Below are 54,163 nucleotides of genomic sequence, written 5' to 3' on the forward strand. Positions count from 1 at the left end.
GGCGGGCGCCGCGAGCAGCACCACCGCCACGGCGGCGGCCGCGGCGGCCGTGTGCCCGGACGGGAAGGAGTTGACGGCGGCCTCCTGGATGCCGAGATCCGGCTTCTCCAGCAGCTCCCGCTTGAGCATCTGGACCGTGAGGTTGGACAGCACCACCACGGCCGCCCCGACCACCGCCGGGGCGAGGCGCCGGGAGCGCACGGCCAGGACCGCCAGGCACACGGCCGAGACCGCGCCCACCGCCCACGGGACCGAGTCGAGCAGCTGAGCCGCGCGGTCGGAGAGGTCCGGGAAGGCGCCGCTCGCCTGGCGCAGGGCCAGCTCGTCGAGCCACTGCCCGGTCGCGGTGGTCAGGGCCACGACCCCGACCAGTGCGGCCGACGCCCACAGGGCGGCGGCGCCGAGCAGGTGGCCCAGGACCTGCAGGACGGTGGGGGCGGGGCGGCGGGTGGTCGTGGTCATCGAGCTCCTGGGCGGTGGGGCGGTTGGTCGGGGTGCCGGCACCCGCGGAGCCCTCATCATTCCACGCGCGGATCGGAGCGTGCTGAGACGCGGCCCTAGGCTGGGGGCATGCTCCCCGCCCCGGTCCTGCCCCCGCTCGACGACCTGATCGCGCACGCGCACGTCGTCGCCCTCCCGATGCGGGTGCGCTTCCGCGGCGTCGACGTGCGCGAGTCGGTGCTCCTGCGCGGGCCCGCGGGGTGGGGGGAGTTCGGCCCGTTCCCCGAGTACGGGGACGCCGAGGCCGGCGCCTGGCTGCGCGCCGCGGTCGACGCCGCGTGGCACGGCTTCCCGGCACCCCGGCGCACGCGCATCCCCGTCAACGCGACCGTGCCCGCCGTCCCGGCGGCGCGTGTCCCGGAGGTGCTGGCAGGGTTCGGGGGCGGGGTGCGCGCCGTGAAGATCAAGGTCGCCGAGCGCGGGCAGGGCCCGGGGGACGACGACGCCCGGGTCGCGGCCGTGCGGGCCCTGCTGCCGGAGGCCGAGCTGCGGGTGGACGCCAACGGCGGGTGGGACGTGCCCACGGCCCTCGCGGCCCTGGAGCGGCTCGGGCGGCACGGGCTCGCGTACGCGGAGCAGCCCGTGCCCACGATCGCGGGCCTCGCCGCCGTCCGGGAGGGCCTCGCCGACCGGGGCGTGCCGGTGCTCGTGGCCGCGGACGAGTCCGTGCGCAAGGAGGACGACCCTCTCGCGGTGGCCCGGGCGGGCGCGGCCGACCTGCTCGTGGTCAAGGCCGCCCCGCTCGGCGGAGTGCGCCGGGCCCTGGACCTGGTCTCCCGGGCGGGGCTGCCCGCGGTGGTCAGCTCCGCCCTGGACACCTCGGTGGGCATCAGGGCGGGTCTCGCGCTCGCCGCCGCCCTGCCGGAGCTCCCGTATGCCTGCGGCCTCGGGACGGTGTCCCTCATGCGGGCGGACGTCCTGCGGGAACCGCTGCGGCCGGTGGGCGGGATGCTCAAGCTGCGGGACGCGGTCCCGGACCCCGCGCTGCTGGAGCGCCACGCCGTGCCCGCGGACCGGCGCCGGTGGTGGCTGGAGCGGCTGAGGCGCGTGCACGCCCTGGTCGGGGACGCGCCTCAGCCGTGAGCCGCGTCCCCCAGGACGTCGGCGCGGAGCTGGTCCAGGTCCACGGGCTCGCCCTCGTGCAGCCCGTGGCGGCGGACCCATGCCCGGGCGGCGCGCCGCACGTCGTCGCAGCCGAGCTCCATGTCGGGGTGGGCGGCGCCGATCCGCGTCTGGGCCGTGTGCTCGGGGTCGTCGCCGGTGAAGGAGAAGACCGCCACGGGGCTGCAGGCGAGCCCCACCACGCCGCGGACGGAGGCGATGATCCGTCCGTGCAGGCAGTCCCCGGGGCGGAGGTCCCACGCGCGGTGGACGCTCAGGCAGTCCACGGCCGCCCGCCGGTGCCCGTGCGCGCCGTGCTCCGGCGCACCGGGTTCCCCGTGCTCCTGCGGGGAGAGCAGCCCCGCCTCTGATCCTGTGTGCATCTCACGCCTCCTGCGCCCGAGTCCGGACCGGCACTGCCGCCGCGCCCGGCTCGGCCCGTGGACGGACGATGCAGAAGGAGGGGGGTCTTCCGTAAGTTCCCGGTCACGGTCCGGGGCGCTGGACGGATGGGACGGCCTGACGGGACGAGCATCCCAGAACCGGGGTGGCCACGGAATCCACCGGCGCTTTGTTTCTCCGAGTGAATTCACCCGGAGGCGGACCCGCTGACCAGGGACGATCCGTCCCCGCCCGGTCACGGTCCGTTCACCCGCGGTTCGCGCACCCGCCCCCGGCGCCTCACCGGGCGGTGGTGCAGTGGCGGAGCACCCGTTCCCCGGCCGCGGTCCTCCCGCGGGCCCGATCTCCTGGGAGAGCCATGACCGACATCGCCAAGCGCACCCTCCTGCCCATGCTGGGCCACGCCCGCGGCAAGCGCAGCCCGCTCACCTGCCAGCTCAAGTGCGGCAACGCCTGCGCCGGACCGGAGTGCAACACCTCCGGCAACGGCTACTTCCGGGACATCGCGAGCGCCGCCCTGTCCCGCCGCTCCGCCCTCGGCCTGGGGGCCGCGGCGGCCGTGACCGTCGGCGTCGTCGGGACGACCCCCGAGGCCGCCCAGGCCCACGGCCGCTCCGGGCTCTCCTTCACGCCCATCGCCCCCGTCCCGAACACCGTGGACGACCTCACCGTGCCCGAGGGCTACGACTGGTCCCCGATCATCCGCTGGGGCGACCCGCTGTTCGCCGACTCCCCGGAGTTCGACCCGCTGAACCAGACCCCCGAGTCCCAGGCGAGCCAGTTCGGCTACAACTCGGACTACCTGGACATCCTCCAGGACCGCGGCGGGCGCACCGGTGTGCTCGTGAACAACCACGAGTACACCAACGAGACGAACATGTTCCCGGCCGAGCAGCTGGGGGACCTGCAGCGCGTGGCCCGGGTGGCGATGGCCGCGCACGGCATGTCCGTCGTCGAGATCGCCCGCACCGGGCCCGGCCGGCCCTGGTCCTACGTGCGGGGCGGCAGCCGCAACCGGCGCATCACCCTGAGCACGCCCTTCGCCGTGGACGGCCCGGCCGCCGGCTCCGAGCTGCTGAGGACGAAGGACGACCCCACCGGCACCGTGGTGCTGGGCACGCAGAACAACTGCGCCGGCGGCACCACGCCCTGGGGCACCGTCCTGTCCGGCGAGGAGAACTTCAACCAGTACTTCAAGGGCAACGGCTCCGCCGAGCAGAAGCGCTACGGCATCTCCACGGACGCCCCGAGCCGGCGCTGGCACGAGGTGGACCCCCGCTTCGACTCGACCCTGCCCGGCTACGAGAACGAGCCGAACCGTTTCGGCTGGGTCGTCGAGATCGACCCGCAGGACCCGTCCTCCACCCCGGTCAAGCACACGGGCCTGGGCCGGTTCAAGCACGAGGGCGCCAACGTGCGCGTGGCCGAGGACGGCACCGTGGTGGCCTACTCCGGCGACGACGAGCGTTTCGACTACCTCTACAAGTTCGTCTCCTCGAAGAAGTACGTCGAGGGCGACCGGGCGCACAACATGACCCTGCTCTCCGACGGCGACCTCTACGTCGCGAAGTTCGCCGGGGACACCGAGGCAGAGATCGACGGCTCCGGCCGGCTGCCCTCCGACGGCGCGTTCGACGGCTCCGGTCAGTGGCTGCCCCTGGTCGTGGGAGGCAGGTCCGCCGTGGAGGGCATGGCGGTCGACGAGGTGCTGGTGTACACCCGGCTCGCCGCCGACAAGGCCGGCGCCACCAAGATGGACCGCCCCGAGGACGTCGAGCCCTCCCCGCTGACCGGCAAGCTCTACGTGGCCCTCACCAACAACACCCAGCGCGGCACCGACGGCAAGGCCGGTCCCGACGAGGCGAACCCCCGCACCCAGAACCGCGACGGGCACGTCATCGAGCTCACCGAGCGGGACAACCGGGCGGACGCCCTCGAGTTCGGCTGGAACATCCTCCTGCTCGCCGGGGACCCCGCGAAGAACGCGTCCACGTACTTCTCCGGCTACCCGGTGGAGAAGGTCTCCCCGATCTCCTGCCCGGACAACCTGGCCTTCGACTCCGAGGGCAACCTGTGGATCACCACCGACGGCGCCCCGGGCACGATCGGCTACAACGACGGCATGTACAAGGTGGGCCTGTCCGGGCGCCGGCGCGGCCACGTGGAGCAGTTCCTCGCCGTCCCGCAGGACGCCGAGTGCTGCGGCCCGGTGGTCCACGACCGCGAGCGGATGGTCTACGTGGCCGTACAGCACCCGGGCGAGGACGGCTCCTTCGAGGAGCCCCGCTCCTACTTCCCGGACTACGTCGTGGAGACCCGCCAGGGCGAGGGCGAGTGGTCCCTGCCGCGGCCGTCCGTGGCCCAGGTCTTCGCCGTGGGCCGTGACGGGGAGCCCGGGTTCCCCGGCGCGATCCACGACGGGCCGGGCAGGGGCCGCAACCAGCACAAGCGGCGCAAGAACGGCGAGCGCGGGCCCCGCTACCGCGGCTACCGGGGCAAGGCCACCGCGGAGACGAAGGCGGCCGCGAGGGCCGCGTCCCGCGCCTACTGAGCCCCGCCCCCGGCGGCGCCCTGAGCACCCGGTCCCCGGTCCGCCCCGCAGCGCGCCGGGGACCGGGGTGATCCCGGACTACCCTGGTCTCCTGTGACCACACCGTCCCTCGACACCGCCCGCGCCGTCCTGGAGGAGCTCGTCGCCGCCGGGATGCGGCACCTCGTCGTGGCCCCCGGCTCCCGGTCCGCGCCGCTGGCCTACGCCGCGGCGGCCGCCCACGCCGCCGGCGCGCTCGAGGTCCACGTGCGCGTGGACGAGCGGGGTGCGGCGTTCACCGCCCTCGGCATCGCCCGGGCCACCGGCCGGCCGGCCGGGGTGCTCACCACCTCCGGCACGGCCGTGGGGAACCTGCTGCCCGCCGTGCTGGAGGCCGACCACGCCGAGGTTCCCCTCGTCGTGCTCTCCGCCGACCGTCCGCCGGAGCTGCGGGGCACCGGCGCCAACCAGACCACCCGTCAGCCGGGGATCTTCGGCGACCACGTCCGCGCCGCCGTGGACCTCCTCCCGGACGAGGACGTGCCCGGCCGCCTCGCGGGAGTTCTCGCCGCCCTGGCCGGCCGTGGACCGCAGGGGCCCCGGCCGGGCGGACCGGTCCAGCTCAACGTGGCCCTGCGCGATCCGCTGCACCCCGCGCCGGCGGACGGGCCGGTGCTCGCGGACCGGGCCCGGCTGCTGGCCGCCCGGACGGCACCGGGCCCTGACCCGGGCCCGGCCGCCGTGTCGGCCGGGCCGGTCGGCGCCCCGCGGGCGGCCGCGGGAACGGCACGCTCCGTCGTCGTCGCCGGGGACGGCGCGGGGCCGGACGCCGCCCGCTTCGCCGAGGCGTGCGGGCTGCCGCTGCTCGCGGAGCCCTCGTCGAACGCACGCCGGGGACCGCACGCCGTGGGGGCCTACCGGTTGCTGCTGGACTCCCCGCTGGGGCGGCGGATCGAGCGGGTCCTGCTCGTGGGCCGGCCCACGCTCTCCCGCCCGGTCGGGGCCCTGCTCGCCCGCGAGGACGTCGCCACGGCGGCCGTGCGGCCCGCGCCCGTGGCCTGGTACGAGCCCGGGCGCCGGCGCGAACAGGTGCTCACGAGCTGGGCCGAGGCGGCCGCCTTCACCGGCCGCGGCGCCCCCGGCTGGTCGGACGCCTGGCGCGCGGCGGGCGCCGCCGCGGACGGCGCCGTCGCCCGGCTGCTCGCCGAGGAGCCGGCGGCGCGGCCCACGGGACCGGCCGTGGCCGCGGCCGTGTGGGACGCCTGCCGGCGGGACGGGTCCGTGCTGGTGGCCGGCTCCTCCAACCCGGTGCGGGACCTGGACCTCGCCGCCCGGCCCGGCCCCGGCTCCCCGCTCGTGCTCGCCAACCGGGGACTGGCCGGGATCGACGGGACCGTGGCCACGGCCGCCGGCGCCGCGCTCGGCGGAGGCCGGCCGGTCCGCGCCCTCCTGGGCGACCTGACGTTCCTGCACGACGCCTCGTCCCTGCTGCTGGGGCCGGGCGAGCGCGAGCCCGACCTGCAGCTGGTGGTGCTCAACGACGGCGGCGGGGGGATCTTCACGACCCTCGAGCACGGCGCGCTGGGGGAGCAGGAGGAGTACCGGGCGGTCGTGGAGCGGTTCTTCGGCACCCCGCACCAGGCCCGCCTGGACGCACTGTGCGCCGGCTACGGCGTGGCCCACCGGCGTGCGGCCGGCGTGGCCGAGCTCGAACAGGCGCTCACCGCGCCCTTGCGGGGGCGCTCGGTCCTGGAGGTCGCGGTGGACCGGCGCGGGCTGCGGGACCTCCACGCCCGGATCCGGGCCGCCACCGCGCAGGCCGCCGCACGGGACGCGGACGAGCGCTGACGGGATCCTCTTCCCGTGGCACCGGCGGGCCGGGGACGCGGACGGGCCCCGTCCCCCCTGCTCGGGGGGCGGGGCCCGGACGCGGTGCCGCGAGCGGATCAGCCGCGGACGCCGGGAGCCGCGCGCTCGGCGGGGACCTCCGGGGGCCGCCCGGCGAGCTCCTCCACCTGGTGCCCGGCCTCCTCCAGCCTGCGCTGGTGGGGCACCACCAGGGTGACCAGGGCGCCGAGCAGGGCCACGCCGGCGAAGACGTAGAACGCCTGGGGGCCGCCGAGACCGGCCGCGGCGAGCCAGCCGCCGATGATCGGTCCGAAGATGCCGCCGAACCGGCCCATGCTGGCGCAGAACGCCACACCGGCGGCCCGGGCGTTGGTGGTGTAGTAGTTCGACTGGAACCCGTAGACCAGGACCTGGGTGCCGATGGTGCCCACGCCGGCCACGGCGATGAAGGCGAACAGCAGCGGCAGCGGGAAGCTGAAGGTCATCAGGACCAGGGCGATCGCGGCCAGCGCGAAGGTGGTGGCGATCATCCGCTGCGGGCCGGTGCGGTCGGCCAGACGGGAGGCCAGGAGGCCGCCGACCAGGGCGGACCCGTTGAGGACGAGGACGAAGTACAGCGGGCTGACGCTGTGGCCGTAGCCGTTCATGATGACGGCGAGCCAGGTGTTCAGCCCGTAGGTGAGCAGCAGCCCGCAGAAGGACATGACGCCCAGCAGGATCGAGGCCAGGGCGAACTGCTGGGAGAACACGGCCGCGTAGCCGGTCCTGCGCGGAGCGGCACCGACCTGCTGGATGACCTGCTCCTCGATCAGCGGGACGCCGGTGCGGAGGGCGACGGCCTCGGCCTGCTCGGTCCGGCCGCGCGTGAGCAGCCAGCGCGGGGACTCGGGGAGCTTCCAGATCATGAGCGGGACCAGCAGCACGAGGGGGAGGGCGCCGATCATGAACAGACCGCGCCAGCTCAGGTCTCCCAGCAGGGCGATGCCCATGACGGCGGCGAACACGCCTCCGGCGGGGATGCCGGAGTAGACGATGCCGTTGAAGAACTGGCGGCGGCCGGCGGGGGCGAACTCGGCCATGGTGGCGCCGGCGGTGGCGATCACGAGGCCGAGGCCGATCCCGGTGAGGAAGCGCATCGCGCCGAAGGCGAGCACGCTGGTGGTGAGCGCGGTGACGAACATGCCGACGGAGAACCAGGCGACACCGGTGATCAGCAGCCGGCGGCGGCCGAAGAAGTCGCCGATGGCCCCGCAGAGGAGGGAGCCGAGGAGCACGCCGATCAGGGCGTAGGAGCCGACCAGGCCGGCCACGGCAGGCTCCAGGTGCCCGATCTGGGTGGGGTCGGCGAGCAGGCCCGGCAGGACCACGCCGTAGACCACGAGATCGTAGCCGTCGAAGAGCAGGGCGAGGCAGATGACGAACGCCACGAAGCGGGCGGTCCTCCGCTCGAGCCGCGGGTTCTCCGCGATGAGGGTGTGTGGTTGGGTCATGTTCCCCGGGACCTCTCTGGGCAGTGCGTGGACAAGGCAGGAAGCGGGGAGACGGGCAGTGCGTCCCCCGGCTGCGTCCAGCCTGGCAGAGCTGTGATCCGGGTCATATGAGGCAATCACCCAGGGATCCGCCAGGGGGTGATTCACCTGCCCCCGATACTGATGGGCCCGGGGTGGGCTGTCCTGGGCATGAGCACGGGCCCGCCGTCCGGGGACGACGGGCCCGTGCCGCGGCAGGTCACTGCTCCGGTGCCTGCACCTGGGTGGGGTTGAGCACGCGGGAGAGGAACGCCTGGGTGCGGGGCTCGCGCGGGCTGCGGATCAGCTCCGCGGCGGGGCCCTCCTCGACGACCACCCCGCCGTCCATGAACACCACCTTGTCGGCGACGTCGCGGGCGAACTCCATCTCGTGGGTGACCACGAGCATCGTCATGCCCTCGGCGGCGAGGTTGCGCATGATGGCCAGCACGTCGCCGACCGTCTCGGGGTCCAGGGCGGAGGTCGGCTCGTCGAAGAGCATGAGGGACGGGTCCATCGACAGGGCACGGGCGATCGCCACGCGCTGCTGCTGCCCGCCGGAGAGCTGGTCGGGGTAGTTGCCCGCCTTCTCGGCCAGGCCCACGCGCTCCAGGTTGCCGCGGGCGACCCGCTCGGCCTCGGCCTTGTCCCGCTTGAGCACCTTGAGCTGGGCCACGGTGCAGTTCTCGAGGACGTTCAGGTGGGGGAACAGGTTGAACTGCTGGAAGACCATGCCCACGTGCCGGCGCATCCGGTCGACGTCGGCCTCGGGGTCGGTGACCTCGAAGTCGCCGATCGTGATCCGGCCCCGCTGAGGGGTCTCGAGCAGGTTGACGCAGCGCAGCAGCGTGGACTTGCCGGAGCCCGAGGGGCCGATGAGGCAGACCACCTGACCGGCGCCGACGCTGAGGGAGATGCCCTTGAGGACCTCGAGGGACCCGTAGGACTTGTGCAGATCCTCGATGACGACGGAGGCCGCGTCCGCGAGGCCGTCGGTGGGCCCGGACCGGGGAGTGGGGGAGGATGCAGTGCTCACAGTCAGGCTCCTAGGACTTCTTCATGCGGTCGGTCTTGGACTCGAAGCGGCGGGTCAGGATGCCCAGGGGCACCGTGATGATGAGGTAGCAGACACCGGCCACCACCAGGGGAGTGAGGCCCGCCCCGGCCCCCGAGATGGCCTCGCGGCCGTACTTGGTGAGCTCGTACTGGCCCACGCCCATGCCCAGCAGGTAGACCAGCGACGAGTCCTTGGTCAGCAGGATCACCTCGTTGGTCAGCGGGGGCAGCACGATCCGCAGCGCCTGCGGGATGACGATCGTGACCATCGCCCGGGCGTGGGACATGCCCAGGGAGCGCGCGGCCTCGTACTGACCCTTCGGCACGGCCTGCAGGCCCGCGCGCAGGGACTCCGCGATGTAGGCGGCGGCCACGAGGCCCAGGGCGATCATGACCGTGACGTAGTGGTTGAAGCGGAAGCCGAAGGCCAGCGGAATGCCGTAGCCGAAGGCGAGGAAGACCAGCAGGGCGGGGACACCGCGGAAGAACTCGATGTAGATGGTGGCCAGCCACCGGTAGGGCGCCACGGACGAGAGCTTCATCAGCGCGAGCACCACACCGCCGGTGAGGCCGACCACGAAGCCGAGGAACGTGTAGATGAGGGTGTTCTTCAGCGCGACGACGATGATGCCGGGGAACTGCTGGGCCGCGATGTCCGGGTTGAACACCTTGTCGACCAGCAGCGGCCAGTCCGCGAGCGCGATCAGCGCGAGGGCGACGAGGATCAGGACGGCGTACTGGACGCCGCGGGAGAGGCGTGCTCTCTGGTGCATGGTCATGGCCATGGGATGGTCCGTTCTGGGTGGTACGGGTAGGACGGTGACAGGGCCGGCGCCCCGGGTGCGGGGCGCCGGGTCAGTTCTGCCGGACGGGGATCCAGGTGTCGACGATCTGCTCGAGCGTGCCGTCCTCCTCGATGCGGTCCAGGGTGGCGTCGACCGCGCCGAGCATCGCCTCGTCGCCCTTGGTCACGGCCACGCCGAGCTGGTCGTCGAGGTCCGCGGTGTCCTGGACCACGAAGTCCGGGTCGTCCTGGGCGTGCTGCGCGATCGCGGTGACGTCGTCGAGCACCGCGTCCACGCTGCCGGTGCTGAGCCCGGTGAACAGCGTGGTGGCGTCCTCGAACTGGACGGCGTCGAGGCCGAGCTCCCGGGCCTGGGTCTCGCCGACCGTGCCCTGCATGACGCCCACCCGCACCTGCTGCTCGCGGGCGGCGTCGATCGAGCCGACCCCGTCCTCGCCGTCGGTCACCAGGCCGAGTTCGTTGTCGTAGTACGGGTCGGAGAAGTCCATCACGGTCTGCCGCTCCTCGGTGATGGACAGGGCGGAGATCGCCACGTCGCACTGGTCGGTCTCGAGGGCCGCACCGGACTGGATCGACTCGAAGGCCAGCGTGAGGTTCTTCATCTGCACGCCGAGGTCCTTCGCGATCTCCCGGCCGAGGTCCATGTCGAGGCCGACCATCTCGCCGCCCTCCTCCATCTCGAACGGCGGGTAGTTCGACTCCGAGCACACGGTGAGGAACCCGGGCTCCACCAGGGCCACGGCCGAGGACCCGGTGGCCCCCGCAGCCTCCCCGCCGCCGTCCGCGGCGTCCCCGGTGGAGCTCTCGGACGTGCAGGCGGTCAGGGCCAGGGCGGCGATCGCGGACAGCGCCGCCAGGGCGTGCGCGCGGGACGGTCGGGTCGTCGGACGGGGCATGACAGGTTCCTCCGGTGGGAGCAGCGGGCGTCGGCACGGTCGGGCCGGGCACGGAGCCGGCTCTGCGGGGCGGTGACCCCGACCGTGTTCGGGGACCAGGATACGGGGCGATCCCCGCGCCGGGCTCAGCCGGCGGACAGCCCGGGGGCGGGCACGAGGCGCTCCGGCGCCCCGGCGGCGCGCTGCCCCAGGGCCTGGAGCATGGGCCGCAGCTTCGCCCAGGTCTCGGCCAGCTCGGCCTCGGGGTCGGAGGCGGCCACGATGCCGCACCCGGCGTAGAGCCGCACGGTGCGCTCGTCCTCCTGCACGGCCCCGCGCAGGGCGATGCCCCAGTCCCCGTTGCCGGCCGCGTCGAGCCAGCCGACGGGGCCCGCGTACAGTCCCCGGTCCATCTGCTCCAGCTCCGGGATCGTGGCGGCGGCCACGGCCGTGGGCGTCCCGCACACCGCGGCGGTGGGGTGCAGGGCCTCGGCGAGCTCGAGGGAGGACGGCGGGTCCCCGGCCGGGCCCGGCCGCAGCGCGGCGGTGACGTCCGAGGCGAGGTGCCACACGTTGGGCAGCTCGAGGATAAACGGCTCCGGGGAGGTCGTGACGGCGTCGGTGTAGGGCGCCAGCGACGCCTCGAGGGAGTCGATCGCGAACCCGTGCTCGTGCTGCTGCTTCTCGGACTCGCCGAGCACCCGCGCGGCGTACTCGTGCGGGTCCTCGTCCGGGGGCGCGGCGTCCCGGTCCAGGGTGCCCGCGAGCACGCGGGCGTGGGCGACGCCGTCGAGGACCCGGACCAGCATCTCGGGGGTGGCCCCCATCAGCCGGCCCCTGCCCGCGGGGTCGCCCCCGAGGGTCACGCAGTACGTCCAGCACTGCTCGTAGCGCCGGGCGAGGTCCCTCACCACGGCCACGGCGTCCAGCGGGGCGTCCGTGCGGGCCACGACGTCCCGGGCCAGCACGAGCTTCTCCAGCCGGCCGGAACGGATGCGCTCCACGCCGTCGCGCACCGCCTCCGTCCACTCGTGCTCGCCCAGCGTGCCGGAGGACAGCCGGACCACGGCCGGAGCCGGGGTCGGCCCGCTCGCGGCGGGCGCGCGGCCGGGGACGGGCCCGACCCGGCGCAGCCAGGCGGCCGCGACGTCGTCGGCGCCCAGCACGAAGGGGGCCCCGGGTGCCGCAGCCACCACGAGGCTCGCCCACGCGACGCCGTCCCGGCGGCCCACGAGCAGCTCCGGGACGACGAGCCCGGAGTCCACGGCGGAACCGGTCGCGAACGTGAAGGCGCCGAACGCCGCGAGCCCGGTCCCGGGCACCCCCACACGGTCCTCGACCACGGCGGCGGCGGCCAGGTCGTCCCACCACACGCGCGCGGCCGTGAACCGGTCCGCGCCGCGCACCGTGTGCTCGGCCGCCCGGCCCCAGCCCACGAGGCCGCGCCCGTCCACCGTCCAGGTGAGCAGCTCCGGCCCGGCCAGCAGCTCCCGCAGGTCCGGGACGTCCGCGGGATCCGCGCCCAGTGCGGACAGCGGCACCGTGAGGGCGTGCAGCACGGGAACCGGCGCTGCGGCTGCGGGGTCGGCTGCGGGGGCGGTGGAAGACATCGCCCACCAGTCTAAGCCGCCCCCCGGACAGCCCCGGGCCGCGCTCCCGCGGGAGGGGCGCCGGGGCGGGGCGCCGGGAGCCGCCGGGGAGGACCCGGGCGGGGCCGTCGGGACGAGGTGCGACAATGACCGGGTGAACCGAGCAGACCTGTCCAAGCAGCCGCACGAAGTCTCCGCCATGTTCGACGACGTGGCGCCCCGCTACGACCTCGTCAACGACATCCTCTCGCTGGGGCGGACCCGCGGCTGGCGCAGGGTCGTCGCGGAGGCCGTCGGCGCCGTGCCGGGGGAGAAGGTCCTCGACCTCGCCGCCGGGACCGGGACCTCGTCCGAGCCGTACGCGGACGCGGGCGTCGACGTCGTGGCCGCGGACCTCTCGCTCGGAATGCTCGAGGTGGGCCGCGCCCGCCGCCCCGACATCGAGTTCGTCCAGGCCGACGCCACGCAGCTGCCGTTCGCGGACGCGTCCTTCGACGCCGTGACCATCTCCTTCGGCCTGCGCAACATCCAGGACTACCGCCGCGCGCTCGCCGAGATGCTGCGGGTCGCCCGTCCGGGCGGCCGGCTCGTGATCTGCGAGTTCTCGACCCCCACGGCGGCCCCGCTGCGCACCGTCTACACGGAGTACCTCATGAAGGCGCTGCCCGGGATCGCCGCGCGCGCGGCGTCCAACCCGGAGGCCTACCGGTACCTCGCCGAGTCCATCGCGGCGTGGCCGGACCAGGAGGACCTCGCCGCCGAGATCCTCGCGGCCGGCTGGACCGGCGTGCAGTACCGCAACCTCACGGGCGGCATCGTGGCCGTGCACCGGGCGGTCAAGCCCGCCGCGGACGCCCCCGCCCGATGAGGGCCCTCGTCCTCGGCGGCGGGCCGGCCGGCGCCACGGCCGGGTACTGGCTCGCCGCGCACGGGATCGAGGTCACCGTCCTGGAGAAGACCGCGTTCCCGCGGGAGAAGGTCTGCGGCGACGGGCTGACCCCGCGCGCCGTGCGCGAGATGCAGCTCATGGGCCTCCCGCACGGGCCCGAGCTCGGCTACACCCGCAACCGGGGGCTGCGGCTCGTGGCCCGCGAGCGCAGCGTCGAGGTGCCGTGGCCCGAACTGAGCGACTTCCCGCCCTACGGGCTCGTGCGCACCCGGCTGGGCTTCGACGAGCAGCTGGCCGGGCACGCCCGCGCCGCCGGGGCCCGGGTCCTCGAGCGCCGGGCCGTGTCCGGGGTGCTGCGCGACGGCACCGGCCGGGTCGTCGGCGCCCGCGCCAACGTCCTCGACGCCGCCGGGCGGCGCACCGGCGAGACCGAGGAGCACCGCGCCGACGTCGTGCTCGCCGCCGACGGCAACTCCTCCCGCACCGCGGTCTCCGCCGGGCTGCACAAGCGGGACGACCGGCCGATGGGGGTGGCGGTGCGCGCCTACTTCGAGTCCCCGCGCACGGACCTGGACTGGATGGAGGGCTGGCTGGAGCTCACCGACGGCACGGACCCGCAGCGGGCGCTGCTGCCCGGCTACGGGTGGGTCTTCGGCGTCGGGGACGGCACCGCCAACGTGGGGCTGGGGATCCTGGACACCTCCCCGGCGTTCGGGGCCCTGGACTACCGGAAGGTGCTCGCCGACTGGACGGCGTCCATGCCCGCCGAATGGACGTTCGACGAGGCCCACCGCCGCGGCCGCGTGCTCGGCGCGGCCCTGCCGATGGCCTTCAACCGCACACCGCACCACGTCCCGGGGATGCTGCTGCTGGGCGACGCCGCCGGCCTGGTCTCCCCGTTCAACGGGGAGGGGATCTCCAACGCGATGGAGTCCGCCCGCTACGCCGCCGAGCACGTCGTGGCGGCCGCGGCCGCCAACGGCCCGGCCCAGCGGGAGCTCGTGCTCGCCGGCTACCCCGACCGGGTCCGGCAGGAGTGGGGCGCCCACTTCACGCAGGGCCGGGTCCTGGCCCAGCTCATCGGCAGCCCAGCCGTGATGCAGGCCGCCGTGCGCACCGGCATGGCCGTGCCCGCGCTGATGCGCTTCGTGGTCCGGGTCATGACGGAGCTCTCCGACCGTCCCGCCGCCACGTGGGAGGACCGCGTGGTCGGCCTCCTGGACGCCCTGACGCCCGCGACCGGCAACACCCGCCCCCCGAAAACTCGCTAGAGTAGTGGACCGTGACTGAATCCTCCTCCTCGAGCGCCGACGGCCCCGCCACGGGTCCCGGCACCGATCAGGTGAAGCTGCCCGCCGGCTTCGACCTCATCGCGTCCGACGACCGGCTGGGGCCGGTCGTGCTGGGGGCGCTCGCCCGGATCGAGGAGCGGCTGGACGAGGCGGTGCGCAGCGCCGACCACCTGGCCGACATCACCTCCCGCCACCTGCTCCAGGCCGGCGGCAAGCGCGTGCGGCCCCTGCTGACCGTGCTGGCGGGGGAGATCGGCGGCGGCATCAACGACGCCGTCCTCGAGTCCGCGGCCGTCGTCGAGCTCACGCACCTGGCGACCCTCTACCACGACGACGTCATGGACTCCGCGCCGCTGCGGCGCGGCGTCGCGACCGCGCAGACCGTGTGGGGCAACTCGGTGGCCATCCTCACGGGTGACCTCATCTTCGCCCGCGCCTCGTCGATGGTCTCGGAGCTCGGCCAGCGCGCGCTCAGGATCCAGGCGGACACGTTCGAGCGGCTCGTGCTCGGCCAGCTGCACGAGACGGTCGGCCCGCGCGACGGGCAGGACCCGCTGGAGCACTACCTCGACGTGCTGGGGGGCAAGACCGGCTCCCTCATCGCGGCGTGCGGGCACTTCGGCGCCGTCCTGGCCGGGGCCGAGCAGGACGTCGTGGACGTGATGGTCGAGTACGGGGAGAAGGTGGGCATCGCCTTCCAGCTCGCCGACGACGTGATCGACGTGACCGGCGAGGACGAGGTGTCCGGGAAGTCGCCCGGCACCGACCTCCGCGAGGGGGTGCCCACCCTGCCCGTGCTGATCCTGCGCCGGATGGCGGGGGAGGGCGACGACGAGGCGGTCCGCGCCCTCGCGCTCCTCGACGGCGACCTCACCTCGGACGAGGCCCTCGCCCGGGCCGTGGCCGCGGTCTCGGGGCACCGCGCCACCGAGGAGGCCTGGCGGATCGCCCGGCAGTGGGCCGACGAGGCCATCGCCTCCCTGGAGCCCCTGCCGGACACGGTGGCCAAGCGCGCGCTCGTGGCGTTCGCGCACGCCGTCGTCCACCGCGAGGCCTGAGCCGCTCGGGCGCGGCCGAGGGCCGTCGCGCCGGGTGTGGTTCCCGCGGTCCCACGGGCTAGCCTGGAGCCGTCCCCAGACCACTTCCCGCACCCGAGGACGACCATGACCCCACAGTCCCCACCCGGCCGTGCCGCCGCGCCCCGCGAGGCGTTCTCCAGCCGCACCGTCTTCATCCTGGCCGCGATCGGCTCCGCCGTCGGCCTCGGCAACATCTGGCGCTTCCCCTACATCGCCTACGAGAACGGCGGCGGGGCGTTCCTGATCCCGTACCTCGTCGCGCTGCTCACGGCCGGCCTGCCGCTGCTGATGCTCGAGTACGGCATCGGCCACCGCTTCCGCGCCTCGGCGCCGCTGGCCTACCGCCGCCTGCACCCGAAGACCGAGTGGATCGGCTGGTGGCAGATGGGCATCAGCTTCGTGATCGCCGTCTACTACGCCGTCATCCTCGGCTGGGCGATGCTGTACACCTACTTCTCCTTCGGCAAGGCCTGGGGGGACGACCCCGGCACGTTCTTCCTCTCGGACGTCCTGCAGACCTCCGAGGAGGTCGGCGTGGGCCTCGACTTCGTCCCCAACGTGCTGGCCGTCACGGCCGTCGCCTGGATCGCGCTGCTCGTGGTGCTGCTGCTGGGCGTGCAGAAGGGCATCGGCCGGGTGAACCTCGTGCTGATCCCGCTGCTGGTGCTGATGTTCCTCACCATCGTGGTCATCGCGCTGACCCTGCCGGGCGCCACCGACGGTCTCAACGCGTTCTTCACGCCGGACTGGGGGGCCCTGACGGACAGCGCCGTGTGGGTCGCCGCCTACGGCCAGATCTTCTTCTCGCTCTCGGTCGGCTTCGGCATCATGATCACCTACTCGTCCTACCTCAAGCCGAAGACCGACCTCACCGGTTCCGGGCTCGTGGTCGGCTTCGGCAACTCCAGCTTCGAGATCCTCGCCGGCATCGGCGTCTTCGCGGCGCTGGGGTTCATGGCCGGGGTCTCCGGGGTGGGCGTGGACGAGGTCGCGACCTCGGGCATCGGCCTGGCGTTCATCGCGTTCCCGACGATCATCTCCCAGGCGCCGCTCGGCACGCTCATCGGCGTGCTCTTCTTCGCGACCCTCACCTTCGCGGGCTTCACCTCGCTCGTGTCGATCGTCGAGGTCGTCGTGGCCGCGGCCCAGGACAAGCTGGGCCTGCGCCGGCGCACCGCAGTGGTGGCCGTCGTGGTGCCCATGGCGCTGATCTCCCTGGCCCTGTTCACCACCACCACGGGGCTGAACCTGCTGGACGTCACGGACAACTTCGTCAACCAGTTCGGCATCGTCGCCGCGGCACTGGTGTCCATCATGCTGCTCACGGCCGGTTTCTCCGCGCTGCCCACCCTGCGGGACCACCTGAACTCGGTGTCCTCCTTCACGCTGGGCCGCACCTGGATGGTCGTGGTCGGCGGGATCACCCCGATCATGCTGGGCTACATCCTCATCAACACGCTGACCACCACCCTGGCGGAGGGCTACGGCGAGATGCCCGCGTGGTTCGTCAACACGTTCGGCTGGGGCACGGCCCTCGCGATCATCGTCGTCGCGCTGCTGCTCTCCCGGCTGCCGTGGCCGGCGGGCTCGGCGGCCTCGGACCTCAGCCCGTCGCCGGCCATCGTCGACGCCTCCGTGGACCGGCGCCGGCTGCAGGGCGGCCAGCCGCTCTCGCGCTGGTCGGACACCGCGCTGCGGACCCCGGCCCTCGACCAGGACTTCTCCTACCGATCCCTCGCCGAGGGCACGGCCGGTTCCACGGGCCGGCACGCGGAGGCCCCCGCCGGGGAGACCGGCCGGGCCCCCTGGAGCTCCGGCGCCACGTCCAGCACCACCGGATCCCAGGAGGACCCCCGATGACCACTCCCGCCATCATCATGCTCGTCGTCGCCGTGTGCACGGTCTGGGGCGGCTTCATCGCCGCCGTCGTCCACCTCCGGCGCACCCCGGAGGTGGACGAGAACGACCAGGGCTTCGGCAGCGACGACTACGTCCGCACGACCTGACCCCATCCGGGCCCCGGGTACAGCAGGAGGGCTCCTGGCACCGCGCGGTGCCAGGAGCCCTCCTGCTCGTTGCCGGCCGTCTCCCCGGACCCGGGCGCGGCGTGCCCGGTGCGGTCGGCTCCGGCACGGCAGGTCCTGCACGGACCGGATCCGGCGCCGCAGGTCATGCGCGGGCCGGGCCCGGCGGGTCAGGTCCCGTACGGGGCGCTCAGGCGCGGCGGGCCCGCGGGGTGCGCACCGCGTCCAGCACGAGCAGCAGCACCGCGAGCCACACGAAGCAGAAGCTCACCCAGCGCTCCAGGGGCATCTGCTCGCCGAGGACGAGCACGGCCAGGAGGAACTGCATGATGGGAGTCAGGTACTGGATCATGCCCACGGTGCTCAGCGGCAGCCGGCTCGCCGCGGCGCCGAAGAGGATCAACGGCACGGCCGTGATCACTCCGGCGGCCAGCAGCAGCAGCGCGTGGCCCGTTCCCTCCGTCCCGAGGGTCAGCGACCCGTCCGCCGCCAGCGCCGCCACGACCACCGCGGCCACGGGAGTCAGGGCCATCGTTTCCACGGTCAGGGTCACGACGGCGGGGAAGGCCCCGCCCATCCGGTTCTTGACCAGCCCGTAGAGGCCGAAGGAGAAGGCGAGGCCGAGGGAGAGCCAGGGCACGCTGCCGTAGAAGACGGCCATGACCACGACCGCGACGAACCCGATCCCCACGGCTGCCCACTGCAGGGCCCGCATCCGCTCCCGCAGCACCACCACGCCGAGCAGGATGGCCACGAGCGGGTTGATGAAGTAGCCCAGGGAGGCCTCGATGGTGTGCCCTGTGGTCGTCGCGACCACGTAGAGGAACCAGTTGATCCCGATGAGCAGGCCCGCGAGAGCGAGTGCGGCCAGGGTGCGGGGGGAGCGGAGCGCCCGTCCCAGCGTGCCCAGCTGCCGGGTGAGGGCCAGCAGCGCCAGGCAGAACACCAGGGAGAAGAGCACGCGCAGCGCCACGATCTCCAAGGGGCCGGCCGGGTCCAGGACGACGAAGTAGAGAGGCAGCAGGCCCCAGATGCCGTAGGCCCCGAATCCGGCCAGCAGACCGGCCCGGGTCCTCGACTGCTCGTCGGGCTCCGGGCCGGGCGCGGTGTTGTATGCGGTCACGCTCGAGGGTACCGCCGGGGGTCAGAGGCCGAAGAATCGGCTGAAGAAGCCCTTCCTCCGCTCGCCCTGCTCCTCCTCGGCGGGCTCCTCGCCCTCCACCACGGGCTCCGTCCCGGCGCTGTCCGGCACGCCGGGGCCGGCCACGACCTCGCGCTCGACCTCGCGCTCCGCCTTCGGCGCCGCGACGGGCTCCGGGCGCGGGGCGGACGCGGCCTCGGGCACCTCCTCGGGGGCCGGCCCGACCGGCTCGGGGCCGGGCACCACCGTGGTGCTCACGCGGCCCGGGCGCACGTCCCGGTCCGAGGGCTCCTGGTCGAACGGCAGGTCCGCACCGGCGTGCGCGGCGGCCGGCTCCTCCGCCTCCGGGGACTCCTCGGCCGGCTCGGGCTGGGCCCGCGCGTGCTCCGTCTCGACGAAGTCGGGCACCTCGATCGGCTCGGCCTGCTCCTGCGGGGCCTTCTCGGACACCGGGGTCTCGGCGGGTGCTGCAGCCGCGGCGCTCCGCGGCTCGGCCTCCTGCCGAGCGGCCGTGGCCTCGGCGGCGGCGCGGTCCTGGCGCAGGGTGGCGGCGCGTGCGCGGGCGTCGGCCACCAGGTCCACCAGGATCTCGGGGCCCACGGCCGGCTCGGCGGGCTCGACGCCGGAGATCTGGTGGTCGTCGAACCAGAACCGCTGCGCGCCGTCCCGGACGGTCACCACGCACGTGGCCTCGGTGTCCCACTCGATGTGGGCGCCGCGCAGCTTGGCGTAGGAGTCGACGGCGAGGTTGTGGTCCACCGCGGTGTCCGTGGTCAGCGCTTCGGCGATGACCCGCATCATCCGCTCCACGGTGAGCTCCGGCAGCTCGAACTCCGGTCCGTCCAGCAGCAGCCACGCGGTCACGCCGCCACCCGCTCCGGCGGGGTAGTGCGCGTACACGCCCGTCACCGCCTTGGCCGCCAGGGTCAGCCGGCGGGCCAGGCCCTCGGCCACGGGCAGCTCGTCGGTGGACAGCTCGTCCACGCCCAGCCGCTCCCCGGCCTCGCGGGCCTGGACCGCCGCGGAGACCACCTCGGCGGGGAAGTGGCCCAGCTCCTGCCAGGACCAGATCCAGGTCCCGCGGGAGGCGGACTCGGTGCCCAGCAGGTAGGGGGTGAGGGTCACGGGGGGCTCGGTCTGCAGGGTGAACGCCGGCGCGGAGAAGTCGACGTCCCACCCGGCGCCCTGGGTCAGCTCGGCCAGCCTGGCCTGGTACTCGGTCGAGATGAAGATCGACTCGTCGATCAGATCCTGCAGCGTTTTCGTCATGCGTCCAGGCTAGCAACCCTCGCGGGTGCGGGCGCGTCACGGCGGGCGCCGCCCGGTGCGTCGGCGCGGTGCCGGACGGCCGTTCCGCCTGCCGCGACCGGGGGCCGCATGGGTAGGGTGGGGACGGGACCTCCGGAGCCCGGCGGCGCCGCGCCCGCCCCCTGACCACCACGATCGTCATAGGCCCCCCGCGGGCCGGGAACGAGCCACCGCATGAGCGAGACCCCCGCCACCCCGACCCCCGGACCGGCCCGGCAGGAGCTGCTGAACACGATCGGCTCGTGGGTGCTCTCCGTGCTGCGCACGGAGCCGGGGTGGGACCGGATGGTCGTGGACCTCAAGGTCCAGGGCGGGCGCGTGCACCTGAGCGTGCGCGAGCAGCGGGGCCAGGAGGTGGTGCCCGGCACCGCGGGACCCATCAAGGAGGACAGTGCCGTCATCCCCGCCGTCGAGCGGCTGCGGGAGAACGTCCACGTCCCGGGGCGCGGGACGTGGTTCACCGCCACGGTCGTGATTCTCGCCGAGGGCTGGCCCGAGCCGACCCACCGGATCGGGGGGACCTACGACCTCGACGGCGAACCCCGCCAGTGGGGGACCGAGGGCCCGTTCACGGCCCAGGACGTCCTGGCCCACCTCGAGCGCTTTCCGCGGACCCGCGCCCGGATCCCGGCGTGGGCCGCCGAGCTGGCCCGGCGGGACGGCGTCGAGCTGCCCGTCCTCGCCCCCGGCGCCGAGCAGCCGGCCGACCCCGGGGGAGTCGTCCACCCCCTGGTGCGGGCGGCCGTCGACCGGTTCGTGAGCGCCCCGGACAACAAGGCGATGATCGAGGTCGTCCGCCAGTGCATGGCGGGCTCCCTGCTGCTGGACGTCACGGCGAGCGACCTCGTGGCGGGCCCGGGCGGTGAGGCCGTGGGGCCGGAGTCGACCCTGCGCGTGCAGACCCTGCGGGAGCCCGACGGCACGCGGTCGCTCGCCGCGTACACCTCGGCCGCGGAGGCCCAGGCCATGTTCGACCGCCACCACCCGGAGGGCGGGACGCCCGTGCTGCTGCGCGAGTCCGCCGTGAAGGTGCTGAAGATGCTGGCGGACGACCCGCAGCACGACCACCTGGTCATCGACCCCGCCCACCGGGGCTGCCGGATCGGCCGGCCCCAGGTCGAGTGGGCGATGCGGGCCCCGCGCAACGACGCCGTGAAGACCGCGATGCTCGAGAACAACATGTCGCAGCTGCTCGCCGGGCTCCTGGCCCCGGACGCGGTGCTGCTGCTGGGTGCGCGCGTGCAGGACGGGCGGGCCGTGCCCGTGTACGCGAAGCCGCAGGAGGAGGGCGCCGCGCCGGACACCCTCATGCTGTTCACGTCCGCGCCTGAGATCGCCGTGCTGGACACCACCCTGGAGGTCCGCTCCGCACCGGCCCGCCAGGCGCTGCGCTTCGCCCTCGACGCCGGGGCGCGGAAGGTCAGCATCAACGCGCACCCTCCGGTGACCACCCTCAGCGCCGACCAGCTCCGGGACCTCCTGGCTCTGGTGGAGGACGAGCCCGTCGAGAAGGATGCCGTCGGGAACGGGCCCGCGGAGAAGGAGCCGGGACGGGCGGGGTCCTCCGGGGCGGAGGCCGGGCAGGGTCCGGACAGGAGCTGAGGCCGGGCGGGCCGTCAGTCCGCCGTGGAGGGGGACTGTGCGGGCGCCGGGCCGGCGGCGAGGCAGTCGGCGCAGATGCCCTGGTAGACGACGTCGGCGGTGAGCAGCTGCATGCCGTGGTGCTCGGAGGGCGTGAGGCACGGGGTGTGGCCGACGGCGCAGTCGACGTCGGCGACGGTTCCGCAGCGCACGCAGTACGCGTGGTGGTGGTTGTCCCCGGTGCGGGTCTCGTACAGGGCCGGCGATGCGGGCGGCTCGAACTTGCGGACCATGCCGACGGTGGTGAGGTCGGAGAGGACCACGTAGACGGACTGGAGCGTGATCGCCGGCAGCGCCGTGCGGACGTCCGCGAGGACCTCGTCGGCAGTGGAGTGCGGGCGGCGGTCCACCGCGTCGAGGACGGCCAGCCGCTGCTTGGTGACCCGGCGGCCGTGGGAGCGCAGCAGGTCCGACCACGCGGCGGCCCGGGCGGTGTCCGGTGCGAGGCGTTCGGTTGTCTGCATCCCTCCACCGTACCGTTATCACGATGGACTCACAATAGTGGGCCGCCTCCGCCTCCCGGCGTGTTCGCCGTGGTCATCCCGCGTGACCGTTCGGGTCGTGCCCGCGGTCATCGGCTTTCACCCGGCTCTGACCTGCGCCTACGATGTGCACGGGGGATGGGGGTCCGGCACCGCCGTCGTGGCGTGCGCGCCCGCGGCGCGGACGGGACGTTCCCGAAGCTCTTTCTTCCCGAACGACCGCGACCACCACGGAGACAGACATGACGCGTCCTGCCCACGCCCGCTCGAACGGCCCCACCGGGGACGTGGAGGCCCTCCGCGACGACGTCCTCCTCGACGCCGCCCACTCCGGGGACGCCGGCGCCTTCGGGGTGCTGCGGGAGCGCTACCACGGCACGGCCCTCGCCGTGGCGCGGTCGCGGAGCGGCAGCGCGGAGGAGGCGGAGCGCGTCGCCGCGGCGGCTCTCGGGCGCGTCGAGCAGATCGTCGGCGAGGGCGGCGGTCCGCGCGCCTTCCTCGGGGCCTTCGTCGTGTGGATGGTCGGGCGGGAGGCCGACGGCGGGACGCGGCCGGTCGCGCTGCCGGACGATCCCGCGGACCCCACGTCCCTGGTCCGGGTCTTCAGCGGCCTGCCCGCCGAGTGGCAGGCCTTCCTCTGGCGCACCGAGGTCCTGGGCCACAGCGCCCGCCGGGCCGCGGCGGCGCTGGGTCTCGGCGCGGTCGCGGCCGCCGGTCTGCACCGCGACATGGTCCGGGGGCTCCGGGGGCTCTACGGCCAGGCGGCGGCGGACCGGGCACCGGGACCGGACTGCGCGGAGTTCTCCGGCGAGCTGCCCCACTTCGTCCGCGGCACCCGCGGGCAACGGAGCCGGCGGGACGTCAAGGCGCACCTGGACGGGTGCGCGCGCTGCACCGCCGAGTACCTGAGCCGCCAGGACATCGGGACGGGCCTGCGCACCTGGACGCTCCCCGTGCTGGCCGGCCTGCCCCTGTGGGGCACCGAGGCCCTCGAGCTCGCGAACCTCATCGCCGGTGCCGGCGGACCCGACGGGGCAGGCGCGGCGACGGGCGCCGCCGCTGCTGCCGGTGCGGGTGCCGCTGCGGGGGGCGCTGCCCTCCGCGCCGGTACGGGGCCCTCCGGCGCCCGTCCGCACGGTGCCGCGGGAGCCTCCCCGTGGTCGGGCCGCAGGGCGAAGGTCCTCCTGGGCGCCGGTGCCCTGGCGACGGCCGTGGCGGTCGCCGCGGTGAGCGTGTCCGGCGGGGGCGAACCCGTCCCGGCCCCCGACAGTCTCGCCGCCGAGCAGGCGCCGCGCACCGCCGAGGACCTGCAGGACGCGCGCGCCGGCGATGCTGCGGCCGGGGCGGGGCAGGCCGACGACGACACCCCGGGCGCCGAGGGCGCCGCACCGGAGCGCGACGGTCGCTCGTCCCGCTCGGACGTGGCCGCCGCCGAGCAGGGCCCGGCCGGCGTCCCGGCCGGAGCGCTCGAGGACGGTGCAGGTTCGCAGGCAGCGGCGCTCGTGGCCGGGGCCGACCGGGACGGCGCAGCGGCCGACGCCGCCGCCGCGGGCGCGTCGGATCCGGCCGGGAGCGACGCGGTCGCCCGGCCGGGCGCAGGAGCGCAGCCGCCGGCGTCCGCACCGGGCGGGGTCCGTTCCGCGGCGTCCGGGACGCCCGGTGCGGCGTCGACCGGTGCGGCGTCGACCGGTGCGGCGTCGACCGGTGGAGCCGCCCGGGGCACGTCGTCCAGGGCCTCCTCCGCGAGCACGGCACCGGCACGGACGTCGGAGGCTTCCTCGAGCGCTCCTGCGCCGGCGCAGGAGACGGGAGCCCCCGCACCGGTGCAGGAGGCGGGCACCCCGTCGCCCGCTCCTTCGGTGCCGAGCTCCCTGCCGACCCTGGACCCCAGCCCGGCGCCGCTCAGGGCGCCGGTGCCGCCGGCCGGGACGACCCAGCCGCCGAGCAGCTCTGCCGGCACGGGCACCGCCCCCGGTGCCGGACGCCAGCACGTGCACCAGCGGGCCGGCGGCGCCCCCGCGGCGGGGCAGGCCGAGCCCGGGCCGCGCCACCGCGGGACGGACTGGCACCAGCACAAGTCCCAGGCCTGGAAGGACGCCGGTCGTCAGGGCCGTCACCTCGAGAAGGGACAGCGCGGCCGCGGTGGCCCGGGCGAGGGCAGGGGCCGGCAGCAGGACCACTCCCACCGCTGAGCGCCGGTCTTCGCCGGCGTCTCCCCGCAGCGCTGTGTTACGAACGGGAACGGCTCGTGACGGGGGAGGCGTGCCGCCGTCCGCCGGGGCGCTCTACCATGGGTTCGGGGGACCGGGGGGTCCACAGTCTCAGCAGCCGCACGCTATCGGCGGGCGCGACGTCATCGTGTTCGCAGGGGGCCGCGAGCCCGCGGCACCGCTCCCGGGTCGCCCGCACCGCAAGGTGACCGAGCGTTCCCGAGACCGACGGAGATCCCATGACGCGCACGACCGAGGCGCTCGCCCAGGGGCGCGAACCGCGCACCGACGAGGAGCTGCTCGCCGCGGTCCGGGCGCAGCGCCCCGACGCCTTCCCGGACCTGCGGGACCGGCACTGGCACACCGCCGTGGTCGTGGCCCGGCTGCACACTCCGAGCCGCCAGGACGCGGAGCAGCTGGCGGGCACGGCCTTCGACCAGGTCCTCGCGGAGATCGGTGACGAGAGCGGGGACGAGGGCGGACCGGGGGTCTTCCTGCGGGCACGGCTGGTCGCCGTCGTCGGACGGGCCGGCGTGGAGCGGGAGGTCGCGGCCGAGACGGTCACCGGCATCTATCTGGGCCTTCCGGCGTCCTGGCAGGCCGTGCTGTGGCACCTCGAGATCGAGGCCCTCGGGGTCGAGCGCACGGCCGCGGTGCTGGGACTGAGCCCGGCCGCTACCAGCGCGCTGCACCTCGAGGCGCGCGCAGGGCTTCGCGCCGCCTACCGCCGGGCCAGGCAGGACCTGCCGGCCCTGCCCGGGTGCCCGGACTGCGCGGCCGACCTCGGTGCCCTTGCCGACGGCGGCCTGCCCGCCGAGCGGACGCAAGCCGTGCAGCGCCACCTCGAGGAGTGCCCTCGCTGCACCGCCGACCACCTCTATCTGCAGGACACCGAAGCGGGCCTGCGCGGCTGGCTGCTGCCCGTGCTCGCCGGCGTGCCGCTGCGGGATGCCCGGACCGACGAGCTCGCGGAGCTGGTCCGGACCGCAGGACGGATGAGCGCCGGGCGGATCAGCGCGGCTCCGGGCACCGACGTGGCCGGCGGGGCCCTCGCCGCCGTCCACGTCTCCCGGCAGGGCCGGAAGGTGCTGCTCGGCGCCGGCGCCCTGGCGGCCGCCGTGGCGCTGGCAGGCGTAGCCGTCACGGGCTCCGGCGGTCTCGGCGACGGGACGACGCAGGCCACGGGGCGCACCGGCGGCTCCGGGGCGACGGCGCACTCCGCGCCGCCCGCTGTCCCGGGGGCCGGCGACGGCACGGCCACCGCGGCCCGCGGACCCGGTGCCGCGGTGCCCGGCGCCGCGGACAGGGTGCTGTCCCTGCCGACCTCCGAGCCGTCCCCCGGCCCGCTGACCGAAGCCGCCGCCGAGGCTCGGGCCGCCCGCGCGGACGGTGGGTCGATCACCGTCGCCGCCGCCGCGGCGGACGGTTCGGCCGCCGGCGCGCGAGGAGCTGGCGCCGACGCGTCGACGGGCCGTCGCACCGAGGCGGCACCCCGCACGCCGGGCAGCGTCCAGGACGACGGCCGCGCGCCTCGGCCCGCGGCGTCGGGCGCACAGTCGCCGGGCGCACAGTCCTCGGGTGCAGGATCCCCGGGCAGCGGCACCAGGGGCGGTTCGCCGGGGGCCGGTGGCGGGGCCGGCGCTCCGGCGCCGCCGCCCGCGGGTGACGACGGCGCCCGAGCCGGCGACGGCCCGGTCCGGCAGCCTCCGGCTGCCGGGACGCCTGCGCCCGAGGGACCGGCCGCTGGGATCCCCGGGCCGGAGCTCCCTGCGGCCGATGTCCCGGCGACCGAGGCTCCGGCGACCGAGGCTCCGGCGACCGAGGCCCCGGCGACCGAGGCCCCGACCGACGCGCCTCCCGCGGACGGAGCCCCGGGCAGCGGGGCGCCGACCACCGGGGCACCTGCGGACGGGACGCCGGCAACCGGGACCCCGGTCCCCGGTGCCCCGTCGGGCGAGGTCCCCGCGTCCGTTCCCCCGGCGTCCGAGCCTCCTCCCGAGGCGCCGGGTGATGCCGGTGTCACCGGTCCCTCCGACCCCATCGGCCCGTCCGCCGGAGAGTGACCGCGGACCGTCCCCCCCGAGGGCGGACGACAGGACACCGGGAACCGGCTGGGAGGTTGCTGAACGTTGTCCGGCCCGGGAAGACCGGCGCCGCCGGCGAGGTTGTGCCCAACGGAAGACCCGCCTCCCGCACGAAGGAGCCACACCCGCGATGCACAACCACAACAACGGGCTCAAGACCGTCCTGCTTCTCGGCGGCTTGTGGGCGGTGCTGCTGGCCATCGGGTGGGTCGTGGCGAGCGGGACGGGCAGCAGCGTCTTCATCTGGGTCTTCGCCCTGATCGGCCTGGCCTCCACGGCGTACAGCTACTGGAACAGCGACAAGCTCGCGCTGCGCTCCATGCGCGCCATCCCCGTCACCGAGCAGCAGGCACCGGGGTACTACCGGATCGTGCGGGAGCTGTCAAAGCGGGCGAACCAGCCGATGCCCCGCCTGTTCATCGCGCCGACGATGAGCCCGAACGCCTTCGCCACCGGGCGCAACCCGGAGAACTCGGCGGTCTGCGTGACCGAGGGCATCCTCCAGCTGCTCGACGAGCGCGAGCTGCGGGGCGTGCTCGGCCACGAGCTGATGCACGTCTACAACCGTGACATCCTCACGTCCTCGATCGCCGCGGCCGTGGCCGGCATCATCACCTCGGCCGCGCAGTTCCTCCAGTTCACGGCCATCTTCGGCGGTGGGCGGGGCGGTGACCGCGGCAATCCCCTGGTGGGGCTGGTCCTGGCCTTCCTGGCGCCGCTGGCCGCGACCGTCATCCAGCTCGCGGTGTCCCGCACGCGCGAGTACGACGCCGACCAGGACGGCGCGAGGCTCACGGGGGACCCGCTCGCCCTGGCCTCGGCCCTGCGCAAGATCGAGATGGGCACGAACGCCCGGCCGCTGAATCCCGCCGACCAGAAGCTCGTCAACACCTCGCACCTGATGATCGCCAACCCGTTCCGGGGCGGCGGCGCGGCGAGCCTGTTCCGCACCCACCCGCCGACCGCGGACCGCGTGGCCCGGCTCGAGGGCATGGCGGGCATCGGCCGCCGCTGATCCTCGACGACGACGGTGCCGACCACTCCACGGGATGGTCGGTGCCATCGGCGCACGAGCGGGGCCACGCGGTGCGTGCTCCGGTGCACGGCGTGTTACTCACAGGTGAACAACTGTTGAACGGGCGGCGGAACGGCACTAGGATTCTATGAGCCCGAGAACGGGCTCAACGTCAAGGGTGTTCGGCGAACACGCGCGCATCTGGAACGCGAGGTGCTGCCATGTCTGCCCGGATTCTTCCCGTGATCCGACAGGTCGGCGTCGTCCTGGGGCGCATCCTGGTCTACGTCCTGATCTGGGCGGGTCTCGCGCTGCTCATCGCCGCCGCCGGCATCCGTTTCTTCTGGGGCGAGATCTCCGTGGGTCAGATGCTCCTGAACCTCGTCTCCGTGGAGACCGACGGCGGGGGCGGTCCCATCGTCTGGCTCGGCATCCTGGGGATCGGCGTTGTGCCCCTGCTCGTCACCGCCGGGATCGGCCTGTGGCAGTACGCCCGGCGCCGCACGCGCCGCCGGAGCGGCGACGACCTGCGCTCTCGCCGCTCGCAGTGGATCATGCGGTCCGTCTCCACCGCCCTGGTGGCGGCGGTGGTTGTCGGCGGCACCACGGCCTTCGCCACCACGGTGGGCGTCGGAGCCTACATCAAGGCGGGGAAGTCCGAGTACGACCTCGGCGACTACTACGTGGCGCCGGCCGTCACGAGCGACGAGCACAAGCGCAACCTGGTGCTGATCTACCTCGAGTCCGGCGAGGCCACCCTCGCGGACGACCAGCTCTTCGAGAAGGACGCCTTCGCCCCTCTCCAGGAGGTCACCCAGGCCTCGGACGGCTGGCAGAGCGTGGACGATTTCCAGCAGTACCGGGGCGGAGGCTGGACCATGGCCGGTCTCGCCTCCACGCAGTGCGGCATCCCGCTGAAAGGCGCGGGCTCCGCCGCGGGCAGCGGCACCCTCAACAACCTGGGCGGCGACCTCGACACCTACCTGGGCGGGTCCACCTGCCTTGGCGATGTCCTGGGCGAGCACGGCTACCACAGCGTCTTCCTGGGCGGCGCCAACGCCTCCTTCGCCGCGAAGGACGTCTTCCTCCGCAGCCACGGCTACGCCGAGGTGAAGGACCTCTCCGACTGGCGCGCCGCCGGGGAACCGGAGAAGAACTTCCGCGGCGACTGGGGCCTGAGCGACGGACGCCTGATGGCCCACGCCCAGGACGAGGTCGACGAGCTGCACGCCGAGGCGGAGCGGACCGGCCGGCCGTTCCATCTCTCCGTGCTGACGCTGGACACGCACGAGCCGGTGCACGTCTTCGACTACTGCACCGTGGACACGCAGGACAAGGTCACCTCCGTGTTCGCCTGCTCCATGGCGCAGGTGGCCGAATTCGTGGACCACATGAAGGAGAGAGGCTACCTCGAGGACACCGCCGTGGTGATCATGGGCGACCATCTCAAGCACATGAGCGCCGGCGACGCCTTCCACGAGCAGCTGGACCACCACGACAACCGCACCATCTTCAACCGGATCTGGGTTCCCGGCCAGGACAACAACGGCAAGCTGCGCCCCCGCGTGGACCAGCTGAACATGTACCCCACGATCCTGGAGGCCGCCGGCCTGACCCTGGAGGGTCATGAGGCCGGACTGGGCGTGTCCGCCTTCGTCTCGGAGGTCCCGGAGGGTTCCGCGCAGGCCCTGGAGCCGGGTCCCTATGCCGAGCTGCTGGACTCCCGTTCCGCGCGGTTCTACGCGGTGGCCTGGGCGGGCGAGGACGCCGTCCCGTAGCGCTCGTCCGTCCCTGCCCGACGGCCCGGGCCCGCGGTGGTCGATGAACTGGGCCGGGGCGATAGCGGACCGTTGTGGATGCCGGAGATCCGCGTGATTCCGGGGTTCCGCTGTGTGCCGGTAGTCGGTCCGGGCGGGGCTCCTGCGGACTCGCTGCGGACTTGAGGGACGGAGTTGCCGGAGCAGTCCTGCGCGCGCACTTCCTGACTCCGATGCGAGTCGGACGACGAGGTCATGGTCGGTGACTCGCCCGATGAGATCCTCCTCGCCGAGGCCCTCAGCCAGGACGCCTCTGCGTGCGAGCCCCCTCCCGTCGTCCGCCTGGTAGCTGGAACTCATGCCACACATTCGTCGTTCAGTCCAGGCGCATGGTGCCCCGGAGGAGTACCCAACTCCCGCACAAGCTGCCGAGCGCCTCGGCGGCGGTGCCGAGCACATCTGTGTTCTCTGCCGGATCGGTCCCGAGCACGGTGGCCTGCGCTCCGTCAAAGGCCGCGGGCCCAACGGCCACGTCCGCGAGTCTGCGATCACAGCGTGGGTGGAGGGCAATACCTGCACCCGGGGGCACGACAGCGACGACTGACGGTGTCTCGTGAAGACTGCCCGCTGCTGAGAAGTTGCCACCAGTTGCCTGTGACTAGGCATGATACCGTCGAGGCGTCCGGCCCCCGACGGGCACACCACACCCCCCAGTGGTGGACGATCCAGGGTCCCCCCATGCCTGGATGCACGAACGCCCCCGCACTGCTCCGGCAGGGCGGGGGCGTTCTTGTCGTGGCAGACGTGGCGAGAACGCCCACACTCAGGGGAATGAGGGGGCGCTCTCTACGGCAACCGTCTCTGGTAGCGACAGGTTCGCTGTCCCCCCAGGGATCATCTTGCATCGAACCTGTGCGTCGCTTCGGTCACCGCAGTTTTGACGGTACCGACGTGTCATGGGTGAGTCTCCCTCGTATGCGTCGTTACTAGTGGGGACGCCGAAAAGGTTCGGCTGCCGCGGAGGAACGTCGTAAGCCGGTTGTCGAGTAACAGTCCTTCGCATCTGTCGTGGAGTTGTCGACCTTGATCCCCGGGTGACCCGGACAGCGTCCCCCGGCGCCTTCGACGCAAGCGACCTCACCCCGGTGGGTGGGGCGCTTGCGTCATGCCGTCGCGGTCTCCTTGGCGTGCTCGATGAGCTCGCCCATCATGTCCACGACGACCTGCCGTTGCAGCATCGTCAACGGCTCGGAGCTCTCGGCCACCCTCGCCGCCAACAGGTCGTAGAACCGGCAGATCTCGTGGAGCCGCTTCGGAGTGATCATGCATGTGAGACTAATCGCCCCGCCCACCTCGCGGCAGAGGGTACGTCCGTCGTTCTCGGGGAAGCTCGATGCCTGTGGACCGGGCCGTCCTGGCTGGATTGCAGCCTGGTGGTTCACTCAGGGCGCCGGCCCATTCAGCGGTGCCGCAGCCCCATCGTGCCGTTCCCCGGCGGCCGGGCAGCACATGCGCTTCCGGCGCAGCGAAGGCGCCCCCGCCTTCTCCTGGGCGGGGTCGCCTCCGTCCTCGAGGCCGGGCGAGAGAAAGCTCAGTCGCATGTCTCCGGCCGAGCATGGGCGCGGGGGCGGAGCCCATCCTCAGAGCGGTCCGGCATCGATGATCGCCTGAGCTTCGTTTCGCTGATCACGAGGGAGGCCGGCATCAGCCGTTCCCGTTCGTACGGAAGCCGTGACGGCGGAAACGCTACGGCCACGAAGTGGTCTGCACGCGATGCTTGAACCATGCGGAGGGCCGGCGACATGTCGCTGTTGCCACTCACGATGAGCGCGGAATCATAGGTTCCCAGGGAAGCGTCACGCAGGATGTGAAGCGCGATGTCGACTCTGTCTCCTTCTCCTCACGCCGTGTCCAGGTGGCCCCGCAACTCCGGCAGGACCGGTCGGAAAGCCGGTAGCGGCCCTTGACGACCCGAAGCTTGGTTCTCTCTCTCACCGTCAAGGCGTTGAGCTGTGCCGCCTGACGACGTGCCGCGTGGGGCTCCCCGATCACGTCGGCCGTGACGTGCTTGGCGCAAGCGTTTCCGTTTCTGGGGCGGAGCTCCTCGCCCAGGCTGACCGGAGCCAGCCATGGGTACTTGCGGCCGCAGGTGTCATGGATGCCGTTGTAGAGGCTGAAGCCGTCTGCGAAGAGACACATCCGTTCCCGTTGGCCTCCGTCCTGCTGAGGCTCCCGAACGCCGCCCGATGTGTCCTCGTCCGTCATGGGGATCCGCAACGCCTGGTCACCCATCGGTGCATCAGCCCCCACCGGTGGACCAGCGCGGAGGACACCACGAGTCGGGCGGCCGCTGCCCTGATGGGCCAGGTGTCCAGCCCTCCGGCGGACTCCGGGCGGACCACTGAGGGCTGGGCGTGCTGTGCCCGGGGCGATCCGCTGAATCAGCGGTAGTTGATGAACTGCAGGTCCACCTCGAGGTCCGAGCCCTTGAGCAGGGCGATGACGTCCTGGAGGTCGTCGCGGGACTTCGACGACACCCGCAGCTCGTCGCCCTGGATGGTCGCCTTCACGCCCTTGGGGCCCTCGTCGCGGATGAGCTTGGTGATCTTCTTGGCCTGGTCCTGAGCGATGCCCTCCTTGACGGAGGCCTCGATCCGGTACTCCTTGCCGGAGGCGAAGGGCTCGCCGGCGTCGAGGGACTTCAGGGAGATGCCGCGCTTGACCAGCTTCGACTGGAAGACGTCGAGGACGGCGTTGACCCGCTCCTCGGAGTTCGCCTTCATGAGGATCTTCTCGCCGGAGAAGTCGATCTCGGCGCCCACGCCCTTAAAGTCGTAGCGTTGCGCGATCTCCTTCTGGGCCTGGTTCAGGGCGTTGGAGACCTCCTGCTTGTCGACCTTGCTGACGACGTCGAACGAGGAATCGCTGGCCATGCTGCCTCCTGGGCTGGGACGGTGGGCGGGCGGCGTGCGGCCCGTGGGACTGTGGCCCAGCTTACCGGGAGGGCCCCGTCACCGTTTCGTGACCTGTGGCCAAGGGTCCGTCCAGGTCGGTCTCCCAGGATGGCGGCATGAGCACATCCCAGGGTCACGACGACGTGATGACCAGCCCGGGGCGCACCCTGCGCGGGAGCGCCGTGGCGGCCACCGCACTGGCGGCGGTCCTGCTGATGGGCATCGGGCTGAGCCCGGCGGCGGCGACCGCCGACGGAACGGCGCCGCCGTCCCGTCCGGACTCGGGAGCCTCGGCCACCGAGCGGATCGACCCCGAGGTGGCCCAGCGGCTCGTCGGCGTCGCCCAGGACCTCGCGGAGGCCGTGACCCACGGCGAGATCACCGCGGAGCAGGCGGAGAAGTTCCTCCAGCAGGTGTGCGAGCGGCTCGCCGCCTGAGCAGGGCCCGGCAATTTCGCATCGCGGCGGATGTTCTGTACTGTTGAACTGCTCCCGCACGCGGGGGCCGCCACCACCGGTCCGGACGGGCCGGCGGCAGCACCCCGGCAGATTACCCGAGCGGCCAAAGGGGGCTGACTGTAAATCAGCTGGCAATGCCTACGGGGGTTCGAATCCCTCATCTGCCACGAGCTCCACGACGAAGGCCCCGGTCCTCCGACCGGGGCCTTCGTCGTGCCTGGTCACGAGCGGTGGCGCGGTCCCCCGCGGCAGGGACGAGCTCGTCCCCCCGCGGCGGCCCCGAGGCCCCCGCGGCCGGTGGTGGTGCAGGGAGAGGGGCCCTCCTGCGGGCGGGAGTCCGCGCCGGAATACGGGGCCGGGATCCCCTGATCCGGGGACGCGCGGGAGAGGCCGCCGCGCCGTTCCAGCCTTAACAATTGCTAAGAAGATGAATATCCTTGTAGCTTGAGGCGACAGCATCATCCGGCCACGTGCCAGCACTCCCCGAGCCGGCGCGTCGGGACCCCCTACTCCGGATGACCAGCAGCACGACCGACCCTGCAGCGCTCCCGTCGGTGCACCGCGCCGAGGACGCTGGGAAGGACTGTGCCGCGCGCTGGTACCCCAGGGGCAGGCCCGGGGTTCTGAACGATTGAGGAGACAGACCGATATGACTGCTGTGAAGAAGTGGGTGGCCGCGGGTTCGTCGGCTGCCGTCCTGGCCGGAGGCCTGTTCCTGGGCGCCCCCGCGGCCCACGCCGACACCTGCGTGGCCCCCGCCGCCAGCACCGCGGTGACCAACCTGGTCACCGCTGCGGACCACCTCTACGACGCCGGTACGCACTTCAACTCCCTCGTCACGGACCAGGCGGTCCTGAGCCAGCTCCAGACGCAGCAGGCCGTGCTCGAGGACGCGATCGTGAACGACGACACCATCGACCGCGCCCAGGCCGCGTGGAACGAGATCCTGCGCCTGCAGGAGTCCTACGCCGCCTCGAACAGCGACCCGGCCGTGGCCGAGGCCTACGCGGCCACCACCGCTGCCGCGGCGAACTTCGAGGCGGCCGCCCGCGAGGCCCGGGCGCAGGGTGAGGTCTTCATGGAGGACGGCGCCGATCTCGTGGCGCTGTTCGAGAGCAACTGCGGGCCGCTGCTCACGGGCGTCGGCACCGGTACCGGCACGGACACCGACTGGAGCGACTCGGACGACTGGGCCGGAGCCGGCACCGGCACCGGTGTGAACCAGGGCATCAACATGCAGACCGCCGGGGAGGGCGGGCTCAGCACGGGTGTGCTGGCCGGCCTGCTGGCCGCCGGTGCGGCCGTGTCCGGGGCCGTGGCCTTCCGGATGCGCCGCGGGCGCGCCTGATCCCGAACCGCTGATCCGCCCTGGTGCCGCGTACGCGCGGCACCAGGGCGCAGCCATCTCCCGAGCCGAGCCCCGGAGGACTGCGCATGGACGCACCCGAGCAGGAGACCGTGCCGCGCCGTCGCGCGGGCGCGCGCTGGGCCGCCGTCAGCGGTCTCGGTGCCGTGGCGGTCCTGTCCACGGTGCTGCTGACGGACCCATGGGGTGCGGCGGAGCCCGGCACCGGCGCCCCGGCCGTGACGGCGACCGCCCCGGTGGAAGCCGTCTCGGCGCCTCCCACCACGGACGCCCCGTCCGCCGCGGCGTCCTCGGACCGGCCGGCGGCGGCGGCCCCCGTGCGGCTGGTCGTCGAGGACGCCCGGTTCGACGTGGCCGTCCTGCCCCTGGCGCCGAGTGCGCAGGAGCTGGCCACGGAGCTGCTGGTCCCGCCGGACACCCTGGACGGCTACTGGCTCACCCCCTACGGCATGCCGGGCGAGGGCTCGGAGAACACGACCTACATCACCGGCCACAGCTGGGAGGACCGGGACGCCCCGTTCAACCGGCTGAGCGATCCGGGACTGGTGGGCAGCGAGATCGAGCTGCAGACCGCGACCGGGACGCTCGAGTACGTGGTGGACTCGGTGGTCACCCACGACAAGAACACCCTGAAGGACAGCGACATCTGGCGCATCGTCCCGGACCGGCTGGTCATCGTCAGCTGCTACACCGAGGACCTCTGGGGCAAGAACGTCGTGCTCACGGCGTCCCCGGCGCAGGCCTGAGCCCCGGGAGCCGGGGCCGGGGGCTCGCCGCCCCGCGTCAGCCCAGGACCGCGCGCACCCGCGGGACGACCTCGGCGCCGAGCAGCGTGATCGACTCGAGCGCCAGGTGGTGCGGGACGCCGCCGGCGTCCATCCGCAGCAGGAGGCGCTCGTGGCCGAGCGCGCGCTGCTGCGCCACGATCTTGTCGACCACCTCGTCCACGTCCCCCACCACGAGCGTCCCGGCGGGAGCGCACTCCCGGTCGTACTCCTCCCGGGACCAGCGGGGATCCGCAGGGTGGACCGGTCCGTGGCTGCGGGCCCCCGCGGCGAAGTAGGGGTGGCTGAGCTCCCGCGCCTGCGCCGGGGTGCGCGCCACGAAGCCCGGCACGTTGAGGCTCACCGGGGTGCCGGCATCCCGGCCGGACGACTCGAGGGCGCTCCGGTAGGCGGCGACGACGGGCACGGCCTCGGCGAACGGGCCGTGCGTGCGCAGCAGGGCGAGCGGCAGCCCGAGCGCGCCGGCGCGGGCCACGGAGGCCGGCGTGCCGGAGGTGCCCAGCCAGATCGGCAGGCACGGCTGAAGGGGGCGGGGCTGGAGATCGAGCTCCACGCCCTGCTGGGGGAGCGGGCCGACGAGGGTCACAGGATTCGTCTCGCGCACCCGGAGCAGCTGGAGCAGCTTCTCCTCGAACTGGGCGTCGTGGTCCTCCTGCTCCAGGCCGAGGGCGCGGAGCACGCGCTGGGAGGCGCCGCGGCCCACGATCATCTCCGCACGCCCGCCGGAGATGTTGTCCAGCATGGCGGTCTGCTCGTAGAGCCGCACGGGATCCCCGGCCGTGAGCACCGAGACGGCGGTCGTGAGCCGCATGAGGTGGGTGCGGCCGGCGATCGCGGACAGCAGCACCACGGGGGAGGCCGCGACCACGTCCGTCCCGTGGTTCTCCCCGACGCCCATCACGGTGAGCCCGGCGCGCTCCGCGGCCTCGGCCTGCTCGATGATGTCCCGCAGGCGCTGACGGTTGTCGGGACGGGTGTGCGTGACGGGGTCGGGGACCACCTCGCCCAGGGAGAAGATGCCGATCTCGAAGTTCATGGCGCACCTCGGCGTGCACGGGATCTGCCTCCGGGCCGCAGGACCGGTCCAGGGGCCCGGGCCGGAGTCCCGGCCCGGACGCCCAGTCTAGTTCGCGCCCACCGCCCGGTCTTGAGCCGGGAGTGAAATCCTGTGCCCCCGGGCGGCCGGGCCTCTACGCTGGAGGACATGGCTACCGTTGACATCACCCAGGACACCCTGGGCCAGACCATTGCCGAGAACGACATCGTCCTGCTCGACTGGTGGGCCGAGTGGTGCGGACCCTGCAAGCAGTTCGCGCCGACCTACGAGGCCGCCTCGGAGAAGCACGAGGACATCGTGTTCGGGAAGGTCGACACCGAGGACCAGCAGATGCTCGCCGCGTCGGCCCAGATCTCGTCGATCCCCACGCTCATGGCCTTCCGCGAGGGCATCCTCGTCTTCTCCCAGCCGGGCGCCCTGCCCGCCTCCGCCCTCGACCAGGTCATCGACGCCGTCAAGGGCCTCGACATGGACGAGGTCCGCGCGGAGGTCGCCAAGCAGTCCCAGGACGCGCCCAACGCCTGACCTCGGATCCGGCTCCGAGCACCGCGTCGGGCCCCGCCTCCTCGGAGGCGGGGCCCGACGTCGTCGTCCCGGGCGTGCCCGGCGCCCGTGCCCGCGGAGCGGCGGGGCCGGCCCGGCCGGGAGCGGATCAGACGACGCCGGTGACGCCGAGCAGGGAGCCCACGGCGAAGGTCGCGACGAGGGCCAGGGCGCCGCCGACGACGACGCGCAGGGCCGCGCGACCCGTCTGCGGCGTGTCCCCGAGGCGGGCCCCGAGCCAGCCGGTGAGGGCGAGGGCCGCGAGCACGGCGATGAACGTCACGGGGAGCCGCCACTCCTCCGGCGGCAGCAGGATCGCCAGGAGCGGGAGCAGGGCGCCGAGCAGGAAGGACAGTGCGGAGGCGACCGCCGCGTTCCAGGGGCTGACGATGTCCTCCTCGTCGATGTTGAGCTCCGCGTCGAGGTGCGCGGCCAGGGCGTCGTGCTCGGTCAGCTCCTGCGCCACCCGCCGCGCGGTGCCCGCCGAGAGCCCCTTGGCCCGGTAGATCGCGGCGAGCTCCTGCAGCTCCGCCTCGGGCATCTCGGCGAGCTCCCGCCTCTCCTTCTCGACCAGGGCCCGGTGGGAGTCCGACTGGCTGGACACGGACACGTACTCGCCCAGGGCCATGGACAGCGCGCCGCCGACGAGCGCGGCGGCGCCCGCGGTGAGGATCGCGCTCGAGCTGGCCGTGGCGCCCGCGACGCCGACGACCGTCGCGGCGACCGAGACGATGCCGTCGTTGGCGCCCAGCACCCCGGCCCGCAGCTTGTTCATCCGCTCGGTGTAGCCCACGCCGTGCGGCTCCTGAATCACGTGTTCGGTGGTCATGGCTCCATTGAACTCGCGCCGGTGGGGCCGTGCCAGCAAGGACAGGATGCCCTCACCGGCGCGCAGCGGCACACCCCGGCGCGCGCCGGGGCTCAGCGGCGCCGGTGGTCCTCCGGGTGCAGCCGCGGGGCGAACGAGGGCTTGCGGAAGCCGGAGGCGCGCAGCAGGCGCACCACCCGCTGCCGGTCGCCCCGCCACGGCTCCAGCAGCTCGAGCATCCGGCGGTCGTCGCCGGGACGCCGGTCGAAGAACCAGCACACCGTGTCCGCGAGGTGGAAGTCGAAGACGCTGACCGAGTCCGGGTCCCCGTGCGTGCACTGGACGATCTCCGCGACCGTCCAGGGCCCGAGCCCGGGGATCGAGCGCAGACCGCGGTGCAGCTCGGCGTCCAGCGGTGCCCGGCCCAGGCGCTCCAGGGCGGCGGCCCGCCCGGCGACGCGCCGGACGGTGCCGGCGCGGGCGCCGTCGACCCCCGCCCGGTGCCACTCCCACACGGGCACCCGGCACCACGCCTCGGCGGTCGGAGCGATCCGCATCCCCTCCGGGGCCGGGCCCGGGGCGGGCTCGCCGTAGCGCCGCACGAGCTGCCGGTGGGCGGCGACGGCCTCGCGCACGGTGACGCGCTGCTCGAGCACCGAGAGCACGGCGCGGTCCAGCACCCGGCCGGTCGAGGGCAGCCGCAGCCCCGGGTGGTGGTGCCGGGCCGCGCGCAGCCGGTGGGGCAGCGCGCGGAAGGCGTCCGAGGCCTCGAACCGCTCCCACGCGTCCTCCGCGCCCACCCAGCGCGGTGCCTCCGGCAGGAACTCCTCGGCGCCCGGGCCCCACGCGCGCACGAGCACGGGCCGCTGCAGGGGGCGCCCGGCGCCGGTGCGGGAGAAGAGGGCGGTGACCGGGCCCGTCGCGGTCCGGGCGGTGACCCACACGGTGTCGGGGGCCGTGACCCGCACCAGGGGATCGGCGCTGCCGCGGCCCAGCACGCCGAGGGTCTGGCCCAGGTGCAGCGCGCCCTCCGGGTCCCACACGAGCTCGGCATCCGGGGTCACCCGGCGCCGGCGGGCGGGCGGGGGAGCGGTGACGGTCATGAGACCATGATGACAGTCCTGTCCGACGGCGCCCCCCGCCACCGAGGAGGCCATGCCCGCCACCGCGCTGCGTCGAGCCGCACCGCCGGCCCGTCCCGTGCCGCTCACCGGGCGGGCGCGGCTGGTGCCGTTGGGCGTGGGGCTCCTCGTGCTCGTCCTGTACCTGTGGTGGTCACTGCTCCAGTGGCACCGCTGGGAGGTCCCGTCCTGGGACCTGGGGATCTTCACCCAGCTCGCCAAGTCCTACGCCGCCGGGGACGGCCCGGTCGTGCACATCAAGGGCCACGGCGCCAACCTGCTGGGCGACCACTTCCATCCGATCCTGGTGCTGCTGGGACCGGTCTACGCGCTGTTCCCCTCCGCTCTGACGCTGCTCGTGGTCCAGGACGTCCTCGTGGCGGTCTCCGCGGGGGCGCTGACGGGCTTCGCGGTGCGGGCGCTCGGCGCGGGTCCGGGCGCGGCGCTGGGACTCGCCTACGGGCTGAGCTTCGGGCTGCAGGCCGCGGTCGCGGTGCAGTTCCACGAGGTGGCCTTCGCCCTGCCGCTGCTGGTCCTCGCCCTCGGCTGCCTGGTGGAGCGGCGGTGGACGGCGGCCGCGCTGTGGGCCGCCCCCGTCGCGTTCGTCAAGGAGGACCTGGGCGTCACGGTCGCGGTGCTCGGCCTGGTGCTCGCCTGGCGGGCGCACCGCGAGGCGGACGGGGACCTCCGGCCGGTGGCGCTGGGGCTCGCGCTCGCCGCGTGGGGCGCGGCCTGGTCGGCCCTCGCGGTGACCGTGGTGCTGCCCGCCCTCAGCCCGGACGGCCGGTTCGCGTACGCGGACCGGCTGGACCTCGCGGCGGCGGCGGCCGATCCCGCCGGGGCGCTGGTCTCCCTGGTGGTGCCGGGGCAGAAGGCGCTCACGTGGCTGACCCTGCTGGCCGTGGGCGTGGTGCTGGTGCTGCGCTCGCCGCTGGCGCTCGTGGCCCTGCCCACGCTGGTCTGGCGGATGCTCTCGCCCAATCACGGCTACTGGGGCGCGGGGTGGCACTACAGCGCCGTCCTCATGCCCATCGTCCTCGTCGCGCTGCTCGACGCGGTGCTCCACCTGCGGCACGGGCGGCTCCGGCGGCCGGCCCGGGCCGCGCCGGCACTGGCGCTCGTCGTCGCCCTCCTGCTGGTCCCGGGGCGCCCGCTGGCCGATCTCACGGACCCGGCCGCCTACCGGCCGGACCCCCGGGCGGACGTCAAGGCCGCGGTCGTCGCGGCCGTCCCCGAGGGCGCGAGCGTGGCCACGGACCTGACCCTGCTGCACCACCTCGTGCCCCGCGCGCAGGTGCACTGGCTGGGGTCCGAGGGTGATCCCGCCCCCGAGTACGTGGTGGTCGACCGGCTCGGCGGCGCGTGGGGCGGCAGACCGCCGGGGGACGTCGCGGACTGGGCCCGGCAGCGCTACGGCACCGGCTACACCGAGGTGCGTGACGAGAAGCACCTCGTGGTGGTGCGTCGCCGGGGATGACCGCCCCACCGGGTGCGCTAGACTGGGCGGACCGAATCCGGTCACTCCCTCACTTTCTCGTGCAACGCGATGCCGTCCGTGCATCGTGTTCGGCCGCGGCCCGTGTCGCGCCGTGTCCGACGCTCCCGCTCCGTGCGGGGCTCCAAGTGGTTGGCAGGGACGTCCGGACACCACGACCGTGGCCGACGCCCCTGGGCATGCTCCCGGGCCGCCACCCGCACAGATAACGAGGCACTTCTCCATGACCGTCGACACCCCCAGCACCTCCGGCACCGCCGAGGAGCACACCATCACCTTCGCCGAGCTCGGCATCGACTCCCGGGTGCTCGCCACCCTCGACGAGGTCGGCTACGAGAACCCCACGCCCATCCAGGCCGCCACCATCCCGGTGCTGCTGGAGGGCAAGGACGTGGTGGGTCTGGCCCAGACCGGCACCGGCAAGACCGCGGCCTTCGCCGTGCCCGCGCTGTCCCGGCTCGCCGAGCTCTCCGACATCAACGGGGTCTCCCGCGACACCCAGGTCCTGGTGCTCGCCCCGACCCGCGAGCTCGCCCTCCAGGTCGGCGAGGCGTTCTCCTCCTACGCCACCCACCTCGAGGACTTCACCGTCCTGCCGGTCTACGGCGGCTCCCCCTACGGCCCGCAGCTCGCGGGGCTGCGCCGCGGCGCCCAGGTGGTCGTCGGCACGCCCGGCCGCGTCATCGACCACCTCAAGAAGGGCTCCCTGGACCTGTCCCACCTGCAGTACGTGGTCCTCGACGAGGCCGACGAGATGCTGCGCATGGGCTTCGCCGAGGACGTCGAGCAGATCCTCTCGCAGACGCCCGTCGAGAAGCAGGTCGCGCTGTTCTCCGCAACCATGCCCCCGGCGATCCGCAAGATCGCCAAGCAGTACCTGCGGGACCCGCAGGAGATCGCCGTCAAGGGCAAGACCACCACGGGCACCAACACCCGCCAGCGGTACCTGCAGGTCATGGGCTCCCACAAGATGGAGGCCATGACCCGCATCCTCGAGGTCGGGGACTACGACGGCGTCATCGTCTTCGTGCGCACCAAGGCCGCCACCGAGGAGGTCGCCGACCGTCTCAAGGCCCGCGGCTACGCAGCCGCCGCGATCAACGGCGACATCCCGCAGAACATGCGCGAGCGCACGGTCGAGGCCCTGCGCGAGGGCAAGATCGACGTCCTCGTGGCCACGGACGTCGCGGCCCGCGGGCTCGACGTCGAGCGCATCTCGCTCGTGGTCAACTACGACATCCCGCACGACACGGAGTCCTACGTGCACCGGATCGGGCGCACCGGCCGCGCCGGGCGCTCCGGCGAGGCCATCCTGTTCATGACCCCGCGGGAGAAGTACCTGCTGCGGGCGATCGAGAAGGCCACCCGCCAGCCGGTGGAGCTCATGCGCATGCCCTCCACGGAGGACGTGAACCGGACCCGCAAGGACAAGTTCGCCCAGCAGATCACGGACACCATCGAGTCCGAGGACCTCGCCCAGTTCCGCGAGCTCGTCGAGCAGTACCAGGCCGAGCACGACGTCGACGCCGTGGAGATCGCCGCCGCGATCGCCGTGATGGCCCAGGACGGCCGGCCCTTCTTCGTGGAGGAGCTGCCCGAGCCGGTGCAGCGCACCCGCGACCGGGACCGCCCGGGACGGGACGGCGACGACCGGCCGCGCCGCGAGCCGCGCACCGAGAAGGGCATGGCCACCTACCGGATGTCCGTCGGCCACCGGCACCGCGTCTCGCCGGGCTCCGTGGTGGGGGCCCTGACCAACGAGGGCGGGCTGAGCGGCGAGCAGATCGGCGCGATCGACATCCGCTCGACCCACACCCTGGTGGGCCTGCCCGAGAACCTGCCCGCCTCGACCCTGGACCGGCTCTCCCGCACGCGCATCAACGGGGAGCTCATCCAGCTCGAGGCCGACCGCGGCCCGGGCGGCGGCGGCCGAGCCCGGCCCCGCAGCACCTCGTCCTCCTACCAGGACCGCCCCCGCCGCGGCGGCGGTGCCCGCGGCGACGACTCCCGCGGCGGCTACCAGGGCAAGCGCTCCGGGTTCTCCGCGGGCGACCGGGACGGCGACAAGCCGTTCCGCAAGCCGCGCCACAAGAAGTACTGAGCCCGGGGGACAGGACCCCGCGCCGAGCCAGGAGGGGACGGGCCGTGCGGCCCGTCCCCTCCTTCGTCCTGCCCCCCACGCACTCCTCTCACGTGCCGTCGCCGGGCTGGGCCGCACGGCGGGCGCACGGTGGGAGAGGAGTCCGAGGGAGCTGCGGTCCGTGCGCAGCCGGGTGCTCACCACGACCATCGCCTTCCTGGCCGTCGCCCTCCTCGCCGTGGGCGGGGCCGGTCACTGTCTGTGCCTGGTGGACCTCGACGAGCTCGTGCGCCAGGACGTCCTGCAGGAGGCCGGACAGCCGCAGCGGCTCGCCCAGCACCGCCGGCACCAGGCGATCGGTGTCCGTCCGGAGGCCACCTCGCCGGGATCCTCCCGGACCGGGGCCGGATGCTAGTCGTCCGGGCGGTCGGCTGCAGGGGACACTGCCTGGTCGTCAACCGGGGGTGACACGTCCCCGCCGTGATCTGTGTCCGGGTCCACCTCGGCGCTCGACGAGCTGACAGGACGTGCCCGTGCCGAGGGCCGTCAGACCCCCGGGCGGCGGGACGATGTCGTGTGGCGGTGGAGTGGTCCCCGAACCGGTGGAGCGGGAGATGCCAGGGGTGACCTCGGATGGATAGACTCGGTGGATGCTTCAGCAGTGAGGCATTCGTGGTCTGGGACGCAGGGTCGTCGCCGGAGAACCGATGGGGGTGTCCATGGGCGTGCCCGTTCCCACGTCGCCTGCCGATCCTGCCGCGATGGCGGAGGTCGCCGATGCGGTGCTGCGGTTGGGGGAGCAGCTGCGCGGCGCGGCGGCCGACACGTTGGTGGAGGCGGTGATCGAGCACGCCGTGGCGGCCCTGCCCGGGGTGCGGTGGGCCAGTATCACCACGCTGCGTCAGGGCAGGTTCCGCACGCTGGCCGCCACCGGCGAGGAGGCCCGTGCGGCCGATGCGATCCAGTACGAGCTGGGGTCGGGCCCGTGCGTGGACGCGGTGCTGGAGGACAGCGTGCATCTGAGCGAGGACCTGGCCGTCGACGGCCGGTGGCCGGTGTACGGGGCCCGGGCCGCGGAGGAGCTGGGGATGCGCAGTGCGCTGGCCTATCGGCTGACCCTGGTCGCGGACCCGGATCTGCTCGCGGGGCTGAATCTGTACTCCGATGTGCCCGATGCCTTCGACGCCGCCACCGTGTGGGCCGGCACGTTGCTGGCCACGCACGCCGCGTGGGCGGTGTCACTGGAGCTGACCCGGCAGCGGGCCGAGCAGCTGGAGGTCGCCCTGCGGTCCAACCGGGAGATCGGCACCGCCATCGGGGTGCTGATGGCCCAGCACAAGCTCACCCGGGACCAGGCGCACGAGCTGCTGCGCGTTGCCAGCCAGGACGGCAACCGGAAGATGGCCGCCATCGCCGCCGAGGTGGTCGAGACGGGGCAGCTGTCCATGCCGCGCCGCCCCGCCCGCCCCGGGCCGGGCGCCGGGGACGGCCGCTGAAGGCCCTCGGCCGCGGGGTCACCGCCGGGTTCAGGGCCCGCCTGCGGTGTCCTCGTCCTCGGTGCCGTGCTGGTCCTGGTCGGCACCGTCCGGCTCGTCGTGGTCGAGCAGGTCCGAGGCCTGCGGGATCCGTGGCGGTCGCTGATCGTCGAGGAGCTCGTTGGTCGCGTGGGCCAGCATGTCGCGCTGCAGCGGGGGCAGGGTCAGGGAGTGGTGCAGGAAGGCGTCGATCTCCATCTCCCCGGCTTCACCGCCGATGCTGAAGTAGTGCACCCACAGCTGACCGAGTTCGATCCCGGTCGACTCGATGGCCTGGCGCACCAGGTGGGCCTGTTGCCGGCCCACGGCATCATCATCCATCCGAGCTGCCCCCTCAGAGCGCTGTGTCCGCGGTCCGTTCCAGGACCCGACGGGCGATCTGAGCCAGTGGCCGGCCCTGGTCCCGGGAGGCGGTGAGCAGCATCCGGCGGGCGGACTCGTGGTCGGTGGAGTGGCGCTCCATCAGCATCCCGGTGGCCGCCTCCACGGCGGTCCGGTCGGTCAGGGCCTGTTGCATCGCGGCACTGAGCCGGTGCGGGGCGTCGCTGCCCTGGGCGGCGCCCAGCAGAGTGCCTGCGGCCGAGGCCAGCAGGAGCAGCCGGCGCTCCTCCCTGGTGCCGAACGCGCCGGCGGTGGTCGCGTAGATCTTCATCGCTCCCAGGCAGCGGTCCCGGTACAGCACCGGGACGCTGAGCACCGAGGCGATCCCGGCCGCGGCCGCCGCCCGGTTCCAGTCGGGCCAGCGGGTGTCGGTGGCGGTGTCGTCGATGCGCTGGAGGGACTCGGTGGCCCAGGCGCTCAGGCACGGGCCCTGCCCGAGTTCGTACTGCGCCGCGTCAGCGGACTCCACGGCGCGGTCGGTGGCCGCGGTGGACGCCCTGCGCCCGGTCTCGTCGAGCAGCGACACCCCGGCCCCGGCGGCGGAGCCGATCAGCTCCCGGGCCGCCCGGGACAGCTGGGCGGCGGCGGCCTCGGCCGACTCCTGGCTCAGCAGCATGCCCTGGATGCGGGCGAAGACGGCGGTCAGCTCGGTGGCAGCAGGTGCGGATTGCATGGGGACTCCCCCGGTCGGTCGGGTGGACGCGGGCCGTCGCAGGACGCGGGAGCCCGGCGGGCCACCCCGTGCAGGGCGACCAGCCGTCCTCGGCCACCCCAGGTTCCCCAGTTTACGCCTGCACGGCAGCGGCACCGGGGCGCGCCTTGCCGGGCGCGGTGGGCGTACGGGCCGGCTGCGGACCCGGGCGGGAGCTTCCTGCGCCGATCGCCCGAGCGGGGAGTCCGTCGAGGACTCCGACGGGGAAGCGGGGTGCTCGTACGGGAGCAGCGCGGTGCGGGGTTCCTGGACGAGCTCGGGCGGCAGCGCCGGTCCGGAGGATGGGCCGCGGAACGAGCAGAGCTGACGGCTTGTGCTGGGGTCGAGATGATGGTCGGCTGGTGACGATCGTTTCGACGGCCAGGAAGGAACGTGGCCCATGGATACTTCACCGAACCCCTTGGAGGCGATGTCGCTGGACCAGCTGCGTCGGCGCACCAGCATGAAGTGGCGCGCCCACCCCGAGGACGTGCTGCCGCTGTGGGTGGCGGAGATGGACGTCCCGGTGGCCCCGGCGGTGGCCCGGGCCGTGCACGAGGCCATCGACCTCGGCGACACCGGGTACCCGGCCGGCACCGGCTACGCCGAGGCGCTGGGCGCCTTCGCCGCGCGGCGCTGGCAGTGGGACGGGATCGCGGTGGAACGTACCGCGCTCGTCCCGGACGTCATGCTGGGGGTGGTCGAGCTGCTGCGCCTGGTGACCGATCCGGGGGACGCCGTCGTGGTGAACGCCCCGGTCTACGCCCCCTTCTACGCCTTCGTCTCCCACGACGCCCGCCGTGTGGTGGAAGCACCGCTGGGCGAGGATCTGCGGATCGATCCGGAGGTCCTGGAGGCGACGTTCCGACGTGCCCGGGCGGGCGGGGGCAAGGTCGTCTACCTGCTGAGCAATCCGCACAATCCCACCGGCACCGTCCACACCGGTCGAGAACTGGCCGCGGTGGCCGAACTGGCCCGCCGGCACGGGGTGCGGGTGGTCGCCGATGAGATCCACGCGCCCCTGGTGCTGCCCGGGGCCCGGTTCACCCCGTACCTGAGTGTGCCCGGTGCCGAGGACGCGTTCGCGTTGATGTCCGCGTCCAAGGGGTGGAACCTCGCTGGGCTCAAGGCCGCCCTGGCCATCGCCGGCCGGGAGGCCGCCGCCGACCTGCAGCGCATGCCCGAGGAGGTCGGTCACGGGCCCAGCCACCTCGGGATCATCGCCCACACCGCCGCCTTCGCCGCAGGGGAGGAGTGGCTGGACGCGCTCCTGCAGGGCCTGGACGCCAACCGGGCACTGCTCGGTGATCTGCTGGCACAGCACCTGCCGGACGTCCGGTACACCCCGCCGCAGGGCACCTATCTGGCGTGGCTGGACTGCCGCGCGCTGGGCCTGGAACCCGCCGACCGCCCCGGGGGGATCGCCGTGGTCTCGGACATGGCCGCCACCGCGAGGATGTTCCTCGACCGCGCCCGCGTCGCTCTGAGCTCCGGGCACGTCTTCGGCACCGGCGGAGCCGGTCACGTGCGGCTGAACTTCGCCACCTCGCAGGAGAACCTCACCGAGGCAGTGACCCGCATGGGGCAGGCGGTGCGGGACCTGCCGTAGCGCCGCCGAGCTGCCCGGTGCCGCGCCGGCGGCACGGGGCGCCGCGGCACCACAGAGGTGACCCCACCTCCCGTTCCACGCACGGCTCCTCCGAGGCCGCCCTGCAGCCCGACGGTGTCCGTGCTGGTCGTGGACGGACTGGTCGTGGACGGATCGGGGCCGGTGCGTCGCTTCCGTTCGCCGGCGGCACGGTGACCGCCCCGGAGAACGGCGACAGGTGGGCGACCACGCTGGGGGATCAGCGGAGACGCTCGATGCACAGCATGCCGGCGTCCGCCGAGGCGCTGCACGCCAGGCAAGCACGTGGTGGTGGCGCCCGCAGCGCGCCGGGCACAGGAAGAGGTCGGTGGCCCGAGGCGCTCGGGCCACCGACCTCCGGGTGCATCGCGGCGGTGCTCAGCCGCGGGTGACGGGGATCTTCTTGCTCCCGGGCAGCTGGTCGGGTGCTGTCACCGGGGCCCGGACCTCCAGCACCCCGTCCTTGTAGGTTGCGGTGATGTCCTCCTCCTTGGTCCCGGCCGGCAACGGCAGGGTGCGCACGAAGGAGCCGTAGTGGAACTCCGAACGGTAGGTGGCCTTGTCCTTGTGCTCGGACTTCTGGCGGCGTTCGGCACGCAGCCGCAGCGTGTCGTTGACGACGGTGAGCTCCACGTCCTGCTCCGGGTCGATGTCGGGCAGCTCGGCCCGGATCACCATGGCCTCGCCGTCCTGGAACTCCTCGACCTTGGGCCAGGACACCTGCAGGTCGGACTGCAGGTCGCCTTCCAACAGCCGGCGGAAAGGCTCCAGCACGTCGAAAGCTTCCCTGCGCATCAGTCCAGCCATCACTTGCCTCCTCTCCTCAGGCCCGGCCCCGGCGACATCGGGGCGGCCCATCACGAGGAGGCCGTGGACCCGGCGACGGGGACCGGAGGTGCTCTTGTCGGGACGAATCCAGAATAAGCACGGGCCGCGGAAGAAAAAAGACCCGTTCCGGAACCGCCCGTCGCGCCGTCCGAGCAGGTCCGGGTCCGCGCTGCACGAGGCGTCAGTGGCGGTCCCGGACCTGCTGGTCGCCGGCGGCCGAAAAGAGGGCGTGGTCATGAGTGGGCGGTCACCGGCATCTTCTCCGGGCCGGGGAGCCTGCGGCGGCGCCGAGGAGCTGGGGCGCGGCGGGGCGTCGCCGGATCCCGGCGACGGCGTAGACCTCGGTCTCGTCCAGGCTCTCGCGCTCCACGAGCGCGGACACGATGGGCTCGAGACGGCCGCGGTGCTCGGCCAGCACCCGGCGGGCCTCGGCGCAGCAGCCGGTGACGAGGGCGCGCACCTCCTCGTCGACGGCCTCCAGCAGCGCCTCGGAGGCCCCGGACTGCCGCGGGTCGCCCTCGAGCGGATAGACCTGCACCGGGCCGACCCGGGGCGACATCCCCCACCGGCCGACCATCTGCCGGGCGATGCCGGTGGCGGTCTGCAGGCCGGACTCCGCCCCGGTGGTGATGACGCCGAAGACCTCGTCCTCGGCGGCCATGCCGCCCAGCGCCCCGATGATCCGGCCCTTGAGGTAGTCCCTGTCGTAGCCGTACCGGTCCGTCTCCGGCGTGGAGAGGGTCACCCAGAGGGCGCGGCCGCGCGGGACGATGGAGATCTTGCCCACCGGGTCCGCGCCGGGCTGGAGCATGCCGAGCAGGGCGTGGCCGGCCTCGAGGTAAGCGGTGCGCAATGGCTCGTCGCGGGGCAGGACCACGGATCGCTCGGCCCCGAGCTGGATCTTCTCCAACGCGTCGGTGAAGTCCCGGGGTGTCACCTGCTCGCGGCCGCGCCGGGCGGCCGGCAGCGCCGCCTCGTTGACGAGGTCGGCCGGCTCGGCCCCGGTCATCCCGGGGGTGGTGCGCGCGACGTCGCCGAGGTCCACCTCGGAGGCCAGGGGCACCTCCCGGGTGTGGACGGCCAGGATCTGCTCCCGGCCGTACTGGTCGGGGGTTCCCACGGTGACCTTGCGGTCGAAACGCCCGGCCCGGGTCAGCGCCGGGTCCAGGACGTCGGCGCGGTCCGTGGCCGCCAGGACGACGACGCCCTCGGTGCCGGTGAACCCGTCCATCTCGGTGAGGATCTGGCCGAGGGTCTGTTCGCGCTCGTCGCTGCCGCCGGCCGAGCGGACCCCGGAGCGGGCGCGGCCGATCGTGTCGATCTCGTCGATGAAGACGATGGCGGGGGCCACCCTGCGTGCCTCGCCGAACAGTTCGCGCACCCGTGAGGCACCCACGCCCACGATCATCTCGATGAACTCCGAGGCGCTGGCCGAGAAGAACGGCACGCCGGCCTCCCCGGCGGTGGCCCGGACGAGGAGGGTCTTGCCCGTGCCGGGCGGGCCCTCCAACAGCACGCCCTTGGGCATCCGAGCGCCCAGGCGCCGGTACCGGTCCGGATCGAGCAGGAAGTCGACGATCTCGGCGACCTGGTCCTTGACCTCGTCGACGCCGGCGCCGACGGACCCGGCGCGCGCCTCGGACGGATGGTTGTTCCTCGGTCCCGGTGCTCCCTGTGCTCGCTGCGCGATCGGCCATGACGTCTTCTTCGACGACAGTCGCTGCAGCATTACTGTGGCCGGTCCTGGCCCGGTGCGCACGGGGAGGAACCGGCGCCGGACGCCACGTGCCGGATGCGGGCGTGGCCCAGCAACACCGGGTGCGCTGTTCCGGTGATGGCCCGGGGAAGGTTCGGCGGTGTCCGGGCGACATGAAGTGGTCGTGAGTCACGGTGCGGCGACGATCGGGCTGGCGCCTCTTGGGCCTGAGCGGTGTCGTGCCGACCGTCGGAGCAGGGCTCCGCACCGAGGCGGGGTCCGGCGAGGGGATGGAGGAGGACACGATGAGCACCACAGAGACGTCCGCACCGGGCCCTGCGGCCGCCGGAGGAGCGGATCTGCGGGAGCGGACCGAGCAGACGATCGCCGCTTTCAACGCCCACGACGCGGCGGCGTTCGCGTCCTGCTGCAGCGAGGACACGGTGGTGGAGGACGCGGCCGCCCCGGAACTGCTGCGCGGGCGGGCCGCGGTCCAGCGGGATGCCGAGCGGGTGCTGGCCGGGATGCCGGACGCGCACCTGCAGTTGCAGGAGTACCTCGTCGACGGTGCGGTGACGGCAATTCGGGTGCTGGTGGTGGGCACCCACAACGGGCCGATGCCCATGCCCACCGGCGAAGTGCCGGCCACCGGGCGGCGGGTGGAGACCCCCATGGGGATCTTCAGCCGTCACGACGAGGACGGATCGTCGCGCGGTGGCGGACGGGGGAATGGTCACGCCTGCGTGTGGAGGTGTTCCGGGTCGGTGAATGGTGGGAAGGAGCGACCTTCGTGAGGCCGGCCCCTGAGCGCGCCCACTGGCGAGAACGCGGACCAGGCGCTGGTCCCACGGGATGTCAGTGGCGTCGGAGGCGCGGTGGCCGAAGCGGCACAGGGGTCCGAGCAGCTTCGTCGTCGCTGACAACGCACTCCTCTGTTCGGCGGCTCCCACTACCGGGCCTGGCAGCCCCAGGATCACGAGGCGGGCCGGCGATGAGGCGTCGTGCAGCCGGAGCGGTCCGTCCCATGGTCAGGATGATGTGGTGACGCCTGGGCTGTCGGCCGAGGCCGAGGAGGTGCTCAGGAACTCGGGACCGCGGGAGTCTTCTGCTCGTGCGGGTGGGTGGGGGAGGATCACCTCACGGCCTGTCTGCGCCCGATCCGGGCGCACCTCCCCCCTGCGTCGGGCCCGTTCTCGGAGGAACTCATGAACGACCTTCTCGGCCTCACCCCCGCGGATTTCCCCGCCACCCCCAGCCCGCTGGATGCGGTGGTGGCCCCGGTAGCGCAACGCGCCTTCCTGGACGGGAGGCGCCGGCCCATCGGGTGCACGGGGGTTTCGGGGAGGATGCTGAGCCCGCGGCTGCGCCGGTTGGTGAGCGCCGGCGGCTACGAGGCCCTGGTGGGGTTCCTGGCCCACTACGTGGCCCTGGCGCTGCCGGATCCGGTGGCGACCGAGGGCAGTTTCTGGGCTGTGGAGACTGTCGTCGACGTCGGTGTTCCGGCGGGGGAACCGCAGCAGCTGGTGCGGCTTCGGGCCCACGGGGTGGCGGTGGCCACCGTGGTGGAGGACCCGGACGGGGATGGATGCGAACCGCTGGTGTGCCTGGCGCTGGCCCCGGCGCCGGTGGTGGACCGGGCGTACTCCCCACGGCGGTGCTATCTGGATGTGGAGGGCGCCCCGGTGCCTGCTCAGCACGCCGAGGGCCCTGCCGGGGAGCTGGGCGGGCGGTTGCTGTCGGATCCGCAGCTGCTGGCGGCGGCGCGCCGGGCCGTGGTCGGGCTGATGCGGCTGGGTCCCACCGGGTGTGCCGGGCACGAACGCGACCTCGCCGATGCCGTGTTCACTGCCATCACCACCACGGAGGACCTCATCCGCCCAGGTGACGCCTCCGTGTAGTCGCCGATGCCGGAGGTCACCGGTGACCCGCAGGCGGTCCGGGCCCTTCGGCCGAGGTGTGCGCGGCCGGATCCTGTGCCGCTGCCCGCGCCCCGGCGGTGATGGCTTCGTCCCGGGAGGGCGCTGCCGGTCAGGAGCGGATGGCGCCGAAATGTTGCTGCAGCCGGTGGTGGCGGTGCGTGAAGATCGCGCCGACCAGCAGGTGCATCACTGCTTCCAGACCCCGGCCGCCCAGGCGTGCTTCGAAGACCACCCGGTCATGGATGCGGGTGGTCTGCGCCCCGAGGGGTGTGAGAGTGCGTTCGTGCTCCCACCGGCGTGCGGTGATCATCGAGGACAGCTCGTGAAAGCGGCGCCCGGGCTCCCGCTCGACCAGCATGAGGTCGTCCCACTCGAAGGGCACCACCCCGAAGGCCCGCAGCCAGGCCCGTCCCAGTGGCACCCCGACAGGCGTGTGGTCCAGGGAGTGCGTGCTCAGGTGGGGCGGCAACGACATGGTCAGCCACGGGCGCAGCTCGTCGTTGATGCCCTCGGCGGTGACGATCCGGTCCCAGACCTCAGCGGCCGGCGCGGGGAGGTGACTGATCTGCTCCACTGTGCGCACAGGGCCACCCTAGTGCTCTGCGCTGCTCTGTTCCCTCGTGCCGGCCCTGGGCAGGGCATCGACGGAACCGATGGTGGGGCGTAGCGTCTGGGACATGGAGCAGAAGGTTCGCCGGTCGGTGTTTGCCACCGGCGACCGTGCCGAGGGCCTGGCTGTGCTGGAGCAGGTCTATGCCGTCCAGGGGGCGCGCCGGGGGTCGGACGAGGACTTCTCCATGCGCGTGTCCACGGCCGGCGTCGGGCCGGTGAGCCTGGAACGGGTGTGCTGGCAGGGAGCCCCGGCGGGTGGGGTCGGGGAGCACCCCGGGGTGCTGCGGGTCGGGCACGTGCTGGGCGGGGACGTCAACATTTCCGATGGCCGGGCGGTGCTGGCGTGTCAGGGCCCGTTCTTGTTGCCCCGGGGTCCCTACCTCAGCCGGTGGGAGGGCCTCGACATACTGTCCCTGTCCCTGGACGCTGCGGTGGTCCAGGACCAGGCCCGAATGCTGTCGGGATGCGAGACGTTGCGCCTGGAGTTCACCGAGGCGACCCCGGTGAGCCCGGCCCTGGGACGGTACTGGTCGGTCGGTATCACCCATCTGAGCCGGACCCTGCAGTCCGGTGACGAGGTCATGAGCAAGCCGTTGCTGCAAGCCGAGATGACCCGGTCTCTGGTCACGGCCCTGCTGCACGCCTTCCCGAACTCGTTCCTCGAGCGGCTCCGGGCCCCGGCCCCGGAACCGGGGCCCGGCTCAGGGAGCGTGCGGCGGGCGGTGGCGTTCATCGATGCCCACCTGGGCGAGCCGATCGGTCTCGCCGAGATCGCCGCCGCCGCCCGGATGAGCCCCCGGGGGCTGCAGGCGGCGTTCCAGCGTGAGCGGGGGACCACGCCACTGGGGTATCTGCGCTCGGCGCGGCTGGAGGCCGCCCACGCCGAGCTGGTGGCCGCCGACCCCGCGACGGGGGTGAGCGTGGCGGTGATCGCCGCCCGCTGGGGCTTCGCCCATGCCGGGCGGTTCGCCGCTGCCTACCGTGACCGCTACGGGCGGGCGCCTTCGGCCACGCTGCGCACCTGAGCACGCCACGGCATCCCCAGCGCCGTCCCGGACGAGGACGGCCCACGCCCCCGGTGACGTCGTGCCCCCGCCGGAACCGGTGCCCCGCCGAGGAGCCCTCCGCCATGCTCTGGACACCCCTTTGACAGCCGCCTGAACCGGTACGAGAATACGCTGGGGTGCGGCTTCAGGGCGGGTCCGGCACGGTCTCCGGGCCGGTCGCCGATGGTCGTTGTCGGCAGCGCGAGCGCAACCGCTGCACACCGGGAGGCCGGCCACATCCTGGCCAGGCCGCCAGGGAAGGGCACGGATGAGGGGACCGTTCCACCAGGAGCTCACGGTGTCCGATCCGGAGGCCGTGACACAGCTGTTCGCCCAGGTCGGGGCGCGGATCTCCTTCGATCCGGCCGGATCAGGCTGCTCCTTCCGGGAGACCAGGGCCGGGGACGAGCACCTGACCGTGTCCCGCGCGTCGGTGGACGTACCGTTCTCCACCTGGGGCGACACCGAGGTCTTCGCGGCGCTCCAGGTGCGCGGGTCCCGCTACGACTGGTCGACCTCCGATGAGCAGGGGTCCGCGCTGGCGGAGCCGGTGCTGTTCCGCCCCGGACACCCCACCCTGGTGGTGGCCGCGCCCCTGGCCAGCACCAACATCTACCTCACCGCCGACGTGCTGCAGGAGACCGCGGACACGGTCTACGGTCTCGAGCGCACCCGGGTGGCCTTCGCCTCCGCCCGCCCGGCCAGCCCGGCCCTCGGGCGCTACTGGTCCGGGCTGGCCCGGTGGGCCGCCGACACCGCGGTGCCTGCGCTCCTCGACGAGCCGCTGGTGCGCGCGGATCTCACCCGCCGCCTGGCGGTGGGCATGCTCGAGTGCTTCCCGCTGATCGAGGACCGTGAAACCCGGTCACTGTCGATGGCCGCCCAGGCCCGCCGCTACCGGATCGCCGTGGCCTTCCTCGACGACAACGCCCAGCTCCCCGTCACCGTCGAGGACGCCGCCCGGGCCGCGGAGACCACGACGACCGCCCTGGTGCGGGCCTTCCGCACCCACCACCCCCTGGGGCTGACCCCCGGCCAGTACCTGCGCCGGGTGCGCCTGGCCGGCGCCCACGCTGACCTGGTGGCAGGGGACCCCACCACCGGGGACACGGTCGGAGCCATCGCTGCCCGGTGGGGCTTCACCCACCCGGGCCGCTTCGCCGCCGCCTACCGCACGGCCTACGGGGTTCCCCCGCGGCGGACGCTCGACCGCTGACGCCCCGACCCCCCGCCCGCCCTCGGGAAATCCTCCTCGGGTGCCGAAAAGCTGCTGCTGCCCGTGATCGTGCACGCCTCAGGGTGGTGCGCCAGCTCATGCCGCGCGCGCCATCCCACGGTCGGGCCGGGGTGAGTCCTGCCGGCACGGGCCGACGAGCCGGCATGTGACCGAGGAGGAGCACGTCCACCGGTCCGCCCCGCGGACGGCTGCGCCGGACATCGGACCGCCCACCGGGGTACTGCCGCGGCGCTGGTCAGCGGGATTTCCTGCAACAGATGCACGATCCGATGGCGAGGTGGGATGCGGAGGGACGCTGTACCGGGCCAGGGACCTGCCGCCCCGGCCGGCGGCGTGGGGTTGCTCCGCGCCCACGAGCGGGCGTTCGACGCGATGCTGGACAGGTGGCGGACGCCAGGAGTCCCGGGAACGTCGACGACGTAGCCGGCTCCCGCCTCCCCGACATCCGTGCCTGCCGGGTTGCGGCCCAGGGTCCGCGGCCCAGAGCCATGGAGATGACTCCCGCGTGGTACCGACATCGACCATGCTCCACGCTGACCGTGTTGCAGCGTGGCTCCCTCCAGCCTGCACCGCCTCCCGAAAGTGCGGGGTGATCACTTCTTTCCCTGCGATCAGCAGTCTACTGTCGATGTCATGGCGGGCCGGCTCCGACCGGTCCGCTTCGTCGCAGAACGGATGAAGGAGCACACCATGACGCATGTGACCTCGATGCTGGAGACCTACCCGAAGGACCTGGGGAACATCGACCGGCAGAAGCTGGCCGAGTGCATCGCCGCCTGTTTCGAGT

46 protein-coding genes, 1 tRNA gene and 1 pseudogene (1 of these 48 cut by a window edge) are annotated in these 54,163 nt (G+C 73.7%); 28 read left to right on the forward strand and 20 right to left on the reverse strand.

Going from position 1 to position 54,163, the window contains the following annotated elements:
* A protein-coding gene (locus ABD220_RS17390; protein ID WP_344124735.1) for a phosphatase PAP2 family protein crosses the window boundary here: on the reverse strand, window positions 1-462 show its 5' portion. It extends 387 nt beyond the left edge of the window; 462 of the gene's 849 nt are visible here — the first part of the coding sequence; the start codon lies at window positions 460-462; its stop codon lies off the left edge, out of view.
* 108 nt (window positions 463-570) lie between these two features.
* Here ABD220_RS17390 and ABD220_RS17395 point away from each other — a divergent pair, with 108 nt between their 5' ends.
* Window positions 571-1,584: an o-succinylbenzoate synthase gene (locus ABD220_RS17395; RefSeq protein WP_344124736.1), complete on the forward strand. Its 1,014-nt coding sequence runs from the start codon at window positions 571-573 to the stop codon at window positions 1,582-1,584.
* On the opposite strand, the gene ABD220_RS17400 is transcribed toward ABD220_RS17395, so the two are convergent.
* Entirely contained in the window at window positions 1,575-1,985 is a 411-nt protein-coding gene (locus tag ABD220_RS17400; protein WP_344124737.1) for a hypothetical protein, read from the reverse strand. The two genes, ABD220_RS17395 and ABD220_RS17400, sit on opposite strands and share 10 nt — an antisense overlap.
* Before the next feature lie 377 nt (window positions 1,986-2,362).
* On the opposite strand from ABD220_RS17400, the gene ABD220_RS17405 reads away from it, so the two are divergent.
* On the forward strand, window positions 2,363-4,555 hold the full coding sequence (locus ABD220_RS17405; RefSeq protein WP_344124738.1) for a PhoX family protein: 2,193 nt from the start codon (window positions 2,363-2,365) through the stop codon (window positions 4,553-4,555).
* Between the two features lie 93 nt (window positions 4,556-4,648).
* Complete coding sequence (menD, locus tag ABD220_RS17410) at window positions 4,649-6,382, forward strand: 2-succinyl-5-enolpyruvyl-6-hydroxy-3-cyclohexene-1-carboxylic-acid synthase (RefSeq protein WP_344124739.1); 1,734 nt, start codon at window positions 4,649-4,651, stop codon at window positions 6,380-6,382.
* 98 nt (window positions 6,383-6,480) lie between these two features.
* Here menD and ABD220_RS17415 read toward each other — a convergent pair whose 3' ends face one another.
* The 5 genes from ABD220_RS17415 to ABD220_RS17435 all read right to left on the reverse strand — a co-directional run bounded on the left by ABD220_RS17415 (window position 6,481) and on the right by ABD220_RS17435 (window position 12,236).
* Complete coding sequence (locus ABD220_RS17415) at window positions 6,481-7,872, reverse strand: MFS transporter (protein WP_344124740.1); 1,392 nt, start codon at window positions 7,870-7,872, stop codon at window positions 6,481-6,483.
* A 238-nt stretch (window positions 7,873-8,110) separates the two neighbouring features.
* Window positions 8,111-8,926, reverse strand: a complete 816-nt coding sequence (locus ABD220_RS17420; protein ID WP_344124741.1) for an amino acid ABC transporter ATP-binding protein — start codon at window positions 8,924-8,926, stop codon at window positions 8,111-8,113.
* 10 nt (window positions 8,927-8,936) lie between these two features.
* Window positions 8,937-9,731, reverse strand: a complete 795-nt coding sequence (locus tag ABD220_RS17425) for an amino acid ABC transporter permease (RefSeq protein WP_344124742.1) — start codon at window positions 9,729-9,731, stop codon at window positions 8,937-8,939.
* A 70-nt stretch (window positions 9,732-9,801) separates the two neighbouring features.
* A complete protein-coding gene (locus ABD220_RS17430) occupies window positions 9,802-10,647 on the reverse strand; it encodes an ABC transporter substrate-binding protein (protein ID WP_344124743.1) in 846 nt (281 codons plus the stop codon).
* Between the two features lie 125 nt (window positions 10,648-10,772).
* On the reverse strand, window positions 10,773-12,236 hold the full coding sequence (locus ABD220_RS17435) for an isochorismate synthase (protein WP_344124744.1): 1,464 nt from the start codon (window positions 12,234-12,236) through the stop codon (window positions 10,773-10,775).
* Between the two features lie 133 nt (window positions 12,237-12,369).
* Between ABD220_RS17435 and ABD220_RS17440 the strand changes: the two genes are divergently transcribed.
* From ABD220_RS17440 to ABD220_RS17460, 5 genes are all read left to right on the forward strand, one after another.
* On the forward strand, window positions 12,370-13,083 hold the full coding sequence (locus ABD220_RS17440; RefSeq protein WP_344124745.1) for a demethylmenaquinone methyltransferase: 714 nt from the start codon (window positions 12,370-12,372) through the stop codon (window positions 13,081-13,083).
* Entirely contained in the window at window positions 13,080-14,375 is a 1,296-nt protein-coding gene (locus ABD220_RS17445) for a geranylgeranyl reductase family protein (protein ID WP_344124746.1), read from the forward strand. The genes ABD220_RS17440 and ABD220_RS17445 overlap by 4 nt, the downstream gene beginning before the upstream one ends.
* Before the next feature lie 11 nt (window positions 14,376-14,386).
* Complete coding sequence (locus ABD220_RS17450) at window positions 14,387-15,454, forward strand: polyprenyl synthetase family protein (RefSeq protein WP_425552585.1); 1,068 nt, start codon at window positions 14,387-14,389, stop codon at window positions 15,452-15,454.
* A gap of 105 nt (window positions 15,455-15,559) precedes the next feature.
* The gene (locus tag ABD220_RS17455; protein WP_344124747.1) at window positions 15,560-17,335 is read left to right on the forward strand and encodes a sodium-dependent transporter; all 1,776 of its coding nucleotides are present in this window, start codon (window positions 15,560-15,562) and stop codon (window positions 17,333-17,335) included.
* Window positions 17,332-17,481: a methionine/alanine import family NSS transporter small subunit gene (locus ABD220_RS17460; protein WP_344124748.1), complete on the forward strand. Its 150-nt coding sequence runs from the start codon at window positions 17,332-17,334 to the stop codon at window positions 17,479-17,481. Before ABD220_RS17455 ends, ABD220_RS17460 begins: the two co-directional genes overlap by 4 nt.
* 208 nt (window positions 17,482-17,689) lie before the next feature.
* On the opposite strand, the gene rarD is transcribed toward ABD220_RS17460, so the two are convergent.
* Together rarD and ABD220_RS17470 are read right to left on the reverse strand one after the other, a co-directional pair.
* Window positions 17,690-18,622 carry an EamA family transporter RarD gene (gene rarD / locus ABD220_RS17465; RefSeq protein ID WP_344124749.1) on the reverse strand — a complete coding sequence of 311 codons (933 nt, stop codon included), beginning with the start codon at window positions 18,620-18,622 and terminating at the stop codon, window positions 17,690-17,692.
* Between the two features lie 21 nt (window positions 18,623-18,643).
* Window positions 18,644-19,909: a DUF6882 domain-containing protein gene (locus ABD220_RS17470; RefSeq protein WP_344124750.1), complete on the reverse strand. Its 1,266-nt coding sequence runs from the start codon at window positions 19,907-19,909 to the stop codon at window positions 18,644-18,646.
* 213 nt (window positions 19,910-20,122) lie between these two features.
* Here ABD220_RS17470 and ABD220_RS17475 point away from each other — a divergent pair, with 213 nt between their 5' ends.
* Entirely contained in the window at window positions 20,123-21,550 is a 1,428-nt protein-coding gene (locus tag ABD220_RS17475) for an SseB family protein (RefSeq protein ID WP_344124751.1), read from the forward strand.
* 14 nt (window positions 21,551-21,564) lie between these two features.
* Here ABD220_RS17475 and ABD220_RS17480 read toward each other — a convergent pair whose 3' ends face one another.
* Window positions 21,565-22,053 (reverse strand): Fur family transcriptional regulator, encoded by a 489-nt coding sequence (locus ABD220_RS17480; protein ID WP_344124752.1) that lies wholly within the window; start codon window positions 22,051-22,053, stop codon window positions 21,565-21,567.
* Window positions 22,054-22,313: 260 nt separating this feature from the next.
* Between ABD220_RS17480 and ABD220_RS17485 the strand changes: the two genes are divergently transcribed.
* From ABD220_RS17485 to ABD220_RS17500, 4 genes are all read left to right on the forward strand, one after another.
* Window positions 22,314-24,263, forward strand: coding sequence for a zf-HC2 domain-containing protein (locus ABD220_RS17485; RefSeq protein ID WP_344124754.1), 1,950 nt, complete (start codon window positions 22,314-22,316; stop codon window positions 24,261-24,263).
* 257 nt (window positions 24,264-24,520) lie between these two features.
* Complete coding sequence (locus ABD220_RS17490; protein WP_344124755.1) at window positions 24,521-26,344, forward strand: zf-HC2 domain-containing protein; 1,824 nt, start codon at window positions 24,521-24,523, stop codon at window positions 26,342-26,344.
* 151 nt (window positions 26,345-26,495) lie between these two features.
* Window positions 26,496-27,380: a zinc metalloprotease HtpX gene (htpX, locus tag ABD220_RS17495; protein WP_344124756.1), complete on the forward strand. Its 885-nt coding sequence runs from the start codon at window positions 26,496-26,498 to the stop codon at window positions 27,378-27,380.
* A 221-nt stretch (window positions 27,381-27,601) separates the two neighbouring features.
* Window positions 27,602-29,158 carry an LTA synthase family protein gene (locus ABD220_RS17500; RefSeq protein ID WP_344124757.1) on the forward strand — a complete coding sequence of 519 codons (1,557 nt, stop codon included), beginning with the start codon at window positions 27,602-27,604 and terminating at the stop codon, window positions 29,156-29,158.
* Window positions 29,159-30,300: 1,142 nt separating this feature from the next.
* Here ABD220_RS17500 and ABD220_RS17505 read toward each other — a convergent pair.
* Together ABD220_RS17505 and ABD220_RS17510 are read right to left on the reverse strand one after the other, a co-directional pair.
* A complete protein-coding gene (locus ABD220_RS17505; RefSeq protein ID WP_344124758.1) occupies window positions 30,301-30,462 on the reverse strand; it encodes a hypothetical protein in 162 nt (53 codons plus the stop codon).
* A gap of 1,116 nt (window positions 30,463-31,578) precedes the next feature.
* Entirely contained in the window at window positions 31,579-32,070 is a 492-nt protein-coding gene (locus tag ABD220_RS17510) for a YajQ family cyclic di-GMP-binding protein (protein WP_188536264.1), read from the reverse strand.
* A 137-nt stretch (window positions 32,071-32,207) separates the two neighbouring features.
* Here ABD220_RS17510 and ABD220_RS17515 point away from each other — a divergent pair, with 137 nt between their 5' ends.
* The 4 genes from ABD220_RS17515 to ABD220_RS17530 all read left to right on the forward strand — a co-directional run bounded on the left by ABD220_RS17515 (window position 32,208) and on the right by ABD220_RS17530 (window position 34,661).
* Window positions 32,208-32,528: a hypothetical protein gene (locus ABD220_RS17515; RefSeq protein WP_344124759.1), complete on the forward strand. Its 321-nt coding sequence runs from the start codon at window positions 32,208-32,210 to the stop codon at window positions 32,526-32,528.
* A 106-nt stretch (window positions 32,529-32,634) separates the two neighbouring features.
* Window positions 32,635-32,716: transfer RNA gene (locus ABD220_RS17520), tRNA-Tyr, on the forward strand.
* A 482-nt stretch (window positions 32,717-33,198) separates the two neighbouring features.
* The gene (locus ABD220_RS17525; RefSeq protein ID WP_344124760.1) at window positions 33,199-33,897 is read left to right on the forward strand and encodes a hypothetical protein; all 699 of its coding nucleotides are present in this window, start codon (window positions 33,199-33,201) and stop codon (window positions 33,895-33,897) included.
* Window positions 33,898-33,983: 86 nt separating this feature from the next.
* Window positions 33,984-34,661: a class F sortase gene (locus ABD220_RS17530; protein WP_344124761.1), complete on the forward strand. Its 678-nt coding sequence runs from the start codon at window positions 33,984-33,986 to the stop codon at window positions 34,659-34,661.
* Between the two features lie 37 nt (window positions 34,662-34,698).
* On the opposite strand, the gene ABD220_RS17535 is transcribed toward ABD220_RS17530, so the two are convergent.
* Window positions 34,699-35,736 carry an LLM class flavin-dependent oxidoreductase gene (locus ABD220_RS17535; RefSeq protein ID WP_344124762.1) on the reverse strand — a complete coding sequence of 346 codons (1,038 nt, stop codon included), beginning with the start codon at window positions 35,734-35,736 and terminating at the stop codon, window positions 34,699-34,701.
* Between the two features lie 168 nt (window positions 35,737-35,904).
* On the opposite strand from ABD220_RS17535, the gene ABD220_RS17540 reads away from it, so the two are divergent.
* Complete coding sequence (locus ABD220_RS17540; RefSeq protein WP_344124763.1) at window positions 35,905-36,282, forward strand: thioredoxin family protein; 378 nt, start codon at window positions 35,905-35,907, stop codon at window positions 36,280-36,282.
* A 127-nt stretch (window positions 36,283-36,409) separates the two neighbouring features.
* Here the strand turns inward: ABD220_RS17540 and ABD220_RS17545 are convergent, their stop codons facing one another.
* A complete protein-coding gene (locus ABD220_RS17545) occupies window positions 36,410-37,129 on the reverse strand; it encodes a VIT1/CCC1 transporter family protein (protein ID WP_344124764.1) in 720 nt (239 codons plus the stop codon).
* 92 nt (window positions 37,130-37,221) lie between these two features.
* Entirely contained in the window at window positions 37,222-38,211 is a 990-nt protein-coding gene (locus tag ABD220_RS17550; RefSeq protein WP_344124765.1) for a DNA-3-methyladenine glycosylase family protein, read from the reverse strand.
* A 52-nt stretch (window positions 38,212-38,263) separates the two neighbouring features.
* Between ABD220_RS17550 and ABD220_RS17555 the strand changes: the two genes are divergently transcribed.
* The 4 genes from ABD220_RS17555 (at window position 38,264) to ABD220_RS17570 (ending at window position 43,300) form a co-directional block, all read left to right on the forward strand.
* Window positions 38,264-39,706, forward strand: a complete 1,443-nt coding sequence (locus tag ABD220_RS17555) for a DUF2079 domain-containing protein (RefSeq protein WP_344124766.1) — start codon at window positions 38,264-38,266, stop codon at window positions 39,704-39,706.
* Window positions 39,707-39,947: 241 nt separating this feature from the next.
* Window positions 39,948-41,825 (forward strand): DEAD/DEAH box helicase, encoded by a 1,878-nt coding sequence (locus tag ABD220_RS17560; protein WP_344124767.1) that lies wholly within the window; start codon window positions 39,948-39,950, stop codon window positions 41,823-41,825.
* 160 nt (window positions 41,826-41,985) lie between these two features.
* Window positions 41,986-42,219, forward strand: coding sequence for a hypothetical protein (locus tag ABD220_RS17565; RefSeq protein WP_344124768.1), 234 nt, complete (start codon window positions 41,986-41,988; stop codon window positions 42,217-42,219).
* Between the two features lie 310 nt (window positions 42,220-42,529).
* A complete protein-coding gene (locus ABD220_RS17570; RefSeq protein WP_344124769.1) occupies window positions 42,530-43,300 on the forward strand; it encodes a GAF and ANTAR domain-containing protein in 771 nt (256 codons plus the stop codon).
* Between the two features lie 30 nt (window positions 43,301-43,330).
* On the opposite strand, the gene ABD220_RS17575 is transcribed toward ABD220_RS17570, so the two are convergent.
* On the reverse strand, window positions 43,331-43,660 hold the full coding sequence (locus tag ABD220_RS17575) for a hypothetical protein (protein ID WP_344124770.1): 330 nt from the start codon (window positions 43,658-43,660) through the stop codon (window positions 43,331-43,333).
* 13 nt (window positions 43,661-43,673) lie between these two features.
* A complete protein-coding gene (locus tag ABD220_RS17580; protein ID WP_344124771.1) occupies window positions 43,674-44,393 on the reverse strand; it encodes a GAF and ANTAR domain-containing protein in 720 nt (239 codons plus the stop codon).
* 418 nt (window positions 44,394-44,811) lie between these two features.
* Here ABD220_RS17580 and ABD220_RS17585 point away from each other — a divergent pair, with 418 nt between their 5' ends.
* The gene (locus ABD220_RS17585) at window positions 44,812-46,020 is read left to right on the forward strand and encodes a MalY/PatB family protein (RefSeq protein ID WP_344124772.1); all 1,209 of its coding nucleotides are present in this window, start codon (window positions 44,812-44,814) and stop codon (window positions 46,018-46,020) included.
* A 396-nt stretch (window positions 46,021-46,416) separates the two neighbouring features.
* On the opposite strand, the gene ABD220_RS17590 is transcribed toward ABD220_RS17585, so the two are convergent.
* Complete coding sequence (locus ABD220_RS17590; protein ID WP_344124773.1) at window positions 46,417-46,845, reverse strand: Hsp20/alpha crystallin family protein; 429 nt, start codon at window positions 46,843-46,845, stop codon at window positions 46,417-46,419.
* Between the two features lie 268 nt (window positions 46,846-47,113).
* Complete coding sequence (locus ABD220_RS17595) at window positions 47,114-48,595, reverse strand: ATP-dependent metallopeptidase FtsH/Yme1/Tma family protein (protein WP_344124774.1); 1,482 nt, start codon at window positions 48,593-48,595, stop codon at window positions 47,114-47,116.
* Between the two features lie 272 nt (window positions 48,596-48,867).
* Here ABD220_RS17595 and ABD220_RS17600 point away from each other — a divergent pair, with 272 nt between their 5' ends.
* On the forward strand, window positions 48,868-49,356 hold the full coding sequence (locus ABD220_RS17600) for a nuclear transport factor 2 family protein (RefSeq protein WP_344124775.1): 489 nt from the start codon (window positions 48,868-48,870) through the stop codon (window positions 49,354-49,356).
* A 411-nt stretch (window positions 49,357-49,767) separates the two neighbouring features.
* Window positions 49,768-50,460 carry a hypothetical protein gene (locus ABD220_RS17605; RefSeq protein WP_344124776.1) on the forward strand — a complete coding sequence of 231 codons (693 nt, stop codon included), beginning with the start codon at window positions 49,768-49,770 and terminating at the stop codon, window positions 50,458-50,460.
* 130 nt (window positions 50,461-50,590) lie between these two features.
* Here the strand turns inward: ABD220_RS17605 and ABD220_RS17610 are convergent, their stop codons facing one another.
* Window positions 50,591-51,064: a hypothetical protein gene (locus tag ABD220_RS17610; RefSeq protein ID WP_344124777.1), complete on the reverse strand. Its 474-nt coding sequence runs from the start codon at window positions 51,062-51,064 to the stop codon at window positions 50,591-50,593.
* Window positions 51,065-51,182: 118 nt separating this feature from the next.
* Here ABD220_RS17610 and ABD220_RS17615 point away from each other — a divergent pair, with 118 nt between their 5' ends.
* From ABD220_RS17615 to ABD220_RS17625, 3 genes and pseudogenes are all read left to right on the forward strand, one after another.
* Window positions 51,183-52,118: a helix-turn-helix transcriptional regulator gene (locus tag ABD220_RS17615; RefSeq protein WP_344124778.1), complete on the forward strand. Its 936-nt coding sequence runs from the start codon at window positions 51,183-51,185 to the stop codon at window positions 52,116-52,118.
* A gap of 289 nt (window positions 52,119-52,407) precedes the next feature.
* The gene (locus tag ABD220_RS17620) at window positions 52,408-53,355 is read left to right on the forward strand and encodes an AraC family transcriptional regulator (RefSeq protein ID WP_344124779.1); all 948 of its coding nucleotides are present in this window, start codon (window positions 52,408-52,410) and stop codon (window positions 53,353-53,355) included.
* Between the two features lie 711 nt (window positions 53,356-54,066).
* Window positions 54,067-54,163 (forward strand): annotated as a pseudogene (locus ABD220_RS17625) (four-helix bundle copper-binding protein); the annotation flags it as partial.

It is taken from the genome of Kocuria aegyptia (assembly GCF_039530085.1).
GTDB classification, from domain to species: Bacteria; Actinomycetota; Actinomycetes; order Actinomycetales; family Micrococcaceae; genus Kocuria; species Kocuria aegyptia.

What these genes read in the sequence shown, in the direction of transcription:
- ABD220_RS17400 (WP_344124737.1), bottom strand. Translation starts at nt 1,985, where the DNA reads ATGCACACAGGATCAGAGGCGGGGCTGCTCTCCCCGCAGGAGCACGGG.
- ABD220_RS17455 (WP_344124747.1), top strand. Translation starts at nt 15,560, where the DNA reads ATGACCCCACAGTCCCCACCCGGCCGTGCCGCCGCGCCCCGCGAGGCG.
- ABD220_RS17590 (WP_344124773.1), bottom strand. Translation starts at nt 46,845, where the DNA reads ATGGCTGGACTGATGCGCAGGGAAGCTTTCGACGTGCTGGAGCCTTTC.
- ABD220_RS17480 (WP_344124752.1), bottom strand. Translation starts at nt 22,053, where the DNA reads ATGCAGACAACCGAACGCCTCGCACCGGACACCGCCCGGGCCGCCGCG.
- ABD220_RS17445 (WP_344124746.1), top strand. Translation starts at nt 13,080, where the DNA reads ATGAGGGCCCTCGTCCTCGGCGGCGGGCCGGCCGGCGCCACGGCCGGG.
- ABD220_RS17435 (WP_344124744.1), bottom strand. Translation starts at nt 12,236, where the DNA reads ATGTCTTCCACCGCCCCCGCAGCCGACCCCGCAGCCGCAGCGCCGGTT.
- ABD220_RS17515 (WP_344124759.1), top strand. Translation starts at nt 32,208, where the DNA reads ATGAGCACATCCCAGGGTCACGACGACGTGATGACCAGCCCGGGGCGC.
- ABD220_RS17560 (WP_344124767.1), top strand. Translation starts at nt 39,948, where the DNA reads ATGACCGTCGACACCCCCAGCACCTCCGGCACCGCCGAGGAGCACACC.
- ABD220_RS17540 (WP_344124763.1), top strand. Translation starts at nt 35,905, where the DNA reads ATGGCTACCGTTGACATCACCCAGGACACCCTGGGCCAGACCATTGCC.
- ABD220_RS17425 (WP_344124742.1), bottom strand. Translation starts at nt 9,731, where the DNA reads ATGGCCATGACCATGCACCAGAGAGCACGCCTCTCCCGCGGCGTCCAG.
- ABD220_RS17600 (WP_344124775.1), top strand. Translation starts at nt 48,868, where the DNA reads ATGAGCACCACAGAGACGTCCGCACCGGGCCCTGCGGCCGCCGGAGGA.
- ABD220_RS17545 (WP_344124764.1), bottom strand. Translation starts at nt 37,129, where the DNA reads ATGACCACCGAACACGTGATTCAGGAGCCGCACGGCGTGGGCTACACC.
- ABD220_RS17510 (WP_188536264.1), bottom strand. Translation starts at nt 32,070, where the DNA reads ATGGCCAGCGATTCCTCGTTCGACGTCGTCAGCAAGGTCGACAAGCAG.
- ABD220_RS17530 (WP_344124761.1), top strand. Translation starts at nt 33,984, where the DNA reads ATGGACGCACCCGAGCAGGAGACCGTGCCGCGCCGTCGCGCGGGCGCG.
- ABD220_RS17405 (WP_344124738.1), top strand. Translation starts at nt 2,363, where the DNA reads ATGACCGACATCGCCAAGCGCACCCTCCTGCCCATGCTGGGCCACGCC.
- ABD220_RS17555 (WP_344124766.1), top strand. Translation starts at nt 38,264, where the DNA reads ATGCCCGCCACCGCGCTGCGTCGAGCCGCACCGCCGGCCCGTCCCGTG.
- ABD220_RS17500 (WP_344124757.1), top strand. Translation starts at nt 27,602, where the DNA reads ATGTCTGCCCGGATTCTTCCCGTGATCCGACAGGTCGGCGTCGTCCTG.
- ABD220_RS17475 (WP_344124751.1), top strand. Translation starts at nt 20,123, where the DNA reads ATGAGCGAGACCCCCGCCACCCCGACCCCCGGACCGGCCCGGCAGGAG.
- ABD220_RS17490 (WP_344124755.1), top strand. Translation starts at nt 24,521, where the DNA reads ATGACGCGCACGACCGAGGCGCTCGCCCAGGGGCGCGAACCGCGCACC.
- ABD220_RS17550 (WP_344124765.1), bottom strand. Translation starts at nt 38,211, where the DNA reads ATGACCGTCACCGCTCCCCCGCCCGCCCGCCGGCGCCGGGTGACCCCG.
- ABD220_RS17505 (WP_344124758.1), bottom strand. Translation starts at nt 30,462, where the DNA reads ATGATCACTCCGAAGCGGCTCCACGAGATCTGCCGGTTCTACGACCTG.
- ABD220_RS17605 (WP_344124776.1), top strand. Translation starts at nt 49,768, where the DNA reads ATGAACGACCTTCTCGGCCTCACCCCCGCGGATTTCCCCGCCACCCCC.
- ABD220_RS17535 (WP_344124762.1), bottom strand. Translation starts at nt 35,736, where the DNA reads ATGAACTTCGAGATCGGCATCTTCTCCCTGGGCGAGGTGGTCCCCGAC.
- ABD220_RS17580 (WP_344124771.1), bottom strand. Translation starts at nt 44,393, where the DNA reads ATGCAATCCGCACCTGCTGCCACCGAGCTGACCGCCGTCTTCGCCCGC.
- htpX (WP_344124756.1), top strand. Translation starts at nt 26,496, where the DNA reads ATGCACAACCACAACAACGGGCTCAAGACCGTCCTGCTTCTCGGCGGC.
- ABD220_RS17585 (WP_344124772.1), top strand. Translation starts at nt 44,812, where the DNA reads ATGGATACTTCACCGAACCCCTTGGAGGCGATGTCGCTGGACCAGCTG.
- ABD220_RS17525 (WP_344124760.1), top strand. Translation starts at nt 33,199, where the DNA reads ATGACTGCTGTGAAGAAGTGGGTGGCCGCGGGTTCGTCGGCTGCCGTC.
- ABD220_RS17415 (WP_344124740.1), bottom strand. Translation starts at nt 7,872, where the DNA reads ATGACCCAACCACACACCCTCATCGCGGAGAACCCGCGGCTCGAGCGG.
- ABD220_RS17575 (WP_344124770.1), bottom strand. Translation starts at nt 43,660, where the DNA reads ATGGATGATGATGCCGTGGGCCGGCAACAGGCCCACCTGGTGCGCCAG.
- ABD220_RS17595 (WP_344124774.1), bottom strand. Translation starts at nt 48,595, where the DNA reads ATGCTGCAGCGACTGTCGTCGAAGAAGACGTCATGGCCGATCGCGCAG.
- ABD220_RS17620 (WP_344124779.1), top strand. Translation starts at nt 52,408, where the DNA reads ATGAGGGGACCGTTCCACCAGGAGCTCACGGTGTCCGATCCGGAGGCC.
- ABD220_RS17395 (WP_344124736.1), top strand. Translation starts at nt 571, where the DNA reads ATGCTCCCCGCCCCGGTCCTGCCCCCGCTCGACGACCTGATCGCGCAC.
- ABD220_RS17470 (WP_344124750.1), bottom strand. Translation starts at nt 19,909, where the DNA reads ATGACGAAAACGCTGCAGGATCTGATCGACGAGTCGATCTTCATCTCG.
- ABD220_RS17485 (WP_344124754.1), top strand. Translation starts at nt 22,314, where the DNA reads ATGACGCGTCCTGCCCACGCCCGCTCGAACGGCCCCACCGGGGACGTG.
- ABD220_RS17430 (WP_344124743.1), bottom strand. Translation starts at nt 10,647, where the DNA reads ATGCCCCGTCCGACGACCCGACCGTCCCGCGCGCACGCCCTGGCGGCG.
- ABD220_RS17460 (WP_344124748.1), top strand. Translation starts at nt 17,332, where the DNA reads ATGACCACTCCCGCCATCATCATGCTCGTCGTCGCCGTGTGCACGGTC.